This is a genomic window from Micromonospora sp. DT231, assembly GCF_049847025.1.
In the GTDB taxonomy this organism is placed as follows: domain Bacteria; phylum Actinomycetota; class Actinomycetes; order Mycobacteriales; family Micromonosporaceae; genus Micromonospora.
Genome location: NZ_JBNCNO010000003.1, coordinates 515569 through 572939 on the forward strand (window position 1 = coordinate 515569; position 57371 = coordinate 572939).

General features: G+C 70.2%; 49 protein-coding genes (1 of these 49 running past the window's edge). 22 read left to right on the forward strand and 27 right to left on the reverse strand.

Annotated elements, in window-relative coordinates:
- Window positions 1-295 precede the first annotated feature (295 nt).
- A complete protein-coding gene (locus ACPXBU_RS10565; RefSeq protein WP_425757899.1) occupies window positions 296-1264 on the reverse strand; it encodes a DUF1775 domain-containing protein in 969 nt (322 codons plus the stop codon).
- Between the two features lie 188 nt (window positions 1265-1452).
- Here ACPXBU_RS10565 and thrS point away from each other — a divergent pair, with 188 nt between their 5' ends.
- The gene (gene thrS / locus ACPXBU_RS10570) at window positions 1453-3462 is read left to right on the forward strand and encodes a threonine--tRNA ligase (protein WP_425757900.1); all 2010 of its coding nucleotides are present in this window, start codon (window positions 1453-1455) and stop codon (window positions 3460-3462) included.
- A gap of 61 nt (window positions 3463-3523) precedes the next feature.
- Here the strand turns inward: thrS and ACPXBU_RS10575 are convergent, their stop codons facing one another.
- Window positions 3524-4252, reverse strand: a complete 729-nt coding sequence (locus tag ACPXBU_RS10575) for a D-Ala-D-Ala carboxypeptidase family metallohydrolase (protein ID WP_425757901.1) — start codon at window positions 4250-4252, stop codon at window positions 3524-3526.
- A gap of 178 nt (window positions 4253-4430) precedes the next feature.
- Between ACPXBU_RS10575 and ACPXBU_RS10580 the strand changes: the two genes are divergently transcribed.
- Both ACPXBU_RS10580 and ACPXBU_RS10585 read left to right on the forward strand, forming a co-directional pair.
- Entirely contained in the window at window positions 4431-4943 is a 513-nt protein-coding gene (locus tag ACPXBU_RS10580; protein WP_355028900.1) for an HIT family protein, read from the forward strand.
- A 151-nt stretch (window positions 4944-5094) separates the two neighbouring features.
- Window positions 5095-6153: an aldo/keto reductase gene (locus ACPXBU_RS10585; RefSeq protein ID WP_425757902.1), complete on the forward strand. Its 1059-nt coding sequence runs from the start codon at window positions 5095-5097 to the stop codon at window positions 6151-6153.
- 362 nt (window positions 6154-6515) lie between these two features.
- Here ACPXBU_RS10585 and ACPXBU_RS10590 read toward each other — a convergent pair whose 3' ends face one another.
- Window positions 6516-8669 carry an elongation factor G-like protein EF-G2 gene (locus tag ACPXBU_RS10590; protein WP_425757903.1) on the reverse strand — a complete coding sequence of 718 codons (2154 nt, stop codon included), beginning with the start codon at window positions 8667-8669 and terminating at the stop codon, window positions 6516-6518.
- A gap of 249 nt (window positions 8670-8918) precedes the next feature.
- On the opposite strand from ACPXBU_RS10590, the gene pgsA reads away from it, so the two are divergent.
- From pgsA to pdxT, 6 genes are all read left to right on the forward strand, one after another.
- Entirely contained in the window at window positions 8919-9548 is a 630-nt protein-coding gene (gene pgsA / locus ACPXBU_RS10595; RefSeq protein WP_393367692.1) for a phosphatidylinositol phosphate synthase, read from the forward strand.
- Between the two features lie 46 nt (window positions 9549-9594).
- Window positions 9595-10527 carry a phosphatidylinositol mannoside acyltransferase gene (locus ACPXBU_RS10600; RefSeq protein ID WP_393367694.1) on the forward strand — a complete coding sequence of 311 codons (933 nt, stop codon included), beginning with the start codon at window positions 9595-9597 and terminating at the stop codon, window positions 10525-10527.
- 58 nt (window positions 10528-10585) lie between these two features.
- Window positions 10586-11746, forward strand: a complete 1161-nt coding sequence (locus ACPXBU_RS10605; RefSeq protein WP_425757904.1) for a glycosyltransferase family 4 protein — start codon at window positions 10586-10588, stop codon at window positions 11744-11746.
- A gap of 84 nt (window positions 11747-11830) precedes the next feature.
- Complete coding sequence (locus ACPXBU_RS10610; RefSeq protein WP_425757905.1) at window positions 11831-12334, forward strand: hypothetical protein; 504 nt, start codon at window positions 11831-11833, stop codon at window positions 12332-12334.
- A gap of 137 nt (window positions 12335-12471) precedes the next feature.
- On the forward strand, window positions 12472-13389 hold the full coding sequence (gene pdxS, locus ACPXBU_RS10615; RefSeq protein WP_393367699.1) for a pyridoxal 5'-phosphate synthase lyase subunit PdxS: 918 nt from the start codon (window positions 12472-12474) through the stop codon (window positions 13387-13389).
- 2 nt (window positions 13390-13391) lie between these two features.
- Window positions 13392-13997, forward strand: a complete 606-nt coding sequence (gene pdxT / locus ACPXBU_RS10620) for a pyridoxal 5'-phosphate synthase glutaminase subunit PdxT (protein ID WP_425757906.1) — start codon at window positions 13392-13394, stop codon at window positions 13995-13997.
- A 16-nt stretch (window positions 13998-14013) separates the two neighbouring features.
- Here the strand turns inward: pdxT and ACPXBU_RS10625 are convergent, their stop codons facing one another.
- Window positions 14014-14865 (reverse strand): helix-turn-helix transcriptional regulator, encoded by an 852-nt coding sequence (locus ACPXBU_RS10625; RefSeq protein WP_425758011.1) that lies wholly within the window; start codon window positions 14863-14865, stop codon window positions 14014-14016.
- Window positions 14866-14969: 104 nt separating this feature from the next.
- Here ACPXBU_RS10625 and ACPXBU_RS10630 point away from each other — a divergent pair, with 104 nt between their 5' ends.
- Both ACPXBU_RS10630 and ACPXBU_RS10635 read left to right on the forward strand, forming a co-directional pair.
- Entirely contained in the window at window positions 14970-15629 is a 660-nt protein-coding gene (locus tag ACPXBU_RS10630; protein WP_425757907.1) for an NADPH-dependent FMN reductase, read from the forward strand.
- 230 nt (window positions 15630-15859) lie between these two features.
- On the forward strand, window positions 15860-16612 hold the full coding sequence (locus ACPXBU_RS10635; RefSeq protein WP_393367704.1) for a YebC/PmpR family DNA-binding transcriptional regulator: 753 nt from the start codon (window positions 15860-15862) through the stop codon (window positions 16610-16612).
- Window positions 16613-16700: 88 nt separating this feature from the next.
- Here the strand turns inward: ACPXBU_RS10635 and ACPXBU_RS10640 are convergent, their stop codons facing one another.
- Entirely contained in the window at window positions 16701-16973 is a 273-nt protein-coding gene (locus ACPXBU_RS10640) for a hypothetical protein (RefSeq protein WP_425757908.1), read from the reverse strand.
- A 509-nt stretch (window positions 16974-17482) separates the two neighbouring features.
- Here ACPXBU_RS10640 and ACPXBU_RS10645 point away from each other — a divergent pair.
- Both ACPXBU_RS10645 and ACPXBU_RS10650 read left to right on the forward strand, forming a co-directional pair.
- Window positions 17483-18259 carry a GntR family transcriptional regulator gene (locus tag ACPXBU_RS10645; RefSeq protein ID WP_425757909.1) on the forward strand — a complete coding sequence of 259 codons (777 nt, stop codon included), beginning with the start codon at window positions 17483-17485 and terminating at the stop codon, window positions 18257-18259.
- A gap of 27 nt (window positions 18260-18286) precedes the next feature.
- A complete protein-coding gene (locus ACPXBU_RS10650) occupies window positions 18287-18931 on the forward strand; it encodes a DUF402 domain-containing protein (protein WP_425757910.1) in 645 nt (214 codons plus the stop codon).
- A gap of 58 nt (window positions 18932-18989) precedes the next feature.
- Here ACPXBU_RS10650 and ACPXBU_RS10655 read toward each other — a convergent pair whose 3' ends face one another.
- The 7 genes from ACPXBU_RS10655 to ACPXBU_RS10685 all read right to left on the reverse strand — a co-directional run bounded on the left by ACPXBU_RS10655 (window position 18990) and on the right by ACPXBU_RS10685 (window position 25262).
- The gene (locus tag ACPXBU_RS10655) at window positions 18990-20051 is read right to left on the reverse strand and encodes an ABC transporter permease (protein WP_425757911.1); all 1062 of its coding nucleotides are present in this window, start codon (window positions 20049-20051) and stop codon (window positions 18990-18992) included.
- On the reverse strand, window positions 20048-20941 hold the full coding sequence (locus ACPXBU_RS10660) for an ABC transporter ATP-binding protein (protein WP_393367712.1): 894 nt from the start codon (window positions 20939-20941) through the stop codon (window positions 20048-20050). Before ACPXBU_RS10660 ends, ACPXBU_RS10655 begins: the two co-directional genes overlap by 4 nt.
- 80 nt (window positions 20942-21021) lie before the next feature.
- Entirely contained in the window at window positions 21022-21741 is a 720-nt protein-coding gene (locus tag ACPXBU_RS10665; RefSeq protein ID WP_393367714.1) for a response regulator, read from the reverse strand.
- Window positions 21738-23126 (reverse strand): sensor histidine kinase, encoded by a 1389-nt coding sequence (locus ACPXBU_RS10670; RefSeq protein ID WP_425757912.1) that lies wholly within the window; start codon window positions 23124-23126, stop codon window positions 21738-21740. Before ACPXBU_RS10670 ends, ACPXBU_RS10665 begins: the two co-directional genes overlap by 4 nt.
- A 122-nt stretch (window positions 23127-23248) precedes the next feature.
- Window positions 23249-24196 (reverse strand): permease prefix domain 1-containing protein, encoded by a 948-nt coding sequence (locus ACPXBU_RS10675; protein WP_425757913.1) that lies wholly within the window; start codon window positions 24194-24196, stop codon window positions 23249-23251.
- A complete protein-coding gene (locus ACPXBU_RS10680) occupies window positions 24193-24534 on the reverse strand; it encodes a PadR family transcriptional regulator (protein WP_425757914.1) in 342 nt (113 codons plus the stop codon). The genes ACPXBU_RS10675 and ACPXBU_RS10680 overlap by 4 nt, the downstream gene beginning before the upstream one ends.
- 128 nt (window positions 24535-24662) lie before the next feature.
- Window positions 24663-25262 (reverse strand): hypothetical protein, encoded by a 600-nt coding sequence (locus tag ACPXBU_RS10685; protein WP_425757915.1) that lies wholly within the window; start codon window positions 25260-25262, stop codon window positions 24663-24665.
- A 120-nt stretch (window positions 25263-25382) separates the two neighbouring features.
- Between ACPXBU_RS10685 and ACPXBU_RS10690 the strand changes: the two genes are divergently transcribed.
- Complete coding sequence (locus tag ACPXBU_RS10690) at window positions 25383-26927, forward strand: protein kinase domain-containing protein (RefSeq protein ID WP_425757916.1); 1545 nt, start codon at window positions 25383-25385, stop codon at window positions 26925-26927.
- A 5-nt stretch (window positions 26928-26932) separates the two neighbouring features.
- Here the strand turns inward: ACPXBU_RS10690 and ACPXBU_RS10695 are convergent, their stop codons facing one another.
- From ACPXBU_RS10695 to ACPXBU_RS10705, 3 genes are all read right to left on the reverse strand, one after another.
- The gene (locus ACPXBU_RS10695; RefSeq protein WP_425757917.1) at window positions 26933-27499 is read right to left on the reverse strand and encodes a hypothetical protein; all 567 of its coding nucleotides are present in this window, start codon (window positions 27497-27499) and stop codon (window positions 26933-26935) included.
- A 37-nt stretch (window positions 27500-27536) separates the two neighbouring features.
- Window positions 27537-28073: an RNA polymerase sigma factor gene (locus ACPXBU_RS10700; RefSeq protein ID WP_425757918.1), complete on the reverse strand. Its 537-nt coding sequence runs from the start codon at window positions 28071-28073 to the stop codon at window positions 27537-27539.
- Between the two features lie 98 nt (window positions 28074-28171).
- Complete coding sequence (locus ACPXBU_RS10705; protein ID WP_425757919.1) at window positions 28172-28792, reverse strand: L-threonylcarbamoyladenylate synthase; 621 nt, start codon at window positions 28790-28792, stop codon at window positions 28172-28174.
- A gap of 179 nt (window positions 28793-28971) precedes the next feature.
- Between ACPXBU_RS10705 and dnaE the strand changes: the two genes are divergently transcribed.
- Window positions 28972-32502 (forward strand): DNA polymerase III subunit alpha, encoded by a 3531-nt coding sequence (dnaE, locus tag ACPXBU_RS10710; RefSeq protein WP_425757920.1) that lies wholly within the window; start codon window positions 28972-28974, stop codon window positions 32500-32502.
- A gap of 44 nt (window positions 32503-32546) precedes the next feature.
- Here dnaE and abc-f read toward each other — a convergent pair whose 3' ends face one another.
- The 5 genes from abc-f to ACPXBU_RS10735 all read right to left on the reverse strand — a co-directional run bounded on the left by abc-f (window position 32547) and on the right by ACPXBU_RS10735 (window position 37450).
- A complete protein-coding gene (gene abc-f / locus ACPXBU_RS10715; RefSeq protein ID WP_393367731.1) occupies window positions 32547-34184 on the reverse strand; it encodes a ribosomal protection-like ABC-F family protein in 1638 nt (545 codons plus the stop codon).
- 287 nt (window positions 34185-34471) lie between these two features.
- Entirely contained in the window at window positions 34472-34876 is a 405-nt protein-coding gene (locus tag ACPXBU_RS10720) for a type II toxin-antitoxin system VapC family toxin (protein ID WP_425757921.1), read from the reverse strand.
- Window positions 34873-35073, reverse strand: coding sequence for a hypothetical protein (locus ACPXBU_RS10725; protein WP_425757922.1), 201 nt, complete (start codon window positions 35071-35073; stop codon window positions 34873-34875). The genes ACPXBU_RS10720 and ACPXBU_RS10725 overlap by 4 nt, the downstream gene beginning before the upstream one ends.
- Window positions 35074-35171: 98 nt before the next feature.
- A complete protein-coding gene (locus tag ACPXBU_RS10730) occupies window positions 35172-35867 on the reverse strand; it encodes a response regulator (RefSeq protein WP_425757923.1) in 696 nt (231 codons plus the stop codon).
- Window positions 35864-37450 carry an ATP-binding protein gene (locus tag ACPXBU_RS10735; protein WP_425757924.1) on the reverse strand — a complete coding sequence of 529 codons (1587 nt, stop codon included), beginning with the start codon at window positions 37448-37450 and terminating at the stop codon, window positions 35864-35866. The genes ACPXBU_RS10730 and ACPXBU_RS10735 overlap by 4 nt, the downstream gene beginning before the upstream one ends.
- 99 nt (window positions 37451-37549) lie before the next feature.
- Between ACPXBU_RS10735 and ACPXBU_RS10740 the strand changes: the two genes are divergently transcribed.
- Entirely contained in the window at window positions 37550-38956 is a 1407-nt protein-coding gene (locus ACPXBU_RS10740; protein WP_425757925.1) for a cation:dicarboxylate symporter family transporter, read from the forward strand.
- Between the two features lie 274 nt (window positions 38957-39230).
- Here ACPXBU_RS10740 and ACPXBU_RS10745 read toward each other — a convergent pair whose 3' ends face one another.
- From ACPXBU_RS10745 to ACPXBU_RS10760, 4 genes are all read right to left on the reverse strand, one after another.
- Entirely contained in the window at window positions 39231-39785 is a 555-nt protein-coding gene (locus ACPXBU_RS10745; RefSeq protein ID WP_425757926.1) for a DNA-binding response regulator, read from the reverse strand.
- 471 nt (window positions 39786-40256) lie between these two features.
- Window positions 40257-44492, reverse strand: coding sequence for an NACHT domain-containing protein (locus tag ACPXBU_RS10750; protein WP_425757927.1), 4236 nt, complete (start codon window positions 44490-44492; stop codon window positions 40257-40259).
- Between the two features lie 461 nt (window positions 44493-44953).
- Window positions 44954-45535 carry an HD domain-containing protein gene (locus tag ACPXBU_RS10755; RefSeq protein ID WP_425757928.1) on the reverse strand — a complete coding sequence of 194 codons (582 nt, stop codon included), beginning with the start codon at window positions 45533-45535 and terminating at the stop codon, window positions 44954-44956.
- Window positions 45532-46662, reverse strand: coding sequence for a transcriptional regulator (locus ACPXBU_RS10760; protein ID WP_425757929.1), 1131 nt, complete (start codon window positions 46660-46662; stop codon window positions 45532-45534). The genes ACPXBU_RS10755 and ACPXBU_RS10760 overlap by 4 nt, the downstream gene beginning before the upstream one ends.
- A gap of 317 nt (window positions 46663-46979) precedes the next feature.
- Here ACPXBU_RS10760 and ACPXBU_RS10765 point away from each other — a divergent pair, with 317 nt between their 5' ends.
- The gene (locus ACPXBU_RS10765; RefSeq protein WP_425757930.1) at window positions 46980-47357 is read left to right on the forward strand and encodes a hypothetical protein; all 378 of its coding nucleotides are present in this window, start codon (window positions 46980-46982) and stop codon (window positions 47355-47357) included.
- 197 nt (window positions 47358-47554) lie between these two features.
- On the opposite strand, the gene ACPXBU_RS10770 is transcribed toward ACPXBU_RS10765, so the two are convergent.
- Window positions 47555-48517 carry a helix-turn-helix domain-containing protein gene (locus ACPXBU_RS10770; protein WP_425757931.1) on the reverse strand — a complete coding sequence of 321 codons (963 nt, stop codon included), beginning with the start codon at window positions 48515-48517 and terminating at the stop codon, window positions 47555-47557.
- A 243-nt stretch (window positions 48518-48760) separates the two neighbouring features.
- Window positions 48761-49183 (reverse strand): hypothetical protein, encoded by a 423-nt coding sequence (locus ACPXBU_RS10775; protein ID WP_425757932.1) that lies wholly within the window; start codon window positions 49181-49183, stop codon window positions 48761-48763.
- Window positions 49184-49846: 663 nt separating this feature from the next.
- Here ACPXBU_RS10775 and ACPXBU_RS10780 point away from each other — a divergent pair.
- From ACPXBU_RS10780 to ACPXBU_RS10800, 5 genes are all read left to right on the forward strand, one after another.
- Window positions 49847-51673, forward strand: coding sequence for an alpha-galactosidase (locus ACPXBU_RS10780; RefSeq protein ID WP_425757933.1), 1827 nt, complete (start codon window positions 49847-49849; stop codon window positions 51671-51673).
- 85 nt (window positions 51674-51758) lie between these two features.
- Entirely contained in the window at window positions 51759-53963 is a 2205-nt protein-coding gene (locus ACPXBU_RS10785) for an FUSC family protein (RefSeq protein WP_425757934.1), read from the forward strand.
- 61 nt (window positions 53964-54024) lie between these two features.
- A complete protein-coding gene (locus ACPXBU_RS10790; RefSeq protein WP_425757935.1) occupies window positions 54025-54633 on the forward strand; it encodes a permease-like cell division protein FtsX in 609 nt (202 codons plus the stop codon).
- Entirely contained in the window at window positions 54633-55169 is a 537-nt protein-coding gene (locus ACPXBU_RS10795) for a SigE family RNA polymerase sigma factor (RefSeq protein WP_393367758.1), read from the forward strand. The genes ACPXBU_RS10790 and ACPXBU_RS10795 overlap by 1 nt, the downstream gene beginning before the upstream one ends.
- Window positions 55170-55230: 61 nt before the next feature.
- Window positions 55231-56268 carry an aminotransferase class V-fold PLP-dependent enzyme gene (locus ACPXBU_RS10800; protein WP_425757936.1) on the forward strand — a complete coding sequence of 346 codons (1038 nt, stop codon included), beginning with the start codon at window positions 55231-55233 and terminating at the stop codon, window positions 56266-56268.
- A 6-nt stretch (window positions 56269-56274) separates the two neighbouring features.
- Here the strand turns inward: ACPXBU_RS10800 and ACPXBU_RS10805 are convergent, their stop codons facing one another.
- Window positions 56275-57371 carry the 3' portion of an acyl-CoA dehydrogenase family protein gene (locus ACPXBU_RS10805; RefSeq protein WP_425757937.1) on the reverse strand. The gene runs 76 nt beyond the window's last position, so 1097 of the gene's 1173 nt are visible here — the last part of the coding sequence; the start codon falls outside the window, past its right edge; it ends in the stop codon at window positions 56275-56277.

The window sequence follows — 57371 nt, forward strand, 5'->3', positions numbered from 1 at the left end:
GTCCGTGCGGCCTGCGCCGCCCGGCGCGCCGGCGCCTTGATCGACTCGGCTTTCTGTATATCGGGGTGTCCGCGTGGCGTTGATGCCACGTTTTTCAGAAAGCCGAGTGGATCACCGAGATGACGAGGAAACGGCCGACGTCGCGCTGGCCGGCGTTGCGGCCTCGGGCAGGGTGGCCTCGGTTGCGCCGCGGCTCACCCGGCCTGCCCTGCCCGGGGCGTTGATCGACTCGGCTTTCTGCAAATCGCGGTGTCCGCGTGGCGTTGATGCCGCGTTTTTCAGAAAGCCGAGTGGATCACCGAGATGAGGACGAAACGGCCGGCGTCGTGGCCTTGGTTGCGCTGCGCGGCAGCTCGGTGGGGGTCTGGTTTTTGTCCGTGCGGCCGGTGACCTCGGCGAGCGTCGCGGTCTGGTTTTTGTCCGTGCGGCCGGTGACCTCGGCGAGCGTCGCGGTCTGGTCCTCGTCCGCGCCGCCGGTGACCTCGGCCAGCGCGGTGGCCTCGTTCGGGTCGCGTCGGCGCCAGCGGCTGACCAGCCAACCGATCGCCGCGCCGCCGCCCAGCCCGGCCAGCAGGCCGGCGGCCAGCATCCCGTCGGCGCCGCCGGACTCCTCGCCCGCGTCGCCGCCACCAGCGGCCGGGGCGGCGTCGACACCGCTGTCCGGTGCGGCCGGCGCACCGGCCGCCGGGCCGCCGTGCCCGCCGTGGGCGGCCGGACCCGCCGCGCCGGGCGCCGCCGGCAGCAGGGTGATCGCCGGGGCGCGGTGCGGGCCGGCGGCGTCCGCCCAGCGGACCACCGTGCCGTCGGCGTACGTCTGGACGACCTCGAAGGTGAGCCGCTCCGCCTGCGGCATCGGCCCCATGGACAGCGCCAGCCGGGCCGGGCCGGGGTCGCTCTCGCCGACCCGGACCCAGGTCACCGCGGTGGTCACCGTGCTCACCCCGGAAGAGTGGATGCCCGCCACCGGCTTGTCCAGGGTGCGGGAGCTGATCCGGGGCGCCCAACCGTTCACCGACATCGGGTAGACCTCGGCGATCGGCGCGTCGGCCGGCAACCGGACCTCGATCTGGTTGGTCTTCGTGCCGGCCCGCTCCTCGGGGACGGTGAACTCCAGGCGTACGGCGTCGCCCTGCCGGGCCTCGGTCGGGGTGGTCGTCACGTCCGCCGCCCGCGCCGCGCCGGGCCAGAGCAGCAGCCCGGCGGCGGTCAGCGCGGTCACCGCCGCGATCCGCCGCCGACGTCCACCACCGTGCGTGCTCGCCATCTTGTGTCCCCATCCCTGTCGACGCGACCGGCACCGGTTTCCGACCACACCTTCTAGTTCGGCTCCGAGGTGCGAAAGGTTCAACGCGGCCGTGAGGAAGGTGCCGTTCCCGGTCGGGGACAGCGCGACCGATAGCATCGGCAGGAGCCGAGGATCGGCACCGTTTCGTACCGCTTGGAGGAGTCACCGTGTCCGCACCCCGTACCCCCGCCGTGGCCGACCCCGTCGTCGTCGCCGCCGGGACCACGGCGGCCGACGCGGTGGCCGCGGCCGGACTGCCCGCGAACGGCCCCAAGGCGATCGTCGTGGTCCGCGACCCGCAGGGTCAGTTGCGCGACCTGGACTGGGCGCCGGCCGAGGAGACCACCGTCGAGCCGGTCAGCCTGGACTCACCCGACGGGCTCAACGTGCTGCGTCACTCCACCGCGCACGTGCTCGCCCAGGCCGTGCAGGACGTCTTCCCCGAGGCCAAGCTGGGCATCGGCCCGCCCATCGAGAACGGCTTCTACTACGACTTCGACGTCGCCAAGCCGTTCCAGCCCGATGACCTCAGCAAGATCGAGAAGCGCATGCAGGAGATCGTCAAGAGCGGTCAGCGGTTCCGTCGCCGCCGCTTCGGCAGCCTGGACGAGGCGCGCTCCGAGCTGGCCGACGAGCCGTTCAAGCTGGAGTTGATCGAGGTCAAGGGCGAGGGCCTGGACACCGACGAGGTGATGGAGGTCGGCGGCGGCGAGCTGACCATCTACGACAACCTCGACGCCAAGGAGGACAAGGTCTGCTGGTCGGACCTCTGCCGGGGCCCGCACCTGCCGACCACCCGACTGATCGGCGCGTTCAAGCTGATGCGCTCCGCCGCCGCGTACTGGCGCGGGTCGGAGAAGAACCCCCAACTGCAGCGGGTGTACGGCACCGCGTGGCCGACCCGCGACGAGCTCAAGGCGTACCTGAAGCTGTTGGAGGAGGCCGCCCGGCGCGACCACCGCAAGCTCGGCGCGGACCTGGACCTGTTCAGCTTCCCCGACGAGATCGGCTCCGGCCTCGCGGTCTTCCACCCCAAGGGCGGCATCATCCGCCGCGAGATGGAGCACTACTCGCGGCGTCGGCACGAGGAGGCGGGGTACGAGTTCGTCAACACCCCGCACATCACCAAGGCGCAGCTGTTCCAGACCTCCGGTCACCTGCCGTACTACGCGGACACCATGTTCCCGCCCATGCAGTTGGAGGGCGCGGACTACTACCTCAAGGCCATGAACTGCCCGATGCACAACCTGATCTTCAGGGCGCGCGGGCGGTCGTACCGGGAGCTGCCGCTGCGGATGTTCGAGTTCGGCACGGTCTACCGGTACGAGAAGTCCGGCGTCGTGCACGGCCTGACCCGGGTGCGCGGCCTGACCCAGGACGACTCGCACATCTACTGCACCCGCGAGCAGATGGCCGGTGAGCTGACCACGCTGCTCAGCTTCGTGCTTGACCTGCTGCGCGACTACGGCCTGGACGACTTCTACCTGGAGCTGTCGACCCGCGACGACTCGCCCAAGTTCATCGGCGCGGACGAGGACTGGGCCGAGGCGACCGAGGCGCTGCGGACCGCCGCCGAGACCTCCGGCCTGGACCTGGTGCCCGACCCGGGCGGCGCGGCGTTCTACGGGCCGAAGATCTCCGTGCAGGCGCGGGACGCGATCGGCCGGACGTGGCAGTTGTCCACCCTTCAGGTCGACTTCAACCAGCCGGAGCGGTTCGGTCTGGAGTACCAGGCCGCCGACGGCACCCGCCAGCGGCCCGTGATGATCCACCGGGCGCTGTTCGGGTCGATCGAGCGGTTCTTCGGGGTGCTCACCGAGCACTACGCGGGCGCGTTCCCGGCCTGGCTGGCCCCGGTGCAGGTGGTCGGCATCCCGATCCGCGAGGACCACACCGACTACCTGCACGGCTTCGTCGCGGCGCTGCGCGCCGAGGGGATCCGGGCCCAGGTGGACGCGGGCGACGACCGGATGCAGAAGAAGATCCGTACGGCGCAGCAGCAGAAGATCCCGTTCATGGTGATCGCCGGAGACGACGACGTGGCCGCCGGCACGGTGTCCTTCCGCTACCGCGACGGCTCGCAGCGCAACGGGGTGCCGACCGCCGAGGCGGTGACCCACATCCTGGACGTGGTCAGCTCGCGCACGAACATCGGCCCCTCCGCCGCCGCGGAGTAACGGAGCCGGGCGCGGCCCGAGGGCCGCGCCCGGCAACCGCGACGCGGGGCCGCGCTGGGGGTCAGATGCCGCAGTTCGGGGCCGACCAGCCGCCGACGGCGGCCACGTGGGTGTGGTCGTTGTGGTCCGGGTAGCCGGGGCCGAGGATCTGCCCGAAGCCGTGGTAGCGGGCCTGCTGGGCCAGCCGGCAGAACGACGGTGACCCGACCAGGTCCACCGCGTCCCCGTGCAGGTGCCGGCTGTTGGACGCCCCGCCCACCGCGCTGTTGCAGGCGTAGCTGCGGAAGCTGCTGCTGATCGAGATGGCCACGTCCCCGAGAGCGTGCCGCAGGGCCTGGAGCTTCCACATCGAGACGAGCGCGTTGGCCCGTGCGGTGCTCGCCGCGACCGCGCCGCCGGACCAGTCGCTGTTGCACCTGTTCAGCTCGGGGTAGCTGAAGTTGGCAGGTGTGCAGTCGTCGTCCTGCAGGGCGTAGAGCCGGTTGAACGTCTGCGGGCCGGCGATGCCGTCCGCCGGTAGCCCGTACGCCTGCTGGAAGCGGATCACCGCCGAGCGGGTGGCGGGGCCGAACGCGCCGTCGATGGTGAGCACCGCGCCGTAGCCGGGGTAGCCGGCGACCCGGATCTGGAGTTGCCGGACGTCGTCGCCGGACGCCCCCTGGGACAGGGTGCGACCCCAGGTGTAGCAGCCGTCCGCCTGTGCGGCGCCGGCGGTGAGGGTGATGCCGGCCACTGTGGTGGCGGCGGTCAGGGCGAGTGCCGCGAGGAGCCGGCCGAGCCGACGGATCATGGGTGACCCTCCATCGATACATGCGCGGTTATGGATGCATGGAATCTTCAGGTTTGGGCATTGATCCGTCAAGAATGTGCAGCAAGAGTTTTCCCGGCGACGGGTGTCGCGGCTGCACGGGCTGGCTCCGTAGGATCGGCTCGTGACAGGGGCGGAACGGCACACGGACACGGATGGCATGGCGGACGGCCTGGAGCGGCTCTGGACGCCGCACCGGATGACCTACATCTCCGGCGAGGACCGTCCGGCCGAGGGCTACGAGAAGCCCACCGGCTGCCCCTTCTGCCGGGCGCCCAAGCTGCCGCCGGAGGACAGCCTGGTGGTGGCCCGTGGCGAGCACGTGTTCGTGGTGCTCAACCTCTATCCGTACAATCCGGGGCACCTGCTGGTCTGCCCCTACCGGCACGTCGCCGACTACACCGACCTGGACGTGCCGGAGACCACCGAGCTGGCGTCGTACACCCAGACCGCGATGCGGGTGATCCGCAAGGTGAGCAACGCGCACGGCTTCAACCTGGGCATGAACCAGGGCGGGGTGGCCGGCGCCGGCATCGCCGCGCACCTGCACCAACACGTGGTCCCGCGCTGGGGCGGCGACGCGAACTTCATGCCGGTGATCGGCCGCACGAAGGTCCTGCCGCAACTGCTCGGCGACACCCGCGACCTGCTCGCCCGCGCCTGGCCGTCCTGACCACCGGCCACGCGGGCGTCCGGCCACGCGGCGTCCGCGCGGGGCACGGTCAGTCGGCGCGCAGCAGCGGGGTCGGCTCCGGCCAGCTCTCCACCCGGTGTACGTGGGGGAGCAGCACGTCCCGACCGGGTGAAGGTGGCACGATCGGCCGATGGCAGTCACGACACGGACGTTGGGGCGCAGCGGCATCGAGGTCAGCGCCCTCGGCATGGGGTGCTGGGCGATCGGCGGGCCCTGGGCGGAGGGCGCCCAACCGCTGGGCTGGGGCGCGGTCGACGACGACGAGTCGGTACGGGCGGTCCACCGGGCGCTCGAGGAGGGCATCACCCTGTTCGACACCGCCGACACGTACGGCGCCGGGCACGGCGAGCGGGTCCTCGGCCGAGCGCTCGCGGGCCGCCGGGACGAGGCCGTGATCGCCACCAAGTGGGGTTACACCTTCGACGAGGCGAGGCGACAGGCCACCGGGGAGGACGCGTCGCCCGCCTACCTGCGTCGGGCCGTGACGGACTCGCTGCGCCGGTTGGGCACCGATCGGATCGACCTCTACCAGCTACACCTGGCCGACCTGTCGGTGCCGCGGGCGCAGGCGCTCGTCGGCACCTGCGAGGACCTGGTCGCCGAGGGGCTGATCCGGGCGTACGGGTGGAGCACCGACCGTGTCGACCGGGCCACCGCGTTCGGTCACGGCGCCGCCGGTGCCACCGCCGTGCAGCACACCCTGTCGGTGCTGCGCGACGCCCCCGAGTTGCTCGCCGTCTGCGACAAGTACGACCTGGCCAGCGTCAACCGCGGCCCACTGGGGATGGGGCTGCTCACCGGCAAGTACTCGGCCGGCTCGGTGCTGCCCCGCGACGACGTCCGCGGGTCGGCCCCCGGCTGGTTGGAGTGGTTCCGCGGTGGCCGGCCCGCGCCGGAGTGGCTGCGCCGGGTCGGCGCGGTCCGCGCGGCGCTCACCGCCGACGGGCGCACCCTCGCCCAGGGGGCGCTGGGCTGGATCTGGGCGCGCAGCGGCCGCACCATCCCGATCCCCGGCTGCCGTACGGTCGCCCAGGTCGAGGAGAACGCCGCCGCGCTGCACCGGGGGCCGTTGCCGGCGGACCAGTTCGTCGAGGTGGAGCGCCAGTTGGCGGCCCTTCGCACCGCGGCCCTCCGCGACGCCGACCGCCCCCACTGGCCCCCTCCCACCCATCCCACCACCCACCCCTGAGCGGGGCAGTGGCGCCCGTCCGGTCCGCGCTGCCGTCGCGTCCCGACCCGGGTGCGCACCCCACCAGGTCGGTGCGGGCCTGCTGTAGAGGTGCCCCGTGTCTGGGGCGGTGGCCTGGTCGGGTGGGTGCGGGCCTCCTGTAGAGCTGCCCCGTGTCTGGGGCGGTGGCCTGGTCGGGTGGTGGCGTGTGGAGCTGCGGTGTGCATGGGCGGTGGCCCGGTCGGGTCTCGGCGCGCCGGTAGAGCCGCCCCATATCTGGGGCAGCTCTACAGGACGCGAACATGGCAGCCCACCCGCCTCACCCGGCCCTGTCGATCACGAGTTGTGGTCCCTCGCGGGGACCGGGCGCGGCGGGGCGAGGCTCAGGGGGTGTGTTCCTTGCGGATCTGGTCGGCCAGGTGGGCCGGCATGGGGTCGTGGCGGACGAACCGGCGGCGGAAGGTGCCGGTGCCGGCCGTCATGGAACGCAGCTCGACGGCGTAGCGCAGCAACTCGGTCGCCGGCACCTCGGCGCGGACGAGGGTGCGGCCCTCGGTGTCCGGGTCCGCTTCGGTGCCGAGCACCCGGCCGCGGCGGCCGGACAGGTCGCCCAGCACGGCACCCACCGAACCGTCCGGCACCCGGATGGTGACCTCGTCGATCGGCTCCAGGAGCGCGGGCTGACCACGGTCGGCGGCGTCCCGCAGGGCCAGCGCGCCGGCGGTCTGGAAGGCCGCGTCGGAGGAGTCGACGCTGTGCGCCTTGCCGTCGACAAGTGTCACCCGCAGGTCCACCACCGGGTGGCCGGCGACCAGACCGCGCTCCAGTTGGGCGCGGACGCCCTTCTCCACGGACGGGATGTAGTTGTGTGGCACCGCGCCGCCGACGACCCGGTCGACGAACTCGTTGCCGCTGCCCGGGGGCAGGGGCTCGACCTCGATGTCGCAGACCGCGTACTGGCCGTGCCCGCCGGACTGCTTGACGTGCCGGCCGTGCCCGTTCGCGGGCACGGTGAGCGTTTCGCGCAGGGACACCTTCACCGGTTCGGTGTCCAGCTCGACGCCGCCGGCGCGCAGCCGGTCGAGCACCACGTCGGCGTGCGCCTCGCCCATGCACCAGAGCACCAGCTGGTGGGTCTCCGGGTTGCGCTCCAGGCGCAGCGTGGGGTCGCCGGCGACCAGGCGGGCGAGGTTGCGGGCCAGGGCGTCCTCGTCGGCGCGGCTGCGGGCGACGACCGCCACCGGCAGCAGCGGCTCCGGCATCTCCCAGGGGGCGATCAGCAGTGGGTCGTCCGTGGCCGAGATGGTGTCGCCGGTCTCGGCGGTGCCCGACTTGGTGATCGCGCAGATGTCGCCGGCCACGCAGAGCGGCACCTCCCGCAGGGTGGCGCCCAGTGGGGTGAAGATGTGCCCGACCCGCTCGTCGGCATCGTGGTCGGGGTGGCCGCGTTCGGTCATGCCGTGCCCGGAGATGTGCACGGTCTGGTCGGGGCGCAGCGTGCCGGAGAAGACCCGGACCAGCGAGACCCGGCCGACGTGCCGGTCGACTGTGGTCTTGACGACCTCGGCGACGAGCGGCCCGGCCGGGTCGCAGGTCAGCGGCGGGCGGGGGGAGCCGTCCACGCCGGCGACCGCCGGCAGTTCGTGCTCCAGCGGCGACGGGAACGCGGCGGTCAGCACCTCCAGCAGCACGTCCAGCCCGACACCGGTCTGGGCGCAGACCGGCACCACCGGGTAGAAGTGCCCCCGGGCGACGGCCTTCTCCAGGTCGTCGATGAGCACCTCGTCGCTGATCTCCTCACCGTCGAGGTAGCGGTCCATGAGGGTCTCGTCCTCGCTCTCGGCGATGATCCCCTCGATCAGCTCGTCGCGGGACTCGTCGATGGCCCGCTGGTGCTCCGGGTCCGGGTCGCGGACGTCGGCGGGCAGCCCGGCGGAGTAGTCGAAGACGCGACGGGTGATCAGGCCGAGCAGACCCTCGGTGGACACCCCGTCGTCGCCGAGCATCGGCAGGTAGAGGGGCATCACGTTGTCGCCGAAGAGGCGCTGGCAGAGCGCCACCGTCTCGTCGACGTCGGCGCGGGGCTGGTCCAGGCGGGAGACCGCGACGGCGCGGGGCAGGTCGACAGCCGCGCACTCCTCCCAGAGGGCGACGGTGGCCGCGTCCATGCCGCCGGCCGCGGAGACGACGAAGAGGGCGGCGTCGGCGGCCCGCAGCCCGGCGCGCAGCTCACCGACGAAGTCGGCGTACCCGGGGGTGTCCAGCAGGTTGACCTTGATGCCGTTGTGCAGCAGCGGAGCGCAGGACAGGCTGACCGACCGCTGTTGGCGGACGGCGGCGGGGTCGTGGTCGCCGACCGTCGTGCCGTCGACGACGGCGCCGGCCCGGCCGATCGTGCCGGTCGCCGCGAGCAGGGCCTCGACGAGTGTCGTCTTGCCCGCCCCGGAGTGCCCGACGAGCACCACGTTGCGTACCTGTTCGGGCTCGGTCACCACCGGCGCGCCGCCGGTGGAACCCTTCTCGTGCTTCTGCGCCATGGGGCGCACCTCCCTCAGCCGGTGGTGGGTGGCGACCGCCGCGCGACGGTAAGCGGCCCGGGGCGAGTGCGCGGCAGTATCCTCCGGTGGTCTCGTGCTCAGCGGGAACGGGACGGGTGAGCGGGTGAGCTGGCTCACCCTCCAGCTCGATCTCACACCCGTTGTCGGGTAGGCACAAGCCTCTCCCGGGCGGGTCGGAGGGGCGGCCGTATCGCCGGACCTGGGCGGACCGTTATCGTGGGGACCGCCATGGCGAAGATCTTCCAAGTGTCGGCCCGCGCGGGGATGACCCGCGTCGTCGAGCCGATTGCCCGCGCCCTGCTGCGCGCGGGCGTGACCCCCAATGCCGTCACCGTCGCGGGCACCGTTGGTGTGCTCGTCGGCGCGCTCGGCTTCGGTGCCCGCGGCCATCTGGTCGCGGGCGCGTTGATCGTGACCGTTTTCGCGCTCACCGACCTGCTCGACGGGACGATGGCCCGGATGAGCGGCGGGTCCACCAGGTTCGGGGCGTTCCTCGACTCGAGCATGGACCGGGTCGCCGACAGTGCCGTCTTCGGCGCGGTCGCGTACTGGCTGGCCACCCAGGGCGACCACTCCGGGGTGGCCGCCGCGTTGATCTGCCTGGCCGCCGGCAGTCTGGTGTCCTACGTCAAGGCGCGCGCCGAGGGGCTCGGCATGACCTGCAACGTGGGCATCGCCGAGCGCACCGAACGGCTGCTGATCGTCGGCGTCGGCGGGATCCTCACCGGCCTGGACGTGAAGCCCGCGCTGGAGATCGCGCTCTGGCTGCTCGCCGCGGTGTCGATCTTCACGGTGGGGCAGCGGATGGCGCACGTCTACCGCCAGGCCCAGCAGCTCCAGCCGAACGGCCAGGCGTGAGGGGCGGGTCGACGACCCGGCGTCGGACGACCGGCGGCCGGGCCGCGTGAACCTCACCGAGCTCGGCTACGTCGCCGGCTGGCGGGTGGTCCGCGCGCTACCCCGGCCGCTGGTGGCGGCGGCGTTCCAGGCGGGCGCGGACCGCGCGCACCGCCGCGCCGGAGGGGGTACGGCCCGACTGCGCGCGAACCTGCGCAGGGTGGTCGGCCCGGAGCTGTCCGAGGCCGAGCTGGACGATCTCGTCAAGCGAGGGCTGCGCTCGTACGCCAGGTACTGGATGGAGGCGTTCCGGCTGCCCTCCCTGAGCCGCGCGCAGATCCTGTCCGGCTTCCGGCTCGACGGCGCGGAGTTGCTCGCCGCCGACGTGGCCGCCGGCCGGGGCGCGGTGGTGGCGCTGCCGCACGCCGGCAACTACGACGCCGCGGGCGCCTGGGTGGCGGCCAACGGCTGGCCGATCACCACGGTGATGGAGCGGCTCAAGCCGGAGGGCGTGTACAAGCGTTTCGTGGCCTTCCGGGGGAGCGTGGGCATGGAGATCCTGCCCACCCACGGCGGCCCGCGTCCGGCGTTCGACGTGCTGCTGGAGCGCGTTCGTGCCGGTGCCGTGGTGCCGTTGCTCGCCGACCGGGACCTCTCCGCCCGGGGGGTGGAGGTGGACTTCTTCGGCGGCAGGACCCGGATGCCGGCCGGGCCGGCGCTGCTCGCGTTGCACAGCGGTGCGCCCCTCTACGTGGCCTCGATGTGGTACGAATCGGATGCGGCGTGCGCGTCGCTCGCCGGCCCGCTGCCGGTGCCGGGGCCCGAGGCGGGGCCCCTGGACCAGCGGGTCCGGTCGCTGACCCAGCTGATCGCCGACGGTCTGGCGGCGGGTATCGCCCGGCATCCGGAAGACTGGCACATGTTGCAGCGGATGTGGCTGGACCAGCGGGGGTCGGCGGACGGCACGGCGCTGCCATCCTCGGCCGCCGGTCCGGCCTGAGGAGGTGGTGGGCACGGTGGGACGGTGTGCCGCAGTCGTGGGCGGGGGGCGCTGACGCATGCGGATCGGCATCGTGTGCCCGTACTCCTTCGATGTCCCCGGCGGGGTGCAGAACCACGTGATGGACCTGGCCGAGGCGTTGATCGCGCTCGGCCACGAGGTCAGCGTGCTCGCGCCGGCCGACGAGGATTCGCCGTTGCCGGCGTACGTGGTGTCCGCCGGTCGTGCCGTGCCGCTGCCGTACAACGGTTCGGTGGCCCGGATCGCCTTCGGCCCGGTCTCCACCGCTCGGGTCCGGCGTTGGATCATCAACGGCGACTTCGACGTGCTGCACGTGCACGAGCCGCTCACGCTGAGCCTGTCCCTGCTGGCCGTGCTCTCCGCGCGCGGCCCGGTGGTGGCGACCTTCCACACCGCGATGACCCGTTCCCGGGTGCTGGCCGCCGCGCAGGGCGTGTTGCAGATCGTGCTGGAGCGGATCACCGCCCGGATCGCGGTCAGTGCGCTGGCCCGCAAGGTGCAGGTCGAGCACATGGACGGCGGGGCGGTGGAGATCCCCAACGGGGTGGCGGTGGCGAAGTTCGCCGACGCCGAGCCGTTGCCGGGCTGGCCGGGGGAGTGCGCCCCGGGCAGCGGCGGCACCCTGGGTTTCCTGGGCCGGTTCACCGAGGCGCGCAAGGGCTTCCCGGTGTTGCGCGACGCGTTCGTGGCGTTGGCCGCCACCCGGCCCGGGCTGCGGCTGCTCGTCGCCGGCCCGGGGGACCCCGACGACCTGTACGACCAGTTCCCGGCCGAGCTGCACGAGCGGATCACGTTCCTCGGGCTGGTCACCGAACCGGACAAGGCGCGGATGCTGCGCAGTGTGCACCTCTACGTGGCGCCGAACACCGGTGGCGAGTCGTTCGGCATGATCCTCACCGAGGCGTTGGCGGCGGGTACGACGGTGATCGCCAGCGACCTGGACGCGTTCCGGCGGGTGCTCGACGGTGGGCGCGCCGGCCGGCTCTTTCCCACGGGTGACCCGGTGGGGTTGCGCGACGCGGTGACCGAGCTGCTGGACGACCCCGCCGGGCGGGCCGCGTTGACCGAGTGCGGCGATCAGGTGGTGGCGAATTTCGACTGGCCGGTGGTTGCTCGGCGCGTTGTGGAGGTATACGCAGCGGCGATCGAGGCAACCGACGGGCGGGTCATCGACCAGGAGTGGGTGGGGCTGGGCTGAGCCGGTGGGACGCATGGTGCGGACGACGACCGGGGTGACCGGTGGTGCCGCGCCCAATCGGAGGCGAAACGGAGCAGCACTACGATGCCGCACATGTGGTGGGTGGTGGCCGCGATCGTGGTCGTGGGGCTGGTCGCGGCGTACCTTGTCTGGACCGCCGGCCGGGTGGAGCGGCTGCAGGGCCGTGCGGAACTGGCGGCCCGGGCCCTCGACGCGCACCTGCTGCGTCGGGCCGCGGCGGCCGCCGTGTTGGCCGAGCGGCGGTTCGGTGTCGAGCTGTACGCGGCGGCCCGGATCGCCCTGGACGCCAGCCCGGACGAGCGGGAGGCCGCGGAGAACGACCTGACCCGGCAGTTGCGGGGCGTCCAGCTGGATCCGGGCGATCCGGACTGTGGGGCGGTCATCGCCGCCAGTCGTCGGCTCGCGCTGTCCCGGCAGGTGCACACCGACCTGGTCCGCGACGCCCGCTCGGCGCGTAGCCGACCGTTGGTGCGGGTGTTGCGGATGGGACGGGGTCGGGAGTGGCCGCGCTACTTCGACATCGACGACCCGACCCTCACGGTGCCGGCGGACGTCCCCGCGAGCTGACCCGGACGGTCGCCGGGAGCCGGTGACCAGGGCCACAGGGCAGGCCACCGGGGGTCTGATTGGCTGTCGGTCCGGCGTTGACCCGCGCGTAGCATTTTCGCTGTCACCCCCAGCGCACGTCCAAGGAGCGATGACCCGTGCCCGAGAACACCGCCCCGAACACCGGTCCGGCCCCCGTCGTCGGCAGCGCGCGCGTCAAGCGCGGCATGGCCGAGATGCTCAAGGGCGGCGTGATCATGGATGTGGTCAACGCCGAGCAGGCCAAGATCGCCGAGGACGCCGGCGCGGTCGCGGTGATGGCCCTGGAGCGGGTGCCCGCCGACATCCGCGCGCAGGGCGGCGTCTCCCGGATGAGCGACCCCGACATGATCGACGGAATCATCGAGGCGGTCTCCATCCCGGTGATGGCCAAGGCCCGCATCGGCCACTTCGTGGAGGCGCGGATCCTCCAGTCGTTGGGCGTGGACTACGTCGACGAGTCCGAGGTGCTGACCCCGGCCGACTACGCGAACCACATCGACAAGTGGGCGTTCACGGTGCCCTTCGTCTGTGGCGCGACGAACCTGGGTGAGGCGCTGCGGCGGATCACCGAGGGGGCGGCCATGATCCGTTCCAAGGGTGAGGCGGGCACCGGCGACGTCTCCAACGCCACCACCCACATGCGCAGGATCCGTCAGGAGATCGCCCGGCTGTCCTCGCTGCCGGCCGACGAGCTGTACGTCGCGGCCAAGGAGTTGCAGGCCCCGTACGAGCTGGTCAAGGAGGTCGCCGAGAGCGGCAAGCTGCCGGTCGTGCTGTTCACCGCAGGCGGGATCGCCACCCCGGCCGACGCGGCGATGATGATGCAGCTCGGCGCGGAGGGCGTGTTCGTGGGCTCCGGCATCTTCAAGGCGGGTAACCCGGCGCAGCGGGCCGCCGCGATCGTCAAGGCCACCACCTTCCACGACGACCCGGACGTGCTGGCGAAGGTCTCCCGTGGTCTCGGCGAGGCCATGGTCGGCATCAACGTCGACGAGATCCCGCAGCCGCACCGCCTGGCCGAGCGCGGTTGGTAGGCATGGGCGCGCCCACCATCGGAGTCCTCGCGCTGCAGGGGGACGTCCGCGAGCACGTGGCGGCACTGGCGGCGGCCGGCGCGGACGCCCGCCCGGTCCGTCGTCCGGCGGAACTGGACGCGGTGGACGGCCTGGTCGTCCCCGGCGGCGAGTCCACCACCATCAGCAAGCTCGCCGACATCTTCGAGATGCGCGAGCCGATCGACAAGCGCATCGCCGACGGCATGCCGGTCTACGGCTCCTGCGCGGGCATGATCATGCTGGCGACCGAGGTGCTCGACGGCCGACCCGACCAGCGGGGCTTCGCCGGCATCGACATGACCGTCCGGCGCAACGCGTTCGGCCGGCAGGTCGACTCGTTCGAGGCGCCGGTGACCATCACCGGAGTCGAGGGCGAGCCGTTCCACGCGGTGTTCATCCGCGCGCCCTGGGTGGAACGGGTCGGCGCCGGAGTCGAGGTGATCGGCACGGTGACCGACGGCCCGGCCGCCGACCGGATCGTGGCGGTGCGGCAGGGCAACCTGTTGGCCACCTCGTTCCACCCCGAGTTGACAGGCGACCTGCGCGTGCACGCGTACTTCGTGGACCTGGTGCGGGCCACCTCCTGACCGGGGGACCCGTCGCTCAGCCGGCGACCGCCCGCAGGTGCCCCGGGCGGCGTCCCGCGAGCTGGTCGAGCGCGGCCGCCGTGGCGGCGTCGGCGGGCAGCTGCACCACGAGTCGCTGCGGATCGGCCTCGGCCACCTCCAGGGTCTCGACGTCGAGGCGCAACAGCCCCACCGCCGGGTGGCGTACCGTCAGCGGGCCGCCCCGCGCGGCGGTGACCGGTCGCCGCCGCCACCTGTCGACGAACGGCGCACCCACCGTGCGGGCCAGCCGCTCGGCGAAGACGTCGCTGGCCGGATCGCCGCGGCGCAGCAGGTACAGCTCCGCGACCTGCTGGTCGGCCAGCGCCGACCACTGCGGATAGTGCTCACGGGCCCGCTCGTCGGTCAGCACGAACCAGATGAGGTTCGGTCGCGACCCGTCCAGCAGGCCGAGTGGGCGGGCGAGCACGTCGAACGGCTCGTTCCAGGCCAGCACGTCGCCGAGCCGGTTGAGCACGTACGCCGGGGTGTCGCGCAGCGCGTCGAGCATCGCGCGGACCGTTGGCCGGACGGTGCGGGAGACCGTCGGACGGTCACCCGCGCAGAGCTGTCGGGCGTGTTGGGCCGAGGCGAGCTGGCGCAGGTGGTCGCGGTCGGCGCTGTCCAGGCGCAGCGCGTCGGCGAGCGCGGCGAGGATCTCCGGCGACGGCCGGGTGTCGCGGCCCTGCTCCAACCGGGTCAGGTATTCGACGCTCACCTGCGCCACCGTCGCCAGCTCGGCCCGGCGCAGGCCGGGGGTGCGTCGGCGGGGGCCCTCGGCGAGGCCGACGTCGGCCGGCCGCCGCGCCTCGCGGCGACTGCGCAGGAACGCGCCCAGCTCTCCGTCCATCACCGACTCAGTCTGGCAGCCGGCACCGGCCGGTGGGTGGCCCTGGCAGGGCCATCCTCGCGGCGGTCTCCCCGGCCCGTCCCGTCGGCCACAGGATCGTGGTCATGACTGACGCACAGAGCACAGGACCGCTTCGGATCGGGCTGATCGTGGGCAGCACCCGTCCCGGCCGGCGGGGCGCGGCGATCGCCAGGTGGGCGATGGAGGTGGCCGAGCGGCACGAGACGGTACGCGCCGGGGACGCCGTCTGCACGCTTGTCGACCTCGCGGAGCAGGAGTTGCCGCTGCTCGACGAGCCGGTGCCGGCGCTGTTCGGCGACTACCGGCACCCGCACACCCGGCGGTGGGCGGCGGTGGTGGACGCCTGCGACGCCTTCGTCTTCGTGACCCCGGACTACAACCGCTCGATCCCGGCCGCGCTCAAGAACGGGATCGACTACCTGTACGCGGAGTGGACCGACAAGGTGGCCGGGGTGCTGAGCTACGGCGTGCAGGGTGGCAACCGGGCAGCCGACCACCTGCGGACGATTCTGACCGAGGTACGGACGCTTGTGGTGCCGACCGGAGTGGCACTGTCGATCTTCACCGACTTCGACTTCACAGGTGCCGACCCGGGTGACCCCACCGCCGGCCGCTTCGCGCCGGGTGACGGCCGGGAGGCGGAGTTGTCCACCATGCTCGCCGAGGTCGTGACCTGGTCCCGAGCGCTGCGCCCGGTCGACCCGGCAGGGGTGGCGGTCGGCACCGCGGAGCTGGTGGGCTGATCTGACAGTGTTTTCCCCGCGTATGCCCGTTTCGGGCGGGCGTGGGGAGGTCGTCGCGCGCGGTGCATGACAGCGACCCGGGGGACGTCGGTAGGATTGCGGGGATTCGGCAGGGCCATCTGCCCGCCACGGCTTCCACCAGAGCTGACCGGCACCTCCGCGTGCGCCGGCGGGAGCGGGGCGCGAGCGGTGCGGTCGATGCAGCCGGCGGCTAGCAACGGAGGTAGAAGATGTCCGGCCACTCAAAGTGGGCGACGACCAAGCACAAGAAGGCCGTCATCGACGCCAAGCGCGGCAAGATGTTCGCCAAGCTGATCAAGAACGTCGAGGTGGCCGCGCGGATCGGCGGCGGCGACCCCACCGGCAACCCGACGCTCTTCGACGCGATCCAGAAGGCGAAGAAGAGTTCGGTGCCGAACGACAACATCGACCGCGCCGTCAAGCGTGGCTCCGGCCTGGAAGCCGGCGGCGCCGACTGGCAGACGATCATGTACGAGGGGTACGGCCCGAACGGCGTGGCCATGCTCATCGAGTGCCTCACCGACAACCGCAACCGGGCGGCCACCGAGGTGCGCACCGCGCTGACCCGCAACGGCGGCTCGCTCGCCGACGCCGGCTCGGTGTCGTACATGTTCTCCCGCAAGGGCGTGGTGATCGTGCCCAAGGAGGGCACCAGCGAGGACGACGTGATGCTTGCCGTCCTCGACGCCGGCGCCGAGGAGGTCAACGACCTCGGTGAGGCGTACGAGGTGGTCTCCGAGCCGACCGACCTGATCCCGGTGCGGACCGCGCTCCAGGACGCCGGCATCGAGTACGAGTCGGCCGAGTCGTCTCTCGTCCCCAGCATGAACATCCCGCTGGACGAGGAGGGCGCCCGCAAGATCTTCAAGCTGATCGACGTCCTCGAGGACTGCGACGACGTGCAGAACGTGTACGCCAACTTCGACGTCAGCGACGACGTGATGGCGGCTGTCGACGCCTGAGGCGGTCGAGGCGAGCAAGGTACGGCTGAGCTCCGGGAAATGCAGCAGCGGGCCCCAGCCTCACACCGAGGCTGGGGCCCGCCTGTGTCTAGCCAACCTTGAGCGATTTCCTGGCTAGAGGTTTGCGCCCGACGGGGGTTTGCCTCGGTGGTGGAGGTGGCACGTATGTCGCGTGCTCAGGCATCAGGAAAAGGGAGCGTCGGGCTATCGCGTCGCCCTTGTCGTCGAGCTGGTAGCAGTCGATCCAGCACCAACCGTCATAGGTGATCCAGTCGAGTTTCCTGATGACTCGGACGGTGATGGGGATCATGAACTGAACGCTTGCCGCCCGGTCGAGCCGTAGGAGGTCACCGGCCTTCATCCGGCCTTCCTTGCACGCCAGGTCTTCAAGGTCCTGCCTGCTTCGCTCAGCCTGGGGCAGAAGCCGACGGGCGTGCAGCTCGGGCAACGTCCGCGGTTGTGAAGGTCAACGATGAACCCCGCCATGATCACCATGAAAGGCGGTTCGGGTCGATATTCCTCAAGCATCGTGCCGCCCGTCTCGCTGGTTGCGACGCTTGAGCACTTGCCGTCTGGTGCTGACCTCGTCCGGCTTCTCCCCTGGCGCGGGAGAAACGCACGCTACGGGCTGATAGGCGGAGCGCTCAACGACGTCGATCGGCTCATCAGGTCTCTGAAACCACTTCCAACGGCGCACGGTTCTGCCTCCCGAGAGTCCCTGGGTGGCCGGCACGGAGTGCCTACCCCTAGATCACTCTGCGTGCCGGCCACACTCGCAACCGTAAGCCTGTCTATGCAGCCTGTCTATACAGGTACTGTTCGTGTCGTGGCAAGTGAGGGCTCAAGAAGATCGGGAGTACGGTGACGGGCGTGCCTACCCCGCACGTAACACCCCGCCGATACCGGCTGGTTGCCGACGAACTGCGCCGCCGCATCGAGGCTGGCGTGATCCCACCTGGCTCGTTGCTGCCCAGTGAATCGACCCTGATGGCTGAGTTCTCAGTCGCACGGGGAACCGTTCGGGAAGCCCTGGCGCTGCTGCGGTCCGAAGGCTTGGTTCTGACCGAAGTGGGACGTGGAACCTACGCCAGGCCGGTGATGCCTGTGCGGAGACTCGCTTCTGAGCGGTATCGCAAGGAGCTTGAGCAGGTTCGTAGTGGTGAGCTTGGTACGTCCTTCACCGCTGATCAGCAGGTCGACTGGGCTGCGTACAGCCTGGACAAGGACTTCCGCGAGGTGCCGGCTACCGAGGCGGTAGCAGAGTTGTTCGGCGTAGAGCCAGGCACGATGCTTCTCGAACGTCATCTCCTCTTCCGCACTCATGGTGCGCCGCAGCAGATGTCCGTCTCATGCCTACTGCTCGACATGGTCGCTGGCACTCCGGTTGCCGATCCTGATAACGAGCCATGGCCGGGCGGCAATACGTCGCAGCTCTACAGCCTCGGGCACACCATCACGGGCGTCCGTGAACGTCCACGATGGAGGCTGCCTTCGTCTGATGAGGCTGAAGCCCTACGCATTCCTGCCGGGGTTCACGTAGTAGTGATCACTCGACAGACGTACGTCGGTGAGCGGGTGGTCGAGGTGGCACACATTGTGAGGCGTGCCGACCTGGTCGACTTGGACTACTGGATTGATCTCAGTTAAGCGTCGCGCTGCCGAGTTGACCAGGCGGTGCCGGCGAACGTGGAGGTGGGGGAGTTGGTGGCACAGCGGTTCGCGCCGGGTGACGTGGTCGTCCGGCGTGAGATCCTGCGCGGCGAGGTGTGGTTCGGCTGTCCGACGATCTGCGTCGAGGACTCGCCCGACCTGCTCGCCCTCTACCTCCCGCCGGGGGCGGAGTTCGGCTTCCCGACGACAGGCGTCTTCCCGTGTGGCCGCCACCCGTGGGAGACCGCCGGGCACCGCTCGTGGTCGGGGCACGGCAAGCTGATGCTGCAACGCCCCGGCGAGGCGCACTCGGTCGACGTGTTCTGGACCGGCCCCGGGCGTGACTTCGCCGGCTGGTACTTCAACCTCCAGGACCCGTTCCGGCGTACGCCGATCGGGGTGGACACTCTCGACCACGAGCTGGACCTGTGGTGGGGCGCGGACGCCGACGCCTACGTCTGGAAGGACGTGGAGATCTTCGCCGAGCGCCTCGTCGAGGGGCGCTACCCGGGCATGGGGGATGCCATCCAGGCCGAGGGTGACCGGATCGCGGCGTTGCTCGACGCGGGGGAGCGCTGGTGGGACCCGGCGTGGGCGACGTGGCAGCCCGACCCGTCCTGGTCGGCGCCCCCACTGCCGGCCGGCTGGGACCAGGTGCCGCCCGCTTAGTGAACGCGACGGGCGTCGGCGTCCGGTCAGGACACCGACGCCCGCCGGGGCTGACGGCTCAGCCGATCGTCTCCCGCTCCCGCCACGCGGTCCGCAGGGAGGTCCGGCCGTTGGTGCGCAGCAGCGAACCCTCGTACACCCGGGCGCCGGCGAGCAGGAACGCGCCGGCGGCGAGCAGCAGGATGAGAAGCGAGACGACCGGCTCCCATCCGGCGGCGTCACCCGTGAACAGCCGCAGCGGCATAGCCGTGGGCGACGAGAACGGCAGGTAGGACAGCACCCGCATCGCGGTGTCGTTGTCGTTCAGGAAGATCACCGCGAAGAACGGCAGCATCACGGCGAACTGCACGGGCGTCGACACCGCCGCGATGTCCTCCTGCCGGTTGGCCAGCGCGCCGGCCGCCGCCCACATCGCCGCGAGCAGCACGAAACCGACGAGGAAGAACGGCACGAACCAGCCGATCGCCGGGGCGAGCAGGCTGAGCAGACCGCCACTGTCGCCCATCTGGAGCCCGATCACCGCCACCACCGCGATCAACGCGATCTGCGCGAACGCCAGGATGGCGCCGGCCACCACCTTTCCGGCCAGCAACGCGCGTACCGGCACGGCGGCGACCAGGATCTCCACGATCCGGGTCTGCTTCTCCTCGATGACGCTCTGCGCGATCTGCACCCCGAACGTCTGCGAGGTGATGAAGAAGACGAACGCGAAGACGAACGGCACCAGGAACGCCACCACCGGGTCCACCGCGTCCGGGTCGAGCAGTCGTACGGTGGGCTGGCTGCTCAGGGCCTTCACCACGTCGTCGGGGGCTTCCTCCATGGCCAGCACCGCCGGTCCGGCGACCACCGCGGCGTCCACGTCGTCGTCGCGGACGGCCTGCTCGGCGGCCCGGTCGTCGGCGACCACCCGGACCTCCAGGCCGGCGGCGCGCAGGGGACCGGCCGCGCTCTCGGTCACCGCCACCGTGGACGGCCCGCCGGAGAGCAGCGGCGGCAGGATGGTGCCCGCCGCCGCGATCAGCAGGAAGAAGAGTGTGCCGAACAGGAAGGTGCGGTCGCGCAGCTTGACGCGGATCTCCCGTTCGGCGACCAGCCGGGTGGCCTGGGTGATGTTCACTGGGTGACCTCTCGGAAGATCTCGGTGAGCGAGGGGCTGACCGGGCCGAAGGCGCGCACCGGACCGCGCGCGAGGGCCGCCTGCAGCACGGGCTGTTCGTCGGCGCCGGCCGGCAGGTCGAAGACCACGCGCGGGCCGTCCAGCTCGACCACTGTCACCCCGGGTTGGTCGCGTACCCAACCGGCGTCGTTCGCCACCACCAACTCGTAGCGGGGCACTGTGTACGAGTCGCGTAGCTGCTGGCGGCCGCCGGCGGCCCGGATCACCCCGTCCGCGATGATCACCAGGTCGTCGCAGAGGCGTTCCACGACGTCGAGCTGGTGGCTGGAGAAGAGCACCGGCGCACCGGCCGAGGCCCGCTCCCGCAGCACGGTGACGACGGTGTCGACAGCGAGGGGGTCGAGGCCGGAGAACGGCTCGTCGAGCACCAGCACCTCGGGGTCGTGCACGAGCGCGGCCGCGATCTGCGCGCGCTGCTGGTTGCCCAGCGACAGCGTCTCCAGCAGGTCGTCGCCACGTTCACCGAGGCCGACCCGGTCCAGCAGAGCGTCGGTGGCCCGCCGGGCGGCGGGTGCGTCCAGGCCGTGCAGCCGGCCCAGGTACGTCACCTGCTCCCGGGTCGTCATCTTCGGGTAGAGGCCCCGCTCCTCCGGCATGTAGCCGAAGCGTCGCCGGTCCTGGCGGGTCAGCGGGGCGCCACCCCAGCTCACCTCACCGGCGTCGGGGGCGAGCACACCCAGGATGATGCGCATGGCGGTGGTCTTGCCGGCGCCGTTGGCGCCCACGAAGCCGGTCATCCGGCCGGCGACCACCTCGAAGGACACATTTCTGAGCACCTGCCGGTCGCCGAAGCTGCGGTCGATGCCGTCGAGGCGAAGCGATCTGGTCACGGTCCCACGCTAGATCGAATACCCCGCCCCGCCGTCCGCCCGATGGGTGAGCGGGCGGTCCGCCGTGCGACGGATGGTGGTCACCCGCCGGGCCGGACCACCCCGTTCTCGTACGCGAACACCACTGCCTGCACCCGGTCGCGCAGGCCGAGTTTGGCCAGCACCCGACTGACGTGTGTCTTCACGGTCGCCTCGCCCAGGTGGATGGCCGCGGCGATCTCCGCGTTGCTCGACCCGGCGGCGAGCAGCACCAGCACCTCCCGTTCCCGTGGAGTCAGACCGGCCAGCGCGGCGTCCGCCTCCGGCCCCCGGTGGGCGGTGCCCGCCGGGTCTCCGGGACGGGCGAACGTGGAGATCACCCGGCGGGTGATCTCCGGGGCGAGCAGGCCATCGCCCCTGGCCAGCACCCGGATCGCCTCGATCAGCTCCTCCGGTGTGCCGTTCTTCAACAGGAAACCGCTGGCTCCGGCCCGCAGCGCGGCGAACAGGTAGTCGTCGCGGTCGAAGGTCGTGAGGATCAGCACCGCGGGCCCACCGGGCCCGTCGGCGGTGAGCTGCCGGGTGGCCTCCAGGCCGTCCATCCCGGGCATCTCCACGTCCATGAGTACGACGTCGGGGCGGGTGGCCCGGGTCATGACGACGGCTCGTTCGCCGTCGGCGGCCTCGCCGACCACCTCGATGTCGTCCTCCACCTCCAGGATGACCCGGAAGCCGGTGCGGACGAGATGCTGGTCGTCGGCCAGTAGCACCCGGATCCTCTGACCCGGATCCGACGTCTCGTGGGTTGGGGCGGCGCTCATGCCGGGAGCTTCGCGTCGACGGCCGGCTGGCGTTCGTGGCGCGGTTCCGGCTCGTGGCGCGGGTCCCGTTGGTCGTGCGGCTCCCGCCGGTGGTGCGGTTCCCGTCGCGCGTCGCCGGGCGGGTCGGCCGTCGCCAGCGGGAAGCGGGCGCGTACCCGCCAGCCGCCGCCGGCCCGCGGCCCGGCCTCCAGGTCGCCGTCGTGTGCGGCGACCCGTTCGCGCATCCCGATCAGGCCCAGCCCGACGGCGGCGACCCGGCCGCCGGCTCGTCCGTTGTCGGTCACGTCCACCTCCACCTCCCGGGCCAGGTAGCGGACCCGCACGTCCAGCAGGTCCGCACCGGCGTGCTTCAGGGTGTTCGTCACCGCCTCCTGCGTCACCCGGTACACCGCCTGGGAGACCGACTCGGGCAGCGCGACCGGGTCGCCGTACACCCCGAGGGTTGCCGTCAGGCCCGCGGCCCGAGCCCGTTCGACAAGCTCGCCGATCCGGTCGACGCCGCCGCCGGCCGGCGGCCCGGCGCCGACGGTGCCGGTGGTCCGCAGCACGCCCAGCATCCGGCGTAGCTCGTCGACGGCGGTGCGGGCGCTCTGCTCGATGGCGGTGAGCGCGGTGCGGGCCTTGCCGGGGTCGCGGTCGAACACCCGGCGGCAGGCGGACGCCTGCACTCCCATCACCGACACGTGGTGGGCGACCACGTCGTGCAGCTCCCGGGCGATCCGGACCCGTTCGCCGAGCACCGCCCGTTCCCGGGACTCGGTCTGCGACCGACGCAGGTCCTCGGCCTGGGTGCGCAGCTCGTGTTCGCGGCACGCGGCCACCCAGGCGGTCTCACCGAAGAACCACGCGAAGCCGAAGACCAGCACGTTGAGCAGGGCGCCGGTGACTATCGCGGCGAGCACGGGTGGCACCGGCCCGACCGCGTCGTCGAAGGTCCCGGGTGGAATGTGGTCGATCATCGTCGCGTAGTAGATCCCCAGCCAGGTGAACATCGTGGCGATCACGCCGATCCGCGCCCGGCGGGCCCGTCGACGGTCCTGCCCCCAGGCGCCGACGGTGTAGAGGGCGCAGAACAACGCCCAGGCGGAGCACTGGGTCTCCGGGGCCGATCGTGCCTGCGCGGCGATGAACGCCATCGAGACGATCAGCAGGATCGCCACCGGCCAGCGCCGCCGCCAGATCAGCGGCAGCGTCACCGCGACGGCCCAGAACAGCTGCTCCGCCCCGGACGGCGGCGGGCCCAGCAGGAACGCCCCGGTGCTGCGGGCCAGGGTGAGGCTGACCAGCGCCAGCGCGCTCATCCCCAGGCCGATCCAGAGGTCGTGGCGGCGCTGCCGGGCGGTCGGAGCCGGACGGCGCCATTCGTCTCGCGGTGCCACGGTCATCCGGGAACGATGCCACGCCGCCCGACACGGCCGGCGAGTGGGCGGACCGGTGCCGTCGGACCGGGCCGACGGGCGGTGGCCCGACGCGAGGTACGCGCCGGGCCACCGGTGTCGGGCGTCGGTCACGCCGTCTGACGGCGGGTCTTGATCGCGGTGTCGACCAGGTCCCAGACCACGACCGCGACCGCGCCCACCGCGATGGCCAGGCCGAGGGACTCCCGGTTGTCCGCCTCGGCCAACCAGGTCAGGCGCAGGCCCAGGGCCGGGTTGAGCAGCCGGTCGGTGAGCGCCAGCCACACCAGCGGCACCGTGAACGCCAGGTCGAGCAGGACCTTGGTGCCGAACAGGGCCCAGGTCCAGCGCCCGATCCGGTACTTGACGACCTCGAAGATCACGCTGGCGACCAGCACGACGATCAGCGCCGGCAGCCAGAACGACCACAGGTCCGGGTCGAGGATCGGAACGTTGTCGCCGTCGGTGCTGGGCACCCAGGACTGGAAGTGCTGCAGGAAGACGTACCCGATGGTCGCCACCGACATGATCACCGACGCGATGGTGTCGGCGAGCGGGATGCCCCGGCGCACCGGCGTGTCGGGCAGGTCGTCGAGGTTCCACTCGGGCACGTCCACACCCGACTGGGAGCGCTCGATGAGGACGAAGACCAGGGTGAGCCAGAAGCAGATGTGCACTGTCACGTGCAGGGCGACGACGAGGCCGGGTCCGATGGCCCCGAAGCCCTTGCCCTCGGCGGCTTCGACGACGGTGACGACGGTGCCGGCGAGCGCCGGGATGAAGCTGAGCAGCAGCTTCAACAGCCGCAGCCAGAGCAGGTAGTAGGTCGGGCCGATGAGCTGTAGTTGGCGGTCGGCGTACCGGGCGGCCAGCACGTCCGGGTTGCCCAGCTCGGTGAGCACCTCCCGCTCGGCGGTCACGGGGTCCGCGCCGCCGTCGGTGCGGCCCTCGATCATGTCGTCGATGGAGGCCCGCAGCTCGGTGGCGATCTCGTCTCGGCGCTGGGCGGGCACCGAGCGCAGGGTGGCGGCGAGGTAGCGGTTGGTCAGGGTGTTCATCGGTCCACTCCTTGGATCAGCCCGGTGATGGAGGCCTGCACGGCGGCGAGGTCGTCGAGCATCCGGCTCAGCATCGACTCGCCCTCGTCGCTGGTCCGGTAGAACTTGCGCGGTCGGCTCTCCGCGGTGTTCCACTCGCTGGTCAGCAGCCCCTGGTCCTCCAGGCGGCGCAGCAGCGGGTAGAGCGTGTTGGCGTCGACCGGGAAGCCGTGGTCGGTAAGCCGTTGCAGCAGTGCGTAGCCGTAGTCCGGTCGGCGCAGCGCGACCAGGCTGGCCACCACGACGGTGCCTCGACGCAACTCCTGTAGGTGCGTCCGTAGAACGTCCTCGCTAACCATGTGTCACACCATACTGTGTGTCACACAGTGTTGTCTAGCGAGACATCATCGTGTCGGTCGCAGACCCGTGCGCCGGGCAGCACGCGGGGCGCCCGGCGACGAACCGGACGCCCCGACGGTGACGCTGCTCAGCAGGCCGGACCCTGCCGGAAGTTCCGCTCGACGAAGCTGGCCGGACCGACCTGGAAGTAGCCCACGCCCGGCCGGATCGGGTGCCCGGTGAACAACTCCACCCGCGAGCCCACCCGCACGAGGTACGCCTCGGCGTCCCCCGCGTCGTTGCGGATCAACGAACCCCGCCGGCCGTAGATCTCCTCCAACTCGGCGAAGGACATGCCGACCGCCGCCCCGGCGGGGGACCGCGGCGGGGCGGTGGCCGTACCCACCTCCACCAGCCGGCCGTCGCGGAAGGCCAGCACGAACACGCCGGCCCAGGAACCGGTCGAGCCGGCGTGCACGACCCCGCCGCAACTCGGCGCGGTCCAGTCGATGTGACCGTTCGCGGTGAGCGTGCTCAGGCTGGCGCCGATCCGGTACACACCGGCGCCGGCGACGCTGAGCACCTGCGGGTGGCTGTGCTCGACAGCGGCGGCGAGCGGGCCGCGCGCCGAGGCGGGTGCGGTGCCGCCGGTGCGGGGCGCTGCCGCCGCCGGGCCGGCGGCGGTCACGCCGACGAGCGTGCCGAACGCCAACGCGGCGCTGGTGAGCAGGATCGTGGGACGGTTCATGAGGGCTCCTTCGGTGATGGGTCTCCTGCCCTGTTAGTCACCGCGCCGGGGCCAACGGTTCGTCGGGTTCGCGACCGACCCGGTCTACTCTCCAGAGAAACGCCGGCCGGGGGTGACGCGGTGACGGCTCCGCAGCGGATCGGCCCGTACGCCGTCGAGCGACTGCTCGGCGTCGGCTCGTTCGCGACCGTCTGGCTGGGCTACGATCCGCTGCTCCACGGGCACGTGGCGATCAAGGTGCTGGCCGAGAACTGGAGCCACGACCTGCGGGTCCGGGAACGGTTCCTGGACGAGGCCCGGTTGCTGCGCAGGCTGGAGCACGAGCGGCTGATCCGGGTGCACGCTCTCGGTGAGTTGCCCGACGGTCGGCCGTACGCCGTCCTGGCCTGGGCCGACGGCGGGAGCCTGCGGGACCGCCTGGCCGCCGGTGAGATCCCCACGCCTGCCGCGTTGCGGCTGCTCGGCGAGATCTGCGCCGGAGTCGCCGTGCTGCACCGGCACGGCGTCGTGCACCGCGATCTCACCCCGGGAAACATCCTGTTCCGCTCCGCCGACCCCGCCGACGCCGAACGGGTGCTGATCGCCGACCTCGGCCTGGCCAAGGCGCTCGCCGCCGCCTCCGGCCTCACCGCCCGCGCCGGCACCCCCGGCTACATGGCCCCCGAACAGGACGACCCGGGCGCGGTGGTCGACACCCGCGCCGACGTGTACGGGCTCGGCCGACTCGGCATCCGGCTCCTGGGCACCGACCCGCCGAGTGCCGCCGCCGGAACCGACCGACCGCGTGTTGCGGCCAGGCCCGACCCGCCGCGTGCTGCGGCCAGGCCGGACCCACCGCGTGTTGCGGCCGGACCCGACCCGCCGCGGCACGCTCCGGAGATGCGACTGCGGGAGGACGTGCCGCCGGCGGTCGCGGCGGTGCTCGCCCAGGCCACCGCCCACCACCCGGCCGACCGCTATCCCGACGCCGCGGCCCTGCACGCCGCGTTGGCGCGCGCGAGCGGCCCGGTGGGACGACCTGCCGCGCCGGCCCGCGCGAGCGGCCCGGTGGGACGACCTGCCGCGGTGGGTCCCGTGCGGCAGCCGCCGGCACCCCGGCCGCGGGGCCACCGCTCCTACCGGTCGCGGCTGGCCGGGGCCGCCGTCGTGGCCACCGCCGTCCTGGGCCTGGTGGCCGCCGAGCCGGGTGGCGTCGGGCCGGATCGCCCGGTCGGCGGCACGTACACGACCGGGCCGCTGACCGTGACGGTGCCGCCCGGCTGGTCCGCCGCGGGTGCGACCTGGGCCGGTCAGTACGGTGCCGACGGCGAACCAGAACCGGCGCTGGTGATGTCGCCGCAGCCCCGCCGCTGGGCCGCCGATCCCCGGCTGCCCGGCGCGTTCGTGGGCCTCTCCGCCAGCACGGCGGCCCGCGCCACACCCGCCGGGTTCCTGGCCGAGCGGACGCACGACGACTGCACGCAAGCGCCGGCCCGTGCCACCCGGCAGGCCGGCGTCGAGTGGACCGTGGTGGCGTACCGCTGCGACCGGGGTCGGCCGCAGATCGTCGAGTCGGCCGCCCTGCACCCCGGTCGACCCGCCCTGGTGTACGTGCAGATCGCCCCGCCGGCGGAGAGCGGACCCGACTTCGTGGACACCCTGCTCGCCGGCGTACGCCTGCGGTAGGCGCGCTAGCGGACCACCACGGTGATGGTGTGCTCCCGGCCCTCCTGGGGGATCGTCACGGCGACCGTGCCGGGTCGCACGAAGCGGATGTCCACCACGCCCGCCTCGTACTGCTGGGAGACCAGCTCGGGGTGGTCCACGGTGACGAGGCCCGGCCCGATGCCCTGGATCCGCAGCACCGCACCGGTGGCGAAGCAGAGCGATTTCAGCAACTCGATCTCGGTCTCGGCGAGCGGCAGGTCGTAGCGGACCGCACCCTGGCAGGCGGGCGTCACGTCGGTCGGCGGGGGAGTCGTGCGGGGCGTACCCCTTGTCCTGGTCGGGATGGGCGGCGGCGGCACGGGCCGCCCGGCGCTCGACGGCGGCCGGGTGGGCGACCCGGTGCGGCCGGTTGCCACCGGCGTCGTCGGCGTCGTCGTGCCCGCCGACACCGACACCGACGCCGCTGGCGAGGACGGACCGCGGGGCTGGGCGGGCAACGGCGAGACCGCGTCGGTGCCGCAGGCGGTGACCGCCACGGTCGCCGCGACGGCGGTGACGGCGGTGGCGACGGTACGGCGCAGCGAGATCATGCGGCCCCCTCTCCGGTCGCGATCGCCGATGGCTGGCTCAGCTGCCGAGTCGTTGCCGGACCTGTCGGCGGGCCAGGTGCAGCCGGGACTTCACCGTGCCCACCGGCACGTCGAGCAGCGCCGCGATCTCGGGGTAGCTCAGCCCGAGGACGTCGCGCAGGGCCACCACCTCGGCCAGGTCGGGGCGGACGGCGTCGAAGGCGTCGAGCAGGTCGAGGCGGGTGCCCGCGACCACGCTCGTCCGTCGCGGGTCGGCCTGCTCGGGCACGGGTACGCCGCCGGCCTCCACGCGCCAGCGGCGGCGCAGCGTGCGGTACGTCGAGCGGGCCCGGTTGGCGGTCAGCCGGTGCAGCCAGGTGCGGAACGAGGAGCGCCCCTCGAACCGGGTGATGCCGTTGGCCAGCGCCAGCAGGGTGTCCTGGCAGGCCTCCTCGGCGTCCTCCCGGTTGGGCAGGAACCGGGCGCACAGCCGCAGCACCTCGGGGCGTACCGCGAGCAGCAGGGCGTCCAGCGCCGCCGGGTCGCCGTGCGCGGCGGACCGGGCCAGGGCGTCGATGTCGTCCGCGTCGGGCATGCCGGGTGTCCAATGCTCGCCGGTGCCGATCCCCGAGCGTACGACCGGTGACGCCGGTGCGCCCCCGTTCGGTCCGGCACCCGACGCCGTCCCGTGCGCTACTCGAAGCGGGACACGTCGCCGGCGCCCCGGCGCAGGATCTCCGGTTCCGGGCCGGACAGGTCGATCACCGTCGTCGGCTCCTTGCCGCAGTCGCCGGCGTCGAGCACCGCGTCGAGCTGGTGGTCGAGCCGTTCCTTGATCTCCCACCCCTGGGTCATCGGCTCGTCGTCGCCGGGCATCACCAGGGTGCTCGACACCAGCGGCTCGCCCAGCTCGGCCAGCAGCGCCTGGGTGACTGTGTGTCGGGGTACGCGCACCCCGACGGTGCGCTTCTTCGGGTGCAGCATCCGGCGGGGCACCTCCTTGGTGGCCGGCAGGATGAAGGTGTAGCTGCCCGGGGTGGACGCCTTGACCAGGCGGAAGACCGAGTTGCTGATCTGGACGAACTGGCCGAGCTGCGCGAAGTCCCGGCAGACGAGCGTGAAGTGGTGCCGGTCGTCGAGGTGGCGGATCTGGCGGATCCGGTCCAGCCCGTCCGCGTTGCCCAGCTGGACGCCGAGCGCGTAGCAGGAGTCCGTCGGGTAGGCGACCAGCCCACCGCCGCGGATCAGGTCGGCGACCTGGCCGATGATCCGGGGCTGCGGGTTCTCCGGGTGCACGTCGTAGTACCTCGCCATGCTGATGAGCCTAGGCTCATTTGCCGTCCCGCGGAGACGCGGGCTCGGTGGACTGCCCGGCTGACGAGACGAGGGCCACGGCCGTCGGCGCGGACGGTGGAGCCGTCGAGATCACCTCGGTAGGGTAGGTCCCGGTCGGCTCCGACCACCAAGATCCACACCGCCGGGGGGCGCCAGGCATGGCCGATTCGTTCGCGCATCTGCACGTGCACACCGAATACTCGATGCTCGACGGAGCGGCCCGCCTCAAGGACCTGTTCGCCGAGGCCAACCGGTTGGGCATGCCGGCGGTGGCGATCACCGACCACGGCAACATGCACGGCGCGAACGACTTCTACAACCAGGCGATGGCCGCCGGGATCACGCCGATCCTGGGCGTCGAGGCGTACGTGGCGCCGGAGTCGCGCTACCACAAGGCGCGGGTCAAGTGGGGTCGGCCGGAGCAGAAGAGCGACGACGTCTCGGGTAACGGCGCGATCACCCACAAGACCATGTGGGCGAAGAACGCGCGCGGCCTGAAGAACCTGTTCACCCTCAACTCGCGGGCGTCCATGGAGGGGCACTACGTCAAGTGGCCCCGGATGGACATGGAGCTGATCGCCGAGCACGCCGAGGGGATCATGGCCACCACCGGCTGCCCGTCCGGCGCGGTGCAGACCCGGCTGCGGCTGGGGCAGTTCGACGAGGCGCTCAAGGTCGCGGCGAGCTACCAGGACATCTTCGGCAAGGACAACTACTTCCTGGAGATCATGGATCACGGCCTCTCCATCGAGAGCCGGGTCCGCGAGGGGCTCACCGAGATCGCCCGCAAGCTGGACATCCCGCCGGTGGTCACCAACGACTCGCACTACACCCACGAGGCGCAGGCCACCGCCCACGACGTGCTGCTCTGCGTGCAGACCGGCAGCAACATCGACGACCCCAACCGGTTCCGGTTCGAGGGTGGCGGCTACTTCGTCAAGAGCGCCGACCAGATGCGCGGGGTGGACTCGTCGGAGCTGTGGCAGGAGGGTTGCCGCAACACCCTGCTGGTGGCCGAGAAGGTCGACCCGAAGGGCATGTTCGAGTTCCACAACCTGATGCCGCGTTTCCCGGTGCCCGACGGGGAGACCGAGGAGTCCTGGTTCCGCAAGGAGACGTTCGCCGGCCTGGCCCGCCGCTACCCGAACGGCATCCCGGAGGGGCACGTCGTCCAGGCCGAGTACGAGCTGGGCGTCATCAACCAGATGGGCTTTCCGTCGTACTTCCTCGTGGTCGCCGACTTCATCCAGTGGGCCAAGAGCCAGGGCATCTCGGTCGGTCCGGGTCGTGGTTCGGCCGCCGGCTCCCTCGTCGCGTACGCGCTGGGCATCACCGACCTGGACCCGATCCAGCACGGCCTGATCTTCGAGCGGTTCCTCAACCCCGAGCGCGTCTCGATGCCGGATGTCGACATCGACTTCGACGAGCGCCGGCGCGGTGAGGTGATCAAGTACGTTACCGACAAGTGGGGTGAGGACAAGGTCGCCCAGATCGCGACCTTCGGCACGATCAAGGCGAAGGCCGCGATCAAGGACTCCGCCCGGGTGCTCGGTTTCCCGTACGCGGTCGGCGACCGGATCACCAAGGCGATGCCGCCGGCCGTGATGGGCAAGGACATCCCGCTCACCGGCATCTTCGACACCAAGCACCCCCGCTACGCCGAGGCCGGCGAGATCCGCGGCCTGTACGACTCCGACCCGGACGTCCGCAAGGTGATCGACACGGCCAAGGGCATCGAGGGGCTGATCCGGCAGACAGGTGTGCACGCCGCCGGCGTCATCATGTCCGCCGAGCCGATCATCGAGCACATCCCGTTGACGCGCCGCGACGCCGACGGGGCGATCATCACGCAGTTCGACTACCCGACCTGCGAGTCGCTCGGGCTGCTGAAGATGGACTTCCTCGGCCTGCGCAACCTGACGATCATCGACGACGCCGTCAAGAACATCGAGCTCAACCACGGGCTCAAGCTCGACCTGCTGGGCCTGCCGCTGGACGACCCGGCCGCGTACGAGCTGCTGGCCCGCGGTGACACCCTGGGCGTGTTCCAGCTCGACGGTGGGCCGATGCGCTCGCTGCTGCGGCTGATGAAGCCGGACAACTTCGAGGACATCTCCGCCGTCCTGGCGCTGTACCGGCCCGGCCCGATGGGCGTCGACTCGCACACCAACTACGCGCTGCGCAAGAACGGCCTCCAGGAGATCACCCCGATCCACCCGGAGCTGGAGGAGCCGCTGCGGGAGATCCTGGCGCCGACCCACGGCCTGATCGTCTACCAGGAGCAGGTGCAGCGCGCCGCGCAGATCCTCGCCGGCTACACCCTCGGTCAGGCGGACCTGCTGCGCCGGGCCATGGGTAAGAAGAAGAAGGAGATCCTCGACAAGGAGTTCATCCCGTTCCGGGACGGCTGCCGGGAGCGCGGCTACTCCGACGAGGCGATCCAGGCGGTGTGGGACGTCCTGGTGCCGTTCGCCGGCTACGCCTTCAACAAGGCGCACTCCGCCGCGTACGGACTGGTCTCCTACTGGACCGCGTACCTGAAGGCGCACTACCCGGCCGAGTACATGGCGGGGCTGCTCACGTCCGTCGGCGACGACAAGGACAAGATGGCGCTCTACCTGTCCGAGTGCCGCCGGATGCGCATCCAGGTGCTGCCACCGGACGTGAACACCTCGGCCGGGCCGTTCACCCCGGTCGGCAGGGACATCCGCTTCGGCCTGGCCGCGGTGCGCAACGTCGGCGCGAACGTGGTCGCCTCGATCATGCGGTGCCGGGAGGAGAAGGGCGACTACGCCGACTTCTACGACTTCCTGTCCAAGGTCGACGCGGTGGTCTGCAACAAGAAGACGATCGAATCGCTGATCAAGGCCGGCGCGTTCGACTCCCTCGACCACCCCCGCAAGGGCCTGCTCGCGGTGCACGCGGACGCCATCGACGCGTACGCGGACGTGAAGCGCAAGGAGGCGGTCGGCCAGTACGACCTCTTCGGCGCCGGCTTCGGCGACGCCGACACCGGCAGCACCACGGTGATGCCGACCATCGGCGACAGCGAGTGGGACAAGCGCGACAAGTTGGCGTTCGAGCGCGAGATGCTCGGCCTGTACGTCTCCGACCACCCGCTGTTCGGCCTGGAACACATCCTCGGCGCGGCGGCCGACACCACGATCGCCTCCCTCGCCGAGGACGGCGCGGTGCCCGACGGGGCGGTCGTCACCCTCGCCGGCATCCTGTCCGGGGTGCAGCGCCGGGTCACCAAGCAGGGCCGCGCCTGGGCCTCGGCCACCCTGGAAGACCTGGCCGGTGGGGTGGAGACGCTGTTCTTCCCCAACACCTACGAGGTGATCGGGCAGTACATCGCCGAGGACGCCATCGTCGTGGTCAAGGGCCGGGTCGACCGCCGCGACGACACCCCACGGATCATGGCGATGGACATGTCCATGCCGGACGTCAGCACCAGCGCCACGAACAAGCCGGTCACCCTCACCATCCCGGTGCACCGGTGCACACCACCGCTCGTGGAGAAGCTCAAGGAAACCCTGGTGCTGCACCCCGGCGACACCGAGGTGCACGTCAAACTCCAGAACGGTGGGCGCACCACCACCCTGCGGCTGGGCCCGTTCCGGGTGGCGGCGACGACCGCGCTGATGGGTGACCTGAAGAGCGTCCTCGGCCCGGCAAACGTGAGCTGACCGCGCCACGGCCCGGCCGGCGGAAGCCGGCCGGGCCTTCCGGCTCAGCCCCGGTCGGGGGCGCTGATCTCGCGCAACTGGCCGTCGGCCAGCCGCAACCAGCGCTGCACGCCGATCTCGGCGAGGAACCGCTCGTCGTGGCTGACCACGACAAACGCCCCCTGGTACGCGGACAGCGCGCTCTCCAGTTGGGCGACGCTGACCAGGTCCAGGTTGTTCGTCGGCTCGTCGAGCAGCAGCAGTTGCGGCGCCGGCTCGGCGCACAGCACACAGGCGAGCGTGGCGCGCAGCCGCTCACCGCCGGAGAGCACCCCGACGGGCAGGTTCACCCGCGAGCCCCGGAACAGGAACCGGGCCAGCAGGTTCATCCGCCGCGCGTCCGGCAGGCTCGGCGCGTACGCGGCGAAGTTCTCCGCCACCGTCCGGTCCAGGTCGAGCAGGTCCAGCCGCTGCGACAGGTACGCGATCCGCCCGTCCGCCCGCTTGATCTCGCCGTCGGACGGCGCGAGGTCGCCGTTGACGAGGCGCAGCAGGGTCGACTTGCCGACGCCGTTCGCCCCGGTGAGCGCGATCCGCTCGGGTCCCCGGATCACCAGGTCGGCGCCGTCGCCGCCGAACAGGTCCCGGTCGTCGAAGCGGGCCCGCATGCCCTGGCCGGAGAAGACCGTGCGCCCGCCCGGGACCGTGGTGTCCGGCAGGTCGACGGTGATGCTGTCCTCGTCGCGGACCGCCCGGCCGGCCTCGTCGAGGCGGGCCTTGGCCTGACCGAGCCGGGCGGAGTGTGTCTCGTGAGACTTTCCGGCGGACTCCTGCGCGTTGCGCTTCATGGTGCCGGCGAAGATCTTCGGCAGCCCGGCGTTCTTGAGGTTCTTGGAGGCGTTGCTGGCCCGCCGGTCGGCCCGCTCCCGGGCCTGCTGCATCTCCCGCTTCTCCCGCTTGACCTCCTGCTCGGCGTTGCGCAGGTTGCTCTCGGCCACCTCCCGCGCCGCCTGCACCGCCTCGGTGTACGCGGTGAAGTTGCCCCCGTACCAGGTGATCTCGCCTCGTTCCAGCTCGGCGATGCGGTCCATCCGGTCCAGCAACTCCCGGTCGTGGCTGACCAGCAGCAGGCACCCCGACCAGTCGGTGAGCACGTCGTAGAGCTTGTGCCGCGCCTCCACGTCCAGGTTGTTCGTCGGTTCGTCGAGCAGCAGCACGTCCGGCCGGCGCAGCAGTTGCGCCGCCAGGCCGAGGGAGATCACCTGGCCGCCGCTGAGGGTGTGCAGCCGCCGGTCGAGGGACAGCTCGCCGAGGCCGAGCCGGTCCAACTCCGAGCGGGTGCGCTCCTCGATGTCCCAGTCGTCGCCGATGGTGGCGAAGTGCGCCTCGGCGGCGTCGCCGGCCTCGATGGCGTGCAGCGCCGCGATCCGCTCGGCGACGCCGAGCACCTGCGCCACGGTCAGGTCGCCGACCAGCGGCAGCGTCTGCGGGAGATAGCCGAGCACGCCGTCGACGGTGACACTGCCGCCGCTGGGCGTGAGTTCCCCGGCGATCAGTCGCAGCAGGGTGCTCTTGCCGGCGCCGTTGGGCGCGACCAGGCCGGTGCGACCGCCGGGGACGGTGAAGGACAGCTCCGCGAAGACCGGAGTGTCGTCCGGCCAGGAGAAGGACAGGTTCGAGCAGACGATGAACGCATCAGACATGCGAGTGACCTCAACGGGTGGGGTGGGCGCGCACGAGCCGCCCGACGACCAACGGGGACCTGTGGAACGACGTCATGGCCACAGCGGCTAGGCGAACGCGCGCCGAACCGGTGGCCGAACATGTCCGGTCTCACCCGGAGATGTCGTCGTCACCCGCCATGTCTGGTCTCCCTGGTCGTACCGCTAACCCAACCCAGCGAGTCTAACAACGGATCTTCCGTCCGCCACCGGGTTCCCGTCCCCATGCCGCTTCGCAAGATCAGGCACCTTACCCGGCGATGCGGAAGCTAGGACACGTCGAAGAGGCGTAGCCCGTCGTACTCGGCGAAGTCGGCGAAGTCTTTGCCGTTGAAGGTTGCCAGTGGCAGCCGGTCGACAAGGCAGCAGGCCGCGATCCAGGAGTCGTTGGTCGGTCGGGGGCGCCCCCGGTGTTGAGCCCGCGCTTGAAGGTGCCCCCAAGTGACAGCCACCGCCTCGTCGAATGGAAGCAGAACGATCCCCGTGCGCCATTGTGCGAGGTCAGCCAGCTTGCGCGGTCCCCAGCTGCGCAGGGCGGTCCACTTGGTCAGCTCTCCGAGCGTCACGAAGGTGATGCAGAGGGTCTTACCGGCCAGGCGGGCACCCAGACGTTCAGGTAGCCGCCCCCGGAGGATTGCTGACGCGACGTCCGTGTCCAGAACGACAAGGCTCATGCGGCGCCGGTCCGCCGAGAGGTGTAGAGATCGGCGAGGAACTCGTCCAGTTCTTCGTCCGACTCGAACAGGCCCGGACGGGCCAGGTCATCCACGGAGGCGACCGGCCGGATGCCCTGACGACGGGCCAACTCCTCGGCCGGTACGTGCTCGGCCGTCGGCCACTCGGGCATCCGTTCTGCATTGCTCGACGTCACGGCTCACCTCCTGCGTATCGGGTTGTCCTCGATTCTTCCACTTCCGACGTCAGTAGGCGGCACCTCGCGGCCGGTGTCGCAGCAGACTTGTTCCCCGCTCACCGGGGCCGGTATTCGACCTCGGGGCGGCCGGGGGTGCCGTAGCGAGGGCTGCGGACCGCCCGGTCGACGGTCACCAGGTATTCCAGGTAGCGGCGGGCGGTCACCCGGGAGATGCCGGTCGCCGCGCTCACCTCGGTCGCGGACAGTCCCACCTGCGGGTCGGTCCCGTCGGTGAGCGCGGCGCGTACCCGATTGAGGGTCTGCGCGTCGAGGCCCTTGGGCAGGCTGTGCCCGGCGGTGCCGCGCAGGGTGGCGAACATCCGGTCCACCTCGTGCTGGGCGGCGACCTCCCCGTCGGCGAGCGCCTGCGCGCGGTAGTCGGCGTAGCGTTCCAGCTTGTCGCGGAACGCCGCGAAGGTGAACGGTTTGAGCAGGTAGTGGGTCACCCCGAGGGACACCGCGGTGCGCACCACCGCCAGGTCCCGGGCGCTGGTCACCGCGAGCACGTCGACGCTGCTGCCGGCCGCGCGCAGCGCCCGGCAGACGTCCAGGCCGTGCAGGTCGGGCAGCCGAAAATCCAGGAGTACGAGGTCCACGTCGCCGCCGCCACCCGCGCGCAGCGCCGCCATCGCCGCCCGCGCGGTGTGCGCCACCCCGACCACCACGAAACCAGGAACCCGTTCGGTGTACGCGGAATGCGCCTCGGCCAGCAGCGGCTCGTCCTCGACGACAAGTACCCGGATGTCGGTCATCGCGGGGCACCGCTCACCGGCAGGTAGATCGTGAACAGGCTGCCGCCGTCGTCCGCGCGGGCCACCTCGTAGCGGCCACCGTGGCGGCGGACCACCTGCCCGATCAGCGCCAGACCGAGCCCCCGTCCGGTGCTCTTCGTGGACCAGCCGCGCCGGAAAGCGTCCGCCACCCGGTCCGCGGCCAGCCCGGGGCCGCTGTCGGCCACCCGTACCAGCAGCTCGTCGTCGACGGCGCCGACGAAGACCCGTACCGTGCGCGGCGGGGGCGTGCCGGCGACCGCCTCCAGGGCGTTGTCGACCAGGTTGCCGACGACGGTGAGCAGGTCGTTTGTGGGCAGTGGGCTGTCGTCGAGGCGGCAGTCCGGCTCGATGACCAGGTCGACCCCGCGCTCGGCGGCCTGTGCCGACTTGCCGAGCAGCAGTGCCGCCATCGCCGGCTCGGTCACCGCGCCGACGACCCGGTCGGTCAATTGCTGGGCGAGGGCCAGGTCCCGGGTGCCGAGTCGTACGGCCTCGTCGGCGCGGCCCAGCTCCACAAGCGTCAGCACGGTGTGCAGCCGGTTGGCCGACTCGTGGGTCTGCGCCTGCAACGCCTCGGTCAGCGCGCGGACCGAGTCCAGCTCGCTGGCCAGGGTGCGCAGCTCGGTCTGGTCGCGCAGGGTCAACACGGTGCCGAGCACCGCGCCTTCGAAGCGGGTGGTCCGCTGGTTGGCGACAAGCACCCGGTCACCGGCGAGGACGGGCTCGTCGAGGGCGTCGCGCCCGGAGCCGAGCAGGTCGGCCACCGCGGGCGGCAGGTCGATCCCGGCGACCGGCTGGTCGATCACCGGCGCGTCCACGTCGAGCCCCACCAACCGGCGACCCTCGTCGTTGATCAACGCGACCCGCCGGTCGGTGGTCAGCACGACGAGACCCTCGCGTACGGAGTGCAGAACCGCGTCGTAGTACTCGTACATCCGGGTCATCTGCGCCGGCCCCAGGCCGTGGGTCTGGCGGCGCAGTCGGCGGCTGAGCAGCCAGGAGCCGGTCGCGGCGAGCGCGAGAGCCGGCGCGGCGACGCCCAGCAGCACGGGAAGCTGGCGCAGCAGCTTACGGTTGATGGCGCGGGTGGTGATGCCCACCGAGACCAGGCCGACGATGCGCCTCTGCTCGTCGTACACCGGGACCACCGCGCGCACCGACTCGCCAAGCGTCCCGACGTTCGTGGTGGTGAACGGGCGGCCCGCCAGGGCGGGCCCGATGTCACCGACGAACGGCTCGCCGATCAGCCTTCGGGTGGGGTGCGAGAAACGGGTGCGGTCGGGGGCCATCACCACCACGAAGTCGGTGTCCGTCGCCTTCCGGGTCGATTCGGCGTACGGCTGGAGGACGCTCGCCGGGTCGGCGGTCGTGAGGGCCGCGCGGACGTCGGGGGAGTTGGCCACGGTCTGCGCCACCGCGAGCACCTCCTCCTGCGCGGCCTGGTGGGAGTCGACGCGGGCCAGCCAGACGGCGCCCGCCGCGCCGGCCAGCACGAGCAGCGTCACCACCATCGCCTGGAGGGCGAAGAGTTGCCCCGCGATGCTCCACTGCCGTCGGGCCACCGTCACCACCTCCTCGTCGCGCCGCCGCCGTCTCGGGTTCGCGGTGAACAGAATGACCGCAAGGCTGTCAACGGGTGAGACACGGTTCACATTGTCGACATGGACACCACCGCATCCGCCACCACACCGGCACCGGCGGTCCGCCGGGACCGTACCCGTTACCTGTATCTCGCCGTCATCGTGGCCGTGCTCGCCGGCATCGTGGTTGGCCTGGTCGCCCCCGATTTCGGCAAGGAACTCAAGCCGATCGGCACCGGCTTCGTCAACCTGATCAAGATGATGATCAGCCCGGTCATCTTCTGCACGATCGTGCTCGGCGTCGGCTCCGTCCGGCAGGCCGCGAAGGTCGGCAAGGTCGGCGGCCTCGCGCTGGGCTACTTCCTCACCATGTCGACGGTCGCGCTCGCCATCGGCCTGGTCGTCGGCAACCTCATCCACCCCGGCTCCGGCCTCAACCTGGGCGCTGACCTCGCGGGCGCGGGCAAGGCCGCCGCCGGCGACGAGGCCGCCGGTACGACGGAGTTCCTGCTCGGGATCATCCCGACCACGATGCTCTCCGCGCTCACCGAGGGGGAGGTGCTCCAGACGCTGCTGGTGGCCCTGCTCGTCGGTTTCGCAGTCCAGGCGATGGGCCGGCGCGGTGAACCGGTGCTCGGCGCGATCGCCGTCATCCAGCGGGTCGTCTTCAAGGTCCTCGCCATGATCATGTGGCTGGCGCCGGTCGGCGCGTTCGGTGCCATGGCCGCAGTGGTCGGCGCGACAGGCGTGGACGCCCTCAAGAGCCTCGCCCAGATCATGCTGGGCTTCTACGCGACCTGCCTGATCTTCGTGCTGGTGTTCCTGGGCGCGCTGCTCTGGTTCGTGGCCCGGATCTCGATCTTCTCGCTGCTGCGCTACCTCGGCCGGGAGTTCCTGCTGATCCTGTCGACCTCCTCGTCGGAGTCGGCGCTGCCCCGGCTCATCGCCAAGATGGAACACTTCGGCGTGAGCAAGCCGGTCGTCGGCATCACGGTGCCGACCGGATACTCGTTCAACCTGGACGGCACGGCGATCTACCTGACCATGGCGTCGCTGTTCATCGCCGACGCGCTGGGCAACCCGCTCTCCATCGGCGAGCAGATCTCGCTGCTGCTGTTCATGATCATCGCGTCGAAGGGCGCGGCGGGCGTGACCGGCGCGGGCATCGCGACGCTTGCCGGTGGTCTCCAGTCGCACCGACCCGACCTCGTTGACGGGGTCGGCCTGATCGTCGGCATCGACAGGTTCATGTCGGAGGCACGGGCGCTTACCAACTTCGCGGGCAACGCGGTGGCGACCGTGCTGGTGGGCACCTGGACAGGCGAGTTCGACCGGGAGCGAGCCGTCGGCGTGCTGCGCGGCGACGACCCCTTCGACGAGGCGACGATGCTGGACGAGCACGACGACGACGGCGGCGCGGACGAGGGCGACGCGGACGCTCCGCGGCCCGACGAGCAGACGTCGGCGACGGCCGGCGTCCCGGCCTGACCGTCCCGCCTAGTGGTCCACGGCGATGATCGACACGAGGTCAGCGATGTCGGGGTATCCGAGCGTGTAGGACACCCCGACATCCTTGATCTCGTGTCGATCACCATCGGCGACGCCGGTCAAGGCTGCAGCTGAGGCATGTGGGTTCCGGGCGGCGAGCCGGTCGGTCGTGTTTGGCGGCGGTGGCGAGTGGTCATGCGCCGTCCCGCGCCACGAAGGGGTTCGGGATGGATCCCTGCCGGAGTTGGCCTTCGGTCAGTGGCTGAAAATTTGCTTACAACCAGCCGTTGTCCCGCGCGAGAATCATCGCTTCGGTCCGATTGGCGACACCCCAACGCTGGTAAAGGCCGCGAAGCAGCCGGAACATCATTCGTTCCGAATATCCGGCATGCTCTGCCAGTCGAGCGACAGTCGACCCCTTTGTTAGTTGGCGTATCCAGGAGATTTCTATCTCCGACGCTATGGGCGCTCCACCCAGAGGCGATTCTACCGAGGTCATTACTCTGATGACGTCGATTGGCACAACGCTGCGGCCGGATGCCGCTGCAGTCAGTACCAACTGGACAGTATCGGCGTCCGCCTCTCGCGCCACGACCCCGACTGCCCCAGAACCTAACGCTCTAGCGGACAGCGCTAAGTCTCCGTCCTCGATCACTGCGATCAGAGTCGCCGTCGGACGGCGGTCTCGTAGCGCGGCCAAAAGTGCCCAGTCTGCTGGTTGCAACAGCGTCAGCAGGACGATGTGTGGGCCAGTGGCGGTAGCGCTCCAGGCCAGTAGATCCTCGGGCGATTCGACGTCGTAGCCGGCGGCTCCCATCACCTCGGCCACACCCCGATGGAACATTGGAAGCGGATCGGAAACAGCGATCCGTGCCGACGTACGCGACGTCTCCACGAGACGATTCTCCAACCTGCTCCGACGGCACGACCGCGACAGGGTACCGCCACCAATCGCAGACTACTGCCAGGTATCACGTCATGGACGTGACCAGGGTCCAAACCGTAACTTTGACACGTAGGCATTCCGCGCATTCCGCGTGTTCGTTGGCAGCGAGGAGTGACGGCATTGGTCAATGAAAATTTTCGCCTGTCTAGCATCTTCGGCAGGTTGCCCCGGAGAAGGAACTCCGGACGACTGCGGCCAGGTGATCAGGTTCGGCGGCTTGAACCGAGGCCAGGGCAGGCCGAAACCGGTGTGGTGGTGGGGGTAAATCCCGCCGGCGTCTACAGGATCCAGGTTCAGTGGACCGACGGGATGCGCAGCAACGTGAAAGCGTCATCCGTGACGCGGATCAACTGATTACCCAAATGGCGAAGGTTCGCCGCTGGCGACCCTGCGCATCATCGAAATAAACTCAAGGTCGCTTCCGAAGCAATCGAGCAGAACAAGGTTCCGTTTTATGGCGCCAGTTGCAGCGGTGATATTTCGAGCTGTCGCGAAGGCGTTGCCGGCCTCTTTCAAAAAGTATCCACGTTGTTCGAAATCAATTATTGCCATTCCAAGGCAAGCGAGCCCTAAGGCGTCCCACGCCTGGTAGTCACGTTCCTCGCGTTTGACTTGTTCGCCTGCCACTCGATGTGCTGTCAAGAAAGCGTTGCGCGCCTTCTCGGGCTTCGCCAACCTGAAGGCGGCTATACCGAGCAGACCGCATGCTCCGATCGCTCGCGGCCCTCGGTCCAGGCGAGCGCTGACCTCGGCAGTTGCAAAGGCCTCGTCGAGTCGGCCAAGGCACAGCTGGGCTAGGCCCAAGTTGAGGTTGGCCTGGCGAGTAAGGCCGGGGTCTCTCGTCCGTGCGGCGATCCTCGCAGCCTCTTCCGCCGGCACGACAGCGTCCTCAGCCCTGCCCGAGTCGATGAGGACGGCGGCCTCACCATTTCGGGAAAGGCCGACGCCAATTTCATTCATCGCGGCAGAGGCCTCGGACCAGGCTTTCTGTAGTAGATCCAAGGCTCGGCTTATGTCGTCGATCTGCCCTAAAGCCCACGCATGACTTGCGAGAAGCATCGGAACCGAACCGCTCCTCTCGGCGTCCGAAAGCCCGTTCGCGTTGTCTAGGGCTGCGGTAAAATGCCGGAAGGCTTGGGGGAATCTGCCGGTCTTGGCCTCGCAGATTCCGAGATTCATTCGCGCAGCCATGCGTTCGTACTGCATCCCGCTAAAGAACCGGCACAACAGTAGGTAACGCCGGAAGAGCTTGGCCGCGCCAGTGACATCGCCTGAGTCGAAGCGTACTTTCGCCATCTCGATGCTGAGACTGATTCGATTCCTCGGTGAACGATACCAGGGCAGGTCGCCGCGCGCCGCGCGCAACTCCCTCAGTGCGTCATCGGTGTCCTCCCGCTGCTGCAACGCCGCAACGAGGTAGGTGCGGTTATGCGCCTCCCACTCGGGGTCCCGGAGCAGACCCCGAATATCACGCCGCCATTCCACGAGGGCGTCGCTCTGCCCCCACGCGCGAAGGTACCGGTCATCAAGGCTCTTCATGAGAAACAAAGCGTGGTAGTAGTCCCAGGCCCGGATACGCAAATCGATCTCACTGAACGTCGATCGTAAATCGTGGAGATCCGCAATAGTGTCTGGCCGTTGTCGTTCGAAGAATGATGCCCCGCGTCTCCACAAGGAGAGTCGTGTAAACGGCGGTTGGCGATGCGTGTGATCATCGAGTTCACCGAACGGTATGCCATCAAGGACCCGTTGGCTCTCGGCGGACGGCAAAAAATAATGGCTGCGGTCGTGCCGGACAATCCTCCGATCATGCAAACCGCGGAGAACGGGATCGCTGCTGACTCCGGGCACGAACGGCAGAAGCAAATGGTCCACGGCCTCTGGCGTTACCGGCCGTGCATATGTTGCAAGGGCCTGAACCACTCGCTGTTCGGTCCTGTCCAGTCGAGCGAACATCCGGTCAAAAAGCAGCGTATCTGCCCTGTCCACTCCGACCGTCTCAAGTTCGTCCAGGAGATTCGCTGCCGTCCTAGCGGGTTCTTGGTGGAGAACGCCTACGAAGAGTTCAAGGGTGCGGGGGTGTCCGAGACTAAGCGCCTGCAAACGATGCCGATCACCGTACGACATCTCAGTCACCCCGAGCGCGGCGGTGCGGTCCAGAGCGATGAGGAAATTCATTGCGTCGTCGAAGGGCAGCCCGCGATTGAGGGTTACGGAACGGACGGGTGGGTCCGACTCTCCCCGCAATTGCCGTGGTGGCGCCTCCGCCGTTGTGACGACTAGTGTTGTCACGTGGCGGGAAAGCGATATGAGGCGACGCAGCAACCGATGTAAGTCCTGATCACGGAAATCGCCGTCGCGATTCAGCAGATGTTCTGCCGCGTCGAGAATGACGACCACCCTAGTCTGACCAAGAGCTGTCAGCACTTCGGTCAGCTTCTCGGGCCACTCAACCGGGTCTGTGAGCCGGAGGTCCAGTTGCCGCCGCTCGTAATCGCTCTGCACGCAACGAATTAAATCCGCAAGGACGGTGGCTACGGTGATTGGCCTGTATCCATCCGCCGAGAGATAAACCACGGCGTTTGCCACTGCGGTAGCCTTACCGAACGCCAGTCTGCGCCTTAGTTCCGCTGCGAAGGCCGTCTTGCCGGCACCCACGGCTCCAGAGACGACAATCAGCCGCACCGCCACGTCCGAAATTGCTTCCTCTACCTGGTGCATCTCGGTGACTCGGTCGTGAAACTTGGCGGCCGGGACGTTGGGAGCTTCGTTGATCAGTCTTACCGACCGTGCTGAGAGAGTCGTTCTTGCGAGGTCCTGTGGCGCAGGCCTGCCGGCGCTCGGCACTGGGCCAGCCCGGCGCCGCTCATCCTCCAGCCTCACGCGTAGCTCCCGGTTGAAGAATTCGAGTCGGCGCCGCTGTGCTCCCTCCGCCCGTTTCTCCTCCTCCGAAGCCTGCTTTAGGTCGGCCTCGATCCGCCGCTTGACTACCTCCGATGATGCAAATTCGGCAACCCGACGGGTGAGCTCGGGAAAGCCGTCCTCATCCTCTAGTGACAGATCGATCAAGGAGGCGTGCTGCTGATAATCCATCGGCGTGACTCTGGCGTCGGTCCTAACTGCGATCACCGGAACCCGTCCGCTGATGGCAGTAGTGACCTCGCGCTGGCACCTGACGTCCACGACGCCGTCAAAGGTGAGGAGATGCATAAGAACGTCGGGGCAACGAAGCTGAATTTGCGACGAGGCTCCGTTGTCCTCTCTATGCCGCATGAGATATACCGTCCACGGCATGACTTCGCTGGCGTAAGCGATCAGGAGATCCCGCAGTCGTACTGCCGCCTCTAAGTCGCGGCTGCTGAATACGATAGCGATCAGGATCTGGTCCGGTTGCTCCGCAGATTCTGGCTCAGGCGGAATCATCGCCGTGCGTTGGGCTAGCTGTACGAATTCCGCTGCAGCCCGGGCCGCGACCTCGAAGAACCATCTTTGCCCCGACGCACCCACATTTTCGTAGGTTGTGTGGGCTAGTGCCCCGGCCAGAAGCGACAACAGATACTGGGCCTGCCACTCCCCGCGTAAAGAACCGGGAACGATGCTCGTCGTGTTCAACACTGCATCGAGTGCGGCGGTGACGCGGCTTGTCGGCTGACTGTTCTTCGTGCCACCGTCCAGCAGTGTGCGCAGCAGAACTTCAGCCTGGCCGTCTCGGTTCGCCGCAGGAAACTCGGAGGCGGCGATTGACAACGACAGCGCTACCAGGTCTCGTGTCAACGGTGCAGCCGGATCAAAGCCGGCTAAATCGACGATGCGAATTTCGTCGCTATTCCGTGGCCCAGCCGACCCACCTTGCGATGGCTTGACGTGAGGCGTTAGGATGTTTCCCTGGTGAAAATCGCCGTGACTCAATCCCCAAACGTAGTCCACGACGACGCGTCGGGTCGACAGGCCGGTCAATACCATCCCGATCGGATTCGGGAGCCTCTCTCCGTAGCTGTCGATCCATTCCTGTCGGGGCGCAGCCAAACCGCAATTGGCTGCCCAATCCTCGATTTCTCCGATGGGTGTCCGCAATTCCCACCGCAGGTAGTCAGCGACGATGGCACGCGATATCGGAGGGCGCATGGGCCAGTCTTCACCATTCCACGAGGCAAGCACCAGCTGGGCCGCGGCTGCGCAGACATCTGGCCGGTCTTCCGGAGGTAGGGTTGCGAGCGGTTGGTAATCGACTAAGTCTCCGGCAATCTCCTGAAACATGAGATAGCGTCCGTCGCCGACGGGGTAGTACGAGTATGCCTGGCTGACAAAGTGCTTCTTGGCGAAGGGGGTGTTGCTCTGCCATGCAGCTTCATGACGACCCGCTTCTAGCTCCATCCCGGCGGGAAGCACCTTGACAATCTGCTTGCGCACAGCTCGTTCGCCACGGCCCTTGGGCAACTCGAGGAAGATTGCCGTCAGAACTGCTCCGGTGTGGCCCGATGACTGCCACCGTTGACTCGGCAGTTGGATGGTCCCACCCTTGCCCTGAGCCCATTTTCGCAATGCGTTCGCTACGATGGGGTCCAGAAATTCGGCGAGTTGATCCGGCACGTCGTCCGCCTTTCCCGCACGACGTAGGGACAGACCTTCGGTCAGCTACGGAGCGTACAAGAGGTAGCGCAGATAGTGAAGGAGGTTATCTGTCATCACCTCCTGCCCAGACAGACGTATCGCAGGGGCGTTCGGTGGCTTGATGCAAGACGACCGGCCGATCGATCGGGCTTGCGCCGCGCCTGAGTTGGAGGAGAGGACGGCCGGCGCCCACATCAGTTTGAGCTGCTGCTGTCGTTCCGGCCATGGGCGGGGTACTGCGGTTGCCGAGATTGTTTCCTAGGAAGCGGCCTGCACGGGCAGCCCGGTCGACGTCGTCGTAGCCGGGTGGGTGGCCTGGATTCCGCTGGCGAAGCGTGTGGACTCGTGTCACGAGGCGAGATCGTTAGGGCCGGAATGGTGATTGCGGTGCTGGAGTTGGTTGCCCGCATGCACCTGTTGCCCGGGACCAACGGGTGTCTTTACGGCTGCGCTGGGGGAGGGACGAGCCAGGCGAGCGGTTGTCCAGCAAGAGCGGCATCGGCGAGGCGTTGAGCGGAGGCGGTCTTCAGGGCCGCACGCGAGCTGTCGATCCAGCGCTGGACGTTGTCGATGCCCTGGTGGTGATACTCGACTGCTTGAACGAGACATTCCAGCTTGTCGGCGTCGCGGGCGACGATGGCTTCCAGACTCTCCTGGGCCTCGTACTCGGTGACAGCAGCCGTGATCGTGTCGGCGACGGCAGGTGGGCACTCGGCGACCTGGTCGGCGGTGACGGCGGTGTTCGGCGCGGCGCTGAGATAGCGCTTGGCGATGTGGGGAATGTCAGTGATCCGGGTTTCCTGGGTGTCGTGCAGGACGCACATCATCGACACGCGGGCTGGGTCGGCGCCTTCCATCGCGGCCAGCATCACGCCGATCAGGGCCGTGCGAAACGAATGCTCGGCAATGGACTCGGGGTGCTTAACGCCAGCGAACCACCAGCCAGTGCGAGCCGCACGCTTGAGGACGCCTGCCTCGAAGATGAAGTTCATGGCGCCGGTGGCGTCGTGGTCGTCGCTCATCTGCCCGTCCCTGTGCCGGTGAGTCCGTCGGTCCGCAGGCTGTAGACGATAGACGTTAGCTCTCTTCGGGACTGCTCGGAGATCGAGTGGCCGTCGAGAAGGATGGTGCTCCGTTCGATGAGTGACCGGCCGACTGCGGGATCGTCGAGCGCGAGTTGCCGTCGGGCGGTGAGGAGCGCCCAGGTGTTGTGAATGTTGAGGTCAACGAAGACGCGGCTGTCGTCCAGGCGTTCGACCAGGTGTCGCAGGAGTCGAGCGCCGCGCCAGTCGGCGAGGGCCAGCGGCATGAAGGAATCGTCGCGCTGACGGTGGGGAACCTCGCCGACCCAGTAGGCCGAATAGTTGAGGGCGGCGCGTTCGCAGGTGTCGTCCGGGTGTGCCCGGGCGATGAAGTCTCGTAGGGGCTCGGGATCGCCCTGGTTCGCAAGAGACGTTGCCACCGAGCGGGCGTCGGGCCACAGCGGTGTCCACGTCTGAAACCTCGTTGGGGGACGGGAGTTCCTCGCGTCGCGTTGTGTCAGCCAGGCCGCTGAGGTGCCCGTGGGATCCGTGCCGGCCAGGAAGCATGCCTGCCGGTGGAGTAGGACATGCGGATTGCGACGGCTGATGGCGCGTTCGGCGAGGACGCGGAGGTGCGTGAAGAAGGCAGCGCGTTCGTCGACGGGTACCAGTGGACCGGCGGCCACGGGCCCACGCCGACGGCCACGGATGGGGAGGTCTCGAAGAAACGTGGGTGGTTGCCCGAGCACCGCCCAGAGGACAAGGTCGGTCAGGCGCTGGGTAAGCACCGACCAGCCCAGCGGCTGCTGGGTGACGTCGGTCCGTTCGACGTGGGGGTCGAGGACCGCCGCCAGGATGAGGTCGGCCTCGGCCGCATCGTCGAGAGCGTCCACCAGGACGGCGTTGGCACCGAGCATGGTCAGTTTCTGTCGGATCGCGATCGCCTGGCCGAAGGCGACTGAGGTGAAGGGTCGCCGTCCCGATTCCCAACTCTGGACTGTCGCCCGCTCCACACTTAACGCAATCGCAAGGTGCTCCTGAGTCGCGGGGACGGATTCGCGGATCAGCTTCAGCAGATATCCGGTTACGCCGCCGCGTCGGCCGTGCGCGTACTCCTGGGTCGCCATCCCGAGATCCCTACGTTGACCGTTGGTCGACGTTCCAGTCCTGGCGTCTGCCCAGACCGACAAGGCCTGGCCTGGTCACTCGTACCGCCGGTGAGTCCAGCCGACGCCGTGATGATCGTAGCGTCATATGCACCGGACGTTCCGTAACCGGCCCCGCCTCAGTGGGTCGGTTGTGTCGTGCTGCCCGACCCGGCCAGGGGGACATCGATGAAGGGCACCTCACCGCCGCCACGGCAACGAGTCTCCTACGACCAGTATCTGTTGGCGGTCGCGATGACCCTGGCCCGGCGGCACCGCCCGGTGTGGTCGTGGCGTAGATGGCGATGGATGTGCCGGTGCGGCGCGAAGCTCCCCTGCCGGATTCGGCACCGCATCCCGATCAGCCGCGGCCACTGGCCGGGAGAACAGCGGTGAACGGCGACCGGGTGGGCGGCAACACCAGCACGCGACCGCAGGATGAGATGCGGAGGCCCGCAATGAGCACGCACGGACCGGTTCTGCCGATCTGGAGTTGCGACGCATGCGACGGGCCGTGGCCGTGTCCGACCCGACGGCATGAACTGAGCGCGGAGTTCGACGGGGCTCCGCTGTCGCTTGCCCTCTACATGGGCGCGCAACTGGTTCGCGCATCAGCCGACCTGGCCTGGGTACCCGCTGAGGCGCTGCATCGGCGGTTTCTCGGCTGGGTGCGGTGAGTGCGGAACGCGCCGGAGACGAGAAGTTCCACTACAGCGGCGGGTCGCACGGGTGGGATCTCGCGCAGCCCCGACTACGACCAGGAGGTCTGGGACGAGCAGATCCGCCAGCGCAAGCAGGGCCACCTGCGGAACGAGCATCCGAAGGTCCCCGTCCTCGCGCGGAGCTTCCGCACCCGATCCGACCGACGGTTTCCTCAGCGACGCCGATCGGGCGCTGAGGGGTCGTTGCGGAAAGCTTGCGGAGACCTGCCGAAGGTGGCGGTGAAGACCCTGCTGAAGTGGGCCTGGGAGGCGAAGCCCCAGCGGGCGGCGATGCTGTGGATGGGCCGCCCGTGTTGCAGGGGATCGCGCAGGTCGCGCGCGCACCGGTCCAGGCGTCTCGTCCGGATGATCTCGGCGACGGTCTGCTCCTCGGCCTCGAACGCCCGGTGCAGGCTGCGAAGCGAGACGTGGTGCGCGGCCGCCGCGGTGCTGGGGGAGAGGTCCGGGTCGCCGAGGTGCTCGTCGATGAACGCCTTGACGCGCACGCGCAGGCTGTGCCCGCGTACCTCAGTCGGTAGGGCTTCGGTGAGGTCCAGGCGCTGGGCCAGCGTCGCGGAGATGAGGTCCCGGGCGATGGTGCCCAGGAGCGGAACGTCGCTCTCCTGGTACTGCTCCGGGTGGGTCAACACCTGCTGGACGAAGTTGCTGAGCAGTGCGCCCATTCCCTCGTCGGCGGAGATGTCTGTGGCGAGGAGCTGCGCGATCTTGTTGGGATGCAGCGGTACGAGACCGTGCGGTACGAGGATCGTCAGGGTGGTCAACAGACCCTCGTGCCGCGACCGCCCCTGATGCGATGACTGATGCGGTCGCGACGTGTCGACGACGGCGAACCGCCCCGGCGTGAAGAGGTTCGTCCGCCGCTCCTGTTCCACCCCGCCGTGCCCGGACAACGGCAGCGCGAACTCGTACATCTCCGGGTCACTGCGGCGGATGAACGTGCTGGTCCGCTGCATGCCCAGGGACGGGTACCGCCACGACGACAGGACGATCTCACCGAGACTGATGACCTCGGCCCGGGCCTGGAAGTTTGCGGCGTGGGCACTGTGGATCCGCATCGGGACCGACTCGCGCGCCACCAGGTCGTGCCAGTAGCCGAATCGCTCACTCGCGGGCACCGAGGTCGTGTCCGCCGAGCCTACGGTGAGCACTGGTTACCTCGATTTCCGTCGATGTCGGCGACGCGGTGACGGCAGCGCCGCCGACCGAGATGAGAAGATCACCTTAGCTCCGGCTCAGGATCTCGGCCCTCGCCGCGCACCTCGAAGACCTGGATGTCCCCGAGGAGCACCGCGACCTCGCCACCGCAACGAGCATTCGAAGGTCCGCAGCCAACGTCTCGGGTGACGCGCCGACAGGCGTCAGCTCATTGCTCGCAGCGCCGCCGCGCAGAACTCGGCTGGTGGCAGGTATTCGTGGGCGGAGACGTAGTGGAGCAGGAGTTGAGGTGCGGCGTACACGACGCCGTTGCCCTGGACCTGGAACTCGGCGCTCCCGCGGGCGATCACGCCCAGCCGAATGGCTTCTCTGGCGTCCTCGCCCATGTCCCGGATGCAGATCTCGCAGAAGTGGTACCCGCGTGTCTGGTGGGCCCGCGTCTTGGCCAAGTCGTTCAGAGCCGGCATCAGCCCGTCCGGGGGAGCGCCGGTCGGGAACGGATGCGCGGCGTCCAACCAACCGACGTTGAGCAGCGGCAGGTCCGGCCACGGCTCGTCGGTTAACCCTGGCTCGTCCTCATGCCGTTCCAGGTACGTGTACGGCGTCAGGTCCGCGAAATAGGTCACGAGCCATACGTACCATCGGCACACCTGGCTCCGATCGGCGGGCCGGCGGTGACTGTCCGTCACCTCCGTGGGGGCGGATGCGGTGATGAGCGGTATGACCCAGAGTCATATTTGTGACCTTGAGTCATACCGCTCGACAGCGCATCGACATGGCGGGCAGCCAACGCGCCGGGCGACTGGCTGCCGTGCTCGTCTAGCGAACCAACGCGCCGACCAACGTCGCGATGGCTGCCACGAAGGCAGTGACTACCGGGCCAAGGGTGCGGATGTACGCCAGGACGATGCCATGGCGCCGTGTCCGGCTGCCGTCGTCCTCCGTGATCCTCTGCCCTTCGATGTCTGGCCCCTGAGGGGTTAGAGTCAAGGCGGCTCCTTCCGTTGCGTGCGGTCGAGTCGATAGCGGCGTCCGGTTGCACCCGGGCGCCGCCTTGTTTTGGCGGCGCTGAGCCGTTCGATCGATGCAGCATCCCATGCGGCGCAGAAGATCCGTCTTGTCGTCCTGCCTGTTGTCACGAACGTGACGCCTTCGGGCGAGCACCGATCGATCGAGGTCCGGCCTCGCGTGCGAGGGGTGCGTGCCGAGGTCATCCGAGCGCCGCTGCACTTGACAGGTGATGTGTGAGCGTTAACATCGACAACCACCACTGCCTGCCGGGAGGTCCGATGACGCTCGTCCTCGCGCGTTCCACCGCACGTCGGATGGCCGGGCTCACGGCTCTGGTCGTGCTGCTCGCCGTCGGCCTCACCGTCATCTCCGCAAAGCCGGCAGCGGCGTGGGACAACGGCACGGCGGACACCCCGCCGATGGGCTGGAACAGCTACGACTCGTTCAACTGGCGCGTCACCGAGTCCGACGTCCGGGCCAACGCCGACTACATGCGCGACAACCTGCGCCAGCACGGCTGGCAGTACGTCGTCATCGACTGGGCCTGGTACTACCCGGGCCAGCACAACAACAGCCCCAACCAGGACGCCAACCTCAACCCCCGGCTGCGGATGGACGCCAACGGGCGGTTGCTGCCGGACACCACACGGTTTCCCTCGGCGGCGGGCAGCAACGGGTTCAAGCCCCTCGCCGACTACGTGCACGCCCAGGGGTTGAAGTTCGGCGTCCACCTGATGCGCGGCATTCCCCGCCAGGCGGTCGCCGACAACGTGCCGATCCTCGGCACCAACTGCCGAGCCAACCAGATCAACAACAGCACCACCGCGAACTGGCTCAACCTGATGTGGGGCCTGAACATGTCGAACGCCTGCGCGCAGGCGTACCTGGACTCGGTCTTCCAGCTTTTGGCCGAGTGGGGTGTCGACTTCGTGAAGGTGGACGACATCGCGGCCCCGACCTACCGGCAGGCCGAGGTCGAGGGTTACCGGACCGCGATCCAGCACAGCGGTCGGCCGATGGTGCTGAGCCTCTCGCCCGGCGCGACACCGCTGGCCAGCGGCGGTCACGTGCGGGACAACGCGCACATGTGGCGCATCGTCAACGACCTGTGGGACAACTGGTCGTCGCTCGACGCGCTCTTCGACCAGTTGCGCAACTGGACGCCGTACCGGACGATCGGTGCCTGGCCTGATCCGGACATGATCCCGATCGGGCGGCTGTCGAAGTACGGCCCGGTCGGCTCACCTCGCTACTCCGGGCTCACCGCCGACGAGCAGCGGACCCTCATGACCCTCTGGGCGATCAACCGGGCGCCGCTGATGTGGGGCGGCAACCTGGTCGAGAACCGGGCCGCCGAGCTGGCGTTGATGACGAACGCGGCGGTGCTCGCCGTCGACCAGAACAGCGCCAACAACCGCCAGCTCGTCGGCGGCACCCGGCAGGTGTGGACCGCCGACGTGCCGGGCACCGACAACAGGTACGTGGCCCTGTTCAACCGTGAGAGCGCCACCGCGAACGTCTCGCTGAACCTGGCCGACCTGGGCATCGGCTCCGCCACCGTCACCGACCTGTGGTCCGGCACCGGCCTCGGCACCGCCACCGGCACCCTCACCCGGTCCATCCCCGCCCACGGGAGCGGGCTGTACCGGCTGGCGCCGCTGACCACCACCCCCACGCCCACCACCTACACGGTGGCCGCCCGGCACAGCGGCAAGCTCCTCGACGTCTCCAACGCGTCCACCTCGGACGGCGCGAACGTGGTGCAGTGGGGCGCGAACGGGCAGGCCAACCAGCGGTGGCGGTTCGCCGACACCGGTGGCGGCTACTCCACTGTGACGAGCCTCAGCAGCGGCAAATGCCTCGACGTGTACGGCGGCGCGAGCGCCACCGCCGACGGCGTCCGGGTCATCCAGTGGGCCTGCAACGGCGGCACCAACCAGCAGTGGCGCGTCGAGGATCTCGGCACCGGCTACGTCCGGCTCGTCGCCCGCCACAGCGGGAAGTGCCTGGACGTGCTGAACGCCGCCACGGCCGACGGCGCCCAGGCCGTGCAGTGGACCTGCGGCACCGGCGCCAGCCAACAATGGCGGCGCACCACCGTGTAGCGCTCACCGGCGGCGTGCCCGCCACCGCGCGGGGAATCGTCCGCGAAACCCGCCGCCACCAGCGGGTTCGGAGCGAGAATGAGGGGTGCCGCGACGAACCGGGGGAGCAGGCGTACGGGCGAGCGGCATCCTCGGTCGGCTCCGCCGCCGTGACCCGGGCGATGCCGTCCTGCGGCGGGCGGCACGGCTGACCCTCGTCGCGTCCGTCGTCTTCTACGGCTGCCGCTACGGCGCGGGCAGTTCGGTGCTCGCCACCTACGGCCTGTTCGGCACGATCGCCGCCGGGTCGTTCGCGCAGTTGCCCGGGCCGGCGCCGCAACGGGCGCGGATCCTCCTCACGGCACTGCCGGCCGCCTGGGCGCTGATCACCGTGGGCTCGTTGTTGGCGTGGAGCACGTGGGCGGCGGCCAGCGGGATGCTTGTCGTCGGGTTCGTCGTGGCGTTCGCCGGGGTGGGCAACCCGCGCCTGGTGGGGTTGGCCAGCGCGTTCCAACTCTTCTACATCCTGGCGTCCTTCCCGCCGTACCAGCCGGGCACCCTGCCGGAGCGACTCGGCGGCGTCACGCTCGCCGTCGTGCTGCTCGCCGCGGCGGAGGTGCTCCTCTGGCCCGATCCGGTGCCGGTCACCTACCGGCAGCGCCTCGCCGTCGCGGCGGACGGCGTCGCGGCGTTCCTCGACGTCGTCGCCGAGAGGTTTACCGACCCTTACGCCGATCCGGGTGGTCGGGACCCGCGGCGCGAGCGCGCGTACCGCCTGGTGGCCGCCATCGCACTGGGCCGCAACCCGCCGGAGTGGGCACCGAGCGCGGCGGGCGCCCAGGATCGGGCGTTGCGGATCTGCGCGTCCGCGCTCCGCGAGGCGCTCGCCGAGGCGGACCGGTTGGCGGCGGACGCGCCGCCCGCACCGAGTGGGGACCCGGCGGCGGCGCGTCTGCTGCGCTCGTGCGCGGACACGACCCGCGCCGCCGGCCGGACCCTGACACCGGGTGCCCCGATGGTCGGTCTCGACGACCTGGACGCCGCGATCGGGCGAGCCGAGACGGCGTACCTCGCCGCGGAGGGCGACGGCCACCACCCGCCGGACGTGTCCCGGTTGTGCCGGGACGCGACGGCGCTGGCCCTCGCCGACCAGACCCGGGTCTTCGCCGTCGGCGTCCGGGTGGCCACCGGGTCGCGGCCCGAGGGCGAGGACGCCCGGACGGGGCTCTTCGCGTACGCGGGGCACAGCCCGTGGCGGCTGTACTGGTGGCAGTTCCGCTCCCACCTGGCACCCCGCTCAGCCCACCTGCACAGCTCCCTCCGGGTGGCCGTGGCGCTCACCATCGCCCGGGTCGCCGCCGGGGTGCTGAACCTGACCCACGGTTTCTGGGTGCTGCTGGCCACCCTGACCGTCCTGCGTACCTCGGCCGCCGACACCCGCACCGCCCTGCGACCGGCCGTGCTGGGCACGATCGTCGGCGCCGTGATCAGCGGCGGGCTGATGCTCGTGGTCGACACGCCGATCGTGTACGCCGTCGTCCTGCCGGTCACCCTGCTGCTGGCCTTCGGCGTCGGTCGCCTGCTCGGTCCGGTGTGGCAGCAGGCGCTGTTCACCCTGCTGCTGACCGTCGTCTTCGCCCAGCTCAGCACCGAAGGGTGGCGGCTCGCCGAGACCCGCCTCGTCGACGTGCTGCTCGGCGCGGTGATCGGCGTGCTCGCCGGGGTGGCGATGTGGCCGCGTGGCGCGAGCCACGACCTGCGGCACAACGCGACAGGCTATCTGGGGGCCAGCGCGGACGCCGTCGAGCAGACCGTGCTGGCGATCCTCGGCGGCGCTCCGGCTCCCGACCGTGCCCTCGACCGGGTCCGACGCCGAATGATCCTCGTCGACTCGTCGTACTGCCAGTACCACTCGGAGCGGCACCATCCGCACCGACAGCAGGTGAACTGGGACGCCGTCCTGAGCGCCGGGCACCACGTGGTGCCCGGCGCGGAGTCGCTGCTGCGCCGCAACCCGCCCGGCTGCCTCGCCGGCTGGCCGGCGGCGGCGACCCTGCTGCGGGACTCCGCCGCGCGCCTGCGCTCGGCGTACGACGACGTCGCTCGCGAGGTGGCACACGACCGGGCCGCGGGCCAGACGTCCGACCCGACCGGCGGTTGCGCCGACGAACTGGACCGGGTCCGGCCGCTGCTCGGCGGAAAGGACTCGCGGTCGGTCCGGCATCTCGTGGAGGTCGACAGGTGGCTCACCGGCCTCGCGGCCAGCCTCGCCCGCATCCGTCCACCGGCGGGTGACGAGGCTCCGGTGTGACCGATCCGGTGCCCCAACCAGTCATGGAGTGTGGGAGTCCACCGGACCACGGGAGTGAATCATGGATCAGAACCTGCGGGTGCTCTTCGACCGGGCGATCGTCGACGAGCCCGCACTGCCGTCGACAGACCTGGCCGGCGCGGCGATGGTCGCCGGCACCGGCCTGCGCCGACGCCGACAGCGCCTGGTGACGGCGGGCGCGGCAGCAGTGGCCGCCATCGCGGCGGTCGGGGCGGTGAACGTGGCGGCACCGCCGCAACAGGCCCCGGAACCGACGACCGTGCCGGCGGCGTTCGGCATGCTGGTGAACAGGGCGTGCGAGGCCCCCGCCCAGACGGCCGCGACCGATGCGTCGATCTTCCTCACCTACGAGATCACCGCTCAGCAGCGCGACGCGGTCAACCGTGCGCTGGACACCGATCCGGCGGTCGGGTCCGTGGTGTTCGTGAGTCGCGAACAGGCGCTGGCGAACTTCAGGAAGATGTACGCGGACGCGCCCGACCTCGTCGCCAGCGTGAAGGCCAGTGAGTTTCCGGAGTCGTACCGGATCACGCTTGTCGCGCGGGAGCAGTTCGCGACGTTGAAGAGCCCGCTCAAACGCATGCCCGGGGTCGACGAGATCATCGGCATCGACTGCCCGGCCGGCACGAACGCGTCGGCGGTCGACTGATGGCGGGTGTCCGCTGGGGCGCGGCCCGACGGCGCGAGCAGACCGCCCGGCAGGCGGAGTTCACCGCCTTCGTCGAGACCACCGCGCCGAGACTGCGACGGACCGCGTACCTGATGTGCCGCGACTGGCACCTGGCCCAGGACCTGACCCAGACCACCCTCGCGAAGATGTACGCGAACTGGGGCCGGATCCGGCACACCGCGAACCTCGACGCGTACGGCCGGCGCGTCCTCATGAACGTCGTGTTCGACCAGGCGAAGCGGCGCAGCGCCACCGAGCTCGTGCTGGCCGAGCTGCCCGAGGCGTCGCCCCAACGGCCCGACGACACCGCGGAGTTGCACGTCACCCTGCTGCGGGCGCTTGCCACTCTGCCGCTTCGCGACCAGGCCATCGTCGTGCTCCGGCACTGGGAGGACCAGAGCGTCGAGGCCGTCGCCAGCACCCTCGGCGTCTCCGTCTCGGTGGTCAAGACGCAGAACGCCCGCGCGCTGACCAGGTTGCGGGCGGTACTCGGCCAGGACTTCGTCCGGGTCTGACAGGCCGCCGGTCGCCGATTGGCCGTGCCCGTCCGACGCCGCCTCGCCTAGCGTCGACGAGATGGAGATCGAGCAGGCGCAGAAGCTGTGGCAGCCGGAGCCCGGCTGGTTGAACACCGCGTCCTACGGGTTGCCGCCCGAGCCGGCGTGGACGGCACTACAGGACGCGCTGGGCGCGTGGCGGGTCGGCCGCACGTCGTGGGAGGGCTGGGGCGAGGCGGTGAACCGGTCGCGTGCCGCGTTCGCCGACCTGATCGGGGTGCCGGCCGGTGACGTCGCGGTGGGCGCGGCCGTGTCGCAGATCCTCGCGCCGGTCGCGGCGGCCCTGCCGGCCGGGGCGACGGTGGTCGTCCCCGAGGTCGAGTTCACCTCGAACCTGTTTCCGTGGCTGGTGCAGGAGGAGCGCGGGATCACGGTCCGTACGGTGCCGTTGGCCGCCCTGGTCGACGCGATCGACGCCGGCACCGACGTGGTCGCGTTCAGCCTGGTGCAGTCGGCCGACGGGGCGGTGGCGGCGTACGACGAGATCGTGGCCGCGGCCCGCGCGCACGGCGCGTTGGTGGTGGTGGACGCGACCCAGGCGTGCGGCTGGCTGCCGTTCGACGGGAGCCGGGCCGACGTGGTGGCCGTGGGGGGCTACAAGTGGTTGATGAACCCGCGCGGCACCGCGTTCGCCTATCTGGCCCCGGCGTTGCGCGACCGGCTGCGCCCGGACGCCGCCGGCTGGTACGCGGGCCGCGACCCGCACGCCTCCTACTACGGTCCGCCGCTGCGGCTGGCCGACGATGCCCGCCGGTTCGACATCTCGCCGGCCTGGTTCAGCTGGGTCGGCGCGGCGCCCGCCCTGGAGCTGGTCGCCGAGATCGGCGTGCCGGCGATCCGGGAGCACGACGTGGCGTTGGCCAACCGGTTCCTGGCCGGGCTGGGCCGGCCGCCGGGGGAGAGCGCCATCGTCAGCGTGGACGTGCCGGACGCCGAGCAGCGCCTCGCGGCGGCCGGCATCCGCGCGGCGGTCCGCGCCGGGCGGGTCCGCGCCTCCTTCCACGTGTACTCCACCGAGGCCGATGTGGACGCGGCGCTGGAGGCGTTGACGGGATGACCCACCTCAGGCGAGGTGGCCGCCGATCTTGGTGTACCCGCGCAGCAGGTCCCGCGAGATGATCAGTCGCTGCATCTCGTCGGTGCCCTCGAAGATCCGGTAGAGCCGGACCTGCCGGTACCAGCGTTCGATGGGCAGCTCACGGGTGTAGCCCATGCCGCCGTGGATCTGCAGCACCCGGTCGACCACCCGGTTGACCATGCCGGCGCCGTAGAGCTTGCCCATCGACGACGCGTGCCGGGGATCCAGGCCCTGATCGACGGTCCACGCCGAGCGCAGCACCAGCCACCGGGCCGCCTCCAGCTCGGTCTCGGAGTCGGCGATCATCCACTGGATGGCCTGGTTGGTGCCGATCTTCGCGCCGAAGGTCTCCCGGGTGTTGGCATAGTCGATGGCCATCTGCAGGACCCGCTCGGCGATGCCGATGGCGTGCGACGGGATGGTGTAGCGGCCCTTGCCGATCCACTCCATGCCCAGCGTGAAGCCCTGCCCGATCTCGCCGAGGATGTTGCGGTGCGGCACCCGGACGCCGTCGAAGATGAGCGACGCGGGCCCGCCCTCGCCCATCGTCTGGATGAACTCCGAGCGCCAACCCATCGTCCGGTCCACCAGGAAGGCGGTGGCCCCACCGTTGCGGGCGCCCTTCTCCCGGTCGGTGACCGCGACCACGATGGCGAAGTCCGCGTCGTGGCCGCCGGTGATGAAGGTCTTCTCGCCGTCCAGGACCCAGTCGTCGCCGTCGCGGCGCGCGGCGAGCCGGATGTTCGCGGCGTCCGAGCCGGCCCCCGGCTCGGTGATGGCGAAGCAGGAGCGCCGCTCGCCCTCGATGGTCGGGACGAGGAACTCCCGCTTCTGCTCCTCGGTGGCGTGGAACAGGATGTTGTCGGCCTCGCCGCCGAAGCGGAACGGCACGAACGTGCGGCCCAGTTCCGTCCAGATCAACGACTGGAGTACGGCCGGCAGGTTCATCCCGCCGTACTCCTCGGGGGTGGCCAGGCCCCAGAAGCCGAACTTGCGGGCCTTGAGTTGCAGCTCGCGCACCTCGGAGTGGTCCAGACCCGGCTGGTGCGCCCGCTCCCGGCGGAGCACCTCGGCTTCCAGGG

What these genes read in the sequence shown, in the direction of transcription:
- ACPXBU_RS10585 (WP_425757902.1), top strand. Translation starts at nt 5,095, where the DNA reads ATGGCAGTCACGACACGGACGTTGGGGCGCAGCGGCATCGAGGTCAGC.
- ACPXBU_RS10665 (WP_393367714.1), bottom strand. Translation starts at nt 21,741, where the DNA reads ATGAGCGCCGCCCCAACCCACGAGACGTCGGATCCGGGTCAGAGGATC.
- ACPXBU_RS10755 (WP_425757928.1), bottom strand. Translation starts at nt 45,535, where the DNA reads ATGAGCGACGACCACGACGCCACCGGCGCCATGAACTTCATCTTCGAG.
- pgsA (WP_393367692.1), top strand. Translation starts at nt 8,919, where the DNA reads ATGGCGAAGATCTTCCAAGTGTCGGCCCGCGCGGGGATGACCCGCGTC.
- ACPXBU_RS10635 (WP_393367704.1), top strand. Translation starts at nt 15,860, where the DNA reads ATGTCCGGCCACTCAAAGTGGGCGACGACCAAGCACAAGAAGGCCGTC.
- dnaE (WP_425757920.1), top strand. Translation starts at nt 28,972, where the DNA reads ATGGCCGATTCGTTCGCGCATCTGCACGTGCACACCGAATACTCGATG.
- ACPXBU_RS10685 (WP_425757915.1), bottom strand. Translation starts at nt 25,262, where the DNA reads ATGAACCGTCCCACGATCCTGCTCACCAGCGCCGCGTTGGCGTTCGGC.
- ACPXBU_RS10700 (WP_425757918.1), bottom strand. Translation starts at nt 28,073, where the DNA reads ATGCCCGACGCGGACGACATCGACGCCCTGGCCCGGTCCGCCGCGCAC.
- ACPXBU_RS10625 (WP_425758011.1), bottom strand. Translation starts at nt 14,865, where the DNA reads ATGGACGGAGAGCTGGGCGCGTTCCTGCGCAGTCGCCGCGAGGCGCGG.
- ACPXBU_RS10610 (WP_425757905.1), top strand. Translation starts at nt 11,831, where the DNA reads ATGCCGCACATGTGGTGGGTGGTGGCCGCGATCGTGGTCGTGGGGCTG.
- ACPXBU_RS10675 (WP_425757913.1), bottom strand. Translation starts at nt 24,196, where the DNA reads ATGAACACCCTGACCAACCGCTACCTCGCCGCCACCCTGCGCTCGGTG.
- pdxT (WP_425757906.1), top strand. Translation starts at nt 13,392, where the DNA reads ATGGGCGCGCCCACCATCGGAGTCCTCGCGCTGCAGGGGGACGTCCGC.
- ACPXBU_RS10780 (WP_425757933.1), top strand. Translation starts at nt 49,847, where the DNA reads ATGACGCTCGTCCTCGCGCGTTCCACCGCACGTCGGATGGCCGGGCTC.
- ACPXBU_RS10800 (WP_425757936.1), top strand. Translation starts at nt 55,231, where the DNA reads ATGGAGATCGAGCAGGCGCAGAAGCTGTGGCAGCCGGAGCCCGGCTGG.
- ACPXBU_RS10790 (WP_425757935.1), top strand. Translation starts at nt 54,025, where the DNA reads ATGGATCAGAACCTGCGGGTGCTCTTCGACCGGGCGATCGTCGACGAG.
- ACPXBU_RS10605 (WP_425757904.1), top strand. Translation starts at nt 10,586, where the DNA reads ATGCGGATCGGCATCGTGTGCCCGTACTCCTTCGATGTCCCCGGCGGG.
- ACPXBU_RS10740 (WP_425757925.1), top strand. Translation starts at nt 37,550, where the DNA reads ATGGACACCACCGCATCCGCCACCACACCGGCACCGGCGGTCCGCCGG.
- ACPXBU_RS10720 (WP_425757921.1), bottom strand. Translation starts at nt 34,876, where the DNA reads ATGAGCCTTGTCGTTCTGGACACGGACGTCGCGTCAGCAATCCTCCGG.
- ACPXBU_RS10630 (WP_425757907.1), top strand. Translation starts at nt 14,970, where the DNA reads ATGACTGACGCACAGAGCACAGGACCGCTTCGGATCGGGCTGATCGTG.
- ACPXBU_RS10705 (WP_425757919.1), bottom strand. Translation starts at nt 28,792, where the DNA reads ATGGCGAGGTACTACGACGTGCACCCGGAGAACCCGCAGCCCCGGATC.
- ACPXBU_RS10765 (WP_425757930.1), top strand. Translation starts at nt 46,980, where the DNA reads ATGGCGATGGATGTGCCGGTGCGGCGCGAAGCTCCCCTGCCGGATTCG.
- ACPXBU_RS10640 (WP_425757908.1), bottom strand. Translation starts at nt 16,973, where the DNA reads ATGAAGGCCGGTGACCTCCTACGGCTCGACCGGGCGGCAAGCGTTCAG.
- ACPXBU_RS10695 (WP_425757917.1), bottom strand. Translation starts at nt 27,499, where the DNA reads ATGATCTCGCTGCGCCGTACCGTCGCCACCGCCGTCACCGCCGTCGCG.
- ACPXBU_RS10795 (WP_393367758.1), top strand. Translation starts at nt 54,633, where the DNA reads ATGGCGGGTGTCCGCTGGGGCGCGGCCCGACGGCGCGAGCAGACCGCC.
- ACPXBU_RS10680 (WP_425757914.1), bottom strand. Translation starts at nt 24,534, where the DNA reads ATGGTTAGCGAGGACGTTCTACGGACGCACCTACAGGAGTTGCGTCGA.
- ACPXBU_RS10760 (WP_425757929.1), bottom strand. Translation starts at nt 46,662, where the DNA reads ATGGCGACCCAGGAGTACGCGCACGGCCGACGCGGCGGCGTAACCGGA.
- ACPXBU_RS10565 (WP_425757899.1), bottom strand. Translation starts at nt 1,264, where the DNA reads ATGGCGAGCACGCACGGTGGTGGACGTCGGCGGCGGATCGCGGCGGTG.
- ACPXBU_RS10730 (WP_425757923.1), bottom strand. Translation starts at nt 35,867, where the DNA reads ATGACCGACATCCGGGTACTTGTCGTCGAGGACGAGCCGCTGCTGGCC.
- ACPXBU_RS10580 (WP_355028900.1), top strand. Translation starts at nt 4,431, where the DNA reads ATGGCGGACGGCCTGGAGCGGCTCTGGACGCCGCACCGGATGACCTAC.
- ACPXBU_RS10670 (WP_425757912.1), bottom strand. Translation starts at nt 23,126, where the DNA reads ATGACCGTGGCACCGCGAGACGAATGGCGCCGTCCGGCTCCGACCGCC.
- ACPXBU_RS10575 (WP_425757901.1), bottom strand. Translation starts at nt 4,252, where the DNA reads ATGATCCGTCGGCTCGGCCGGCTCCTCGCGGCACTCGCCCTGACCGCC.
- abc-f (WP_393367731.1), bottom strand. Translation starts at nt 34,184, where the DNA reads ATGTCTGATGCGTTCATCGTCTGCTCGAACCTGTCCTTCTCCTGGCCG.
- ACPXBU_RS10590 (WP_425757903.1), bottom strand. Translation starts at nt 8,669, where the DNA reads ATGGCGCAGAAGCACGAGAAGGGTTCCACCGGCGGCGCGCCGGTGGTG.